This is a genomic window from Micromonospora sp. AB353, assembly GCF_049538395.1.
Taxonomy (GTDB): domain Bacteria; phylum Actinomycetota; class Actinomycetes; order Mycobacteriales; family Micromonosporaceae; genus Micromonospora; species Micromonospora aurantiaca.
The window spans coordinates 1-55,914 of sequence record NZ_JBMVFV010000031.1 but is presented as its reverse complement, the minus strand read 5'-3'; the positions used below and the strand labels follow the sequence as shown (position 1 = coordinate 55,914).

At 73.4% G+C, this 55,914-nt stretch carries 54 protein-coding genes (1 of these 54 only partly in view); 35 read left to right on the top strand and 19 right to left on the bottom strand.

Annotated features, from left to right (window positions below):
- On the bottom strand, positions 1–66 hold the beginning of the coding sequence (locus tag ACPCK6_RS15400) for a multidrug effflux MFS transporter (protein ID WP_423481441.1). The gene continues 1,161 nt to the left of window position 1, outside the view; only the first 66 of its 1,227 coding nucleotides appear in the window; it begins with the start codon at positions 64–66; its stop codon lies off the left edge, out of view.
- Between the two features lie 82 nt (positions 67–148).
- Between ACPCK6_RS15400 and ACPCK6_RS15395 the strand changes: the two genes are divergently transcribed.
- On the top strand, positions 149–649 hold the full coding sequence (locus tag ACPCK6_RS15395) for a MarR family winged helix-turn-helix transcriptional regulator (protein WP_396882874.1): 501 nt from the start codon (positions 149–151) through the stop codon (positions 647–649).
- A 7-nt stretch (positions 650–656) separates the two neighbouring features.
- Complete coding sequence (locus tag ACPCK6_RS15390) at positions 657–1,559, top strand: aminoglycoside phosphotransferase family protein (RefSeq protein ID WP_423481440.1); 903 nt, start codon at positions 657–659, stop codon at positions 1,557–1,559.
- A gap of 13 nt (positions 1,560–1,572) precedes the next feature.
- On the opposite strand, the gene ACPCK6_RS15385 is transcribed toward ACPCK6_RS15390, so the two are convergent.
- Both ACPCK6_RS15385 and ACPCK6_RS15380 read right to left on the bottom strand, forming a co-directional pair.
- Entirely contained in the window at positions 1,573–2,400 is an 828-nt protein-coding gene (locus ACPCK6_RS15385) for an MBL fold metallo-hydrolase (RefSeq protein ID WP_423481439.1), read from the bottom strand.
- Positions 2,397–2,801 (bottom strand): thioesterase family protein, encoded by a 405-nt coding sequence (locus ACPCK6_RS15380; RefSeq protein ID WP_318334777.1) that lies wholly within the window; start codon positions 2,799–2,801, stop codon positions 2,397–2,399. The genes ACPCK6_RS15385 and ACPCK6_RS15380 overlap by 4 nt, the downstream gene beginning before the upstream one ends.
- Positions 2,802–2,916: 115 nt before the next feature.
- Here ACPCK6_RS15380 and ACPCK6_RS15375 point away from each other — a divergent pair, with 115 nt between their 5' ends.
- Positions 2,917–3,987 carry a phosphatase PAP2 family protein gene (locus ACPCK6_RS15375; protein WP_396882877.1) on the top strand — a complete coding sequence of 357 codons (1,071 nt, stop codon included), beginning with the start codon at positions 2,917–2,919 and terminating at the stop codon, positions 3,985–3,987.
- Between the two features lie 89 nt (positions 3,988–4,076).
- On the opposite strand, the gene ACPCK6_RS15370 is transcribed toward ACPCK6_RS15375, so the two are convergent.
- The 3 genes from ACPCK6_RS15370 to ACPCK6_RS15360 form a co-directional block, all read right to left on the bottom strand.
- Positions 4,077–5,438: a PH domain-containing protein gene (locus ACPCK6_RS15370; protein ID WP_423481443.1), complete on the bottom strand. Its 1,362-nt coding sequence runs from the start codon at positions 5,436–5,438 to the stop codon at positions 4,077–4,079.
- Positions 5,439–5,734: 296 nt separating this feature from the next.
- Positions 5,735–6,262 (bottom strand): PH domain-containing protein, encoded by a 528-nt coding sequence (locus ACPCK6_RS15365; protein WP_396882878.1) that lies wholly within the window; start codon positions 6,260–6,262, stop codon positions 5,735–5,737.
- Positions 6,263–6,335: 73 nt separating this feature from the next.
- Positions 6,336–6,545 (bottom strand): hypothetical protein, encoded by a 210-nt coding sequence (locus tag ACPCK6_RS15360; RefSeq protein WP_423481438.1) that lies wholly within the window; start codon positions 6,543–6,545, stop codon positions 6,336–6,338.
- A 254-nt stretch (positions 6,546–6,799) separates the two neighbouring features.
- On the opposite strand from ACPCK6_RS15360, the gene ACPCK6_RS15355 reads away from it, so the two are divergent.
- From ACPCK6_RS15355 to ACPCK6_RS15325, 7 genes are all read left to right on the top strand, one after another.
- Positions 6,800–7,906: an AAA family ATPase gene (locus ACPCK6_RS15355; protein ID WP_135241114.1), complete on the top strand. Its 1,107-nt coding sequence runs from the start codon at positions 6,800–6,802 to the stop codon at positions 7,904–7,906.
- On the top strand, positions 7,885–8,841 hold the full coding sequence (locus ACPCK6_RS15350) for a DUF58 domain-containing protein (RefSeq protein WP_135241113.1): 957 nt from the start codon (positions 7,885–7,887) through the stop codon (positions 8,839–8,841). The genes ACPCK6_RS15355 and ACPCK6_RS15350 overlap by 22 nt, the downstream gene beginning before the upstream one ends.
- On the top strand, positions 8,838–9,788 hold the full coding sequence (locus ACPCK6_RS15345) for a VWA domain-containing protein (protein WP_318334772.1): 951 nt from the start codon (positions 8,838–8,840) through the stop codon (positions 9,786–9,788). The genes ACPCK6_RS15350 and ACPCK6_RS15345 overlap by 4 nt, the downstream gene beginning before the upstream one ends.
- 557 nt (positions 9,789–10,345) lie before the next feature.
- The gene (fabG, locus tag ACPCK6_RS15340; RefSeq protein ID WP_396882881.1) at positions 10,346–11,050 is read left to right on the top strand and encodes a 3-oxoacyl-ACP reductase FabG; all 705 of its coding nucleotides are present in this window, start codon (positions 10,346–10,348) and stop codon (positions 11,048–11,050) included.
- Between the two features lie 23 nt (positions 11,051–11,073).
- On the top strand, positions 11,074–11,841 hold the full coding sequence (gene fabI, locus ACPCK6_RS15335) for an enoyl-ACP reductase FabI (protein ID WP_396882882.1): 768 nt from the start codon (positions 11,074–11,076) through the stop codon (positions 11,839–11,841).
- A 135-nt stretch (positions 11,842–11,976) separates the two neighbouring features.
- Positions 11,977–13,008: a ferrochelatase gene (locus tag ACPCK6_RS15330; RefSeq protein WP_423481437.1), complete on the top strand. Its 1,032-nt coding sequence runs from the start codon at positions 11,977–11,979 to the stop codon at positions 13,006–13,008.
- A 33-nt stretch (positions 13,009–13,041) separates the two neighbouring features.
- On the top strand, positions 13,042–13,821 hold the full coding sequence (locus ACPCK6_RS15325; RefSeq protein ID WP_091048117.1) for an HAD-IIA family hydrolase: 780 nt from the start codon (positions 13,042–13,044) through the stop codon (positions 13,819–13,821).
- A 16-nt stretch (positions 13,822–13,837) separates the two neighbouring features.
- Here the strand turns inward: ACPCK6_RS15325 and ACPCK6_RS15320 are convergent, their stop codons facing one another.
- A complete protein-coding gene (locus ACPCK6_RS15320) occupies positions 13,838–14,632 on the bottom strand; it encodes an Rv1486c family protein (protein WP_121685435.1) in 795 nt (264 codons plus the stop codon).
- A gap of 161 nt (positions 14,633–14,793) precedes the next feature.
- On the opposite strand from ACPCK6_RS15320, the gene ACPCK6_RS15315 reads away from it, so the two are divergent.
- Positions 14,794–15,606, top strand: a complete 813-nt coding sequence (locus ACPCK6_RS15315) for a DUF3097 domain-containing protein (protein ID WP_423481436.1) — start codon at positions 14,794–14,796, stop codon at positions 15,604–15,606.
- 224 nt (positions 15,607–15,830) lie between these two features.
- Here the strand turns inward: ACPCK6_RS15315 and ACPCK6_RS15310 are convergent, their stop codons facing one another.
- Entirely contained in the window at positions 15,831–17,141 is a 1,311-nt protein-coding gene (locus ACPCK6_RS15310; RefSeq protein ID WP_423481435.1) for a serine hydrolase domain-containing protein, read from the bottom strand.
- Between the two features lie 98 nt (positions 17,142–17,239).
- Here ACPCK6_RS15310 and ACPCK6_RS15305 point away from each other — a divergent pair, with 98 nt between their 5' ends.
- From ACPCK6_RS15305 to ACPCK6_RS15290, 4 genes are all read left to right on the top strand, one after another.
- A complete protein-coding gene (locus tag ACPCK6_RS15305; protein ID WP_423481434.1) occupies positions 17,240–17,713 on the top strand; it encodes an NfeD family protein in 474 nt (157 codons plus the stop codon).
- 5 nt (positions 17,714–17,718) lie between these two features.
- Positions 17,719–18,825, top strand: a complete 1,107-nt coding sequence (locus ACPCK6_RS15300; protein WP_318334768.1) for an SPFH domain-containing protein — start codon at positions 17,719–17,721, stop codon at positions 18,823–18,825.
- 128 nt (positions 18,826–18,953) lie between these two features.
- A complete protein-coding gene (locus ACPCK6_RS15295) occupies positions 18,954–19,757 on the top strand; it encodes a hypothetical protein (RefSeq protein ID WP_423481433.1) in 804 nt (267 codons plus the stop codon).
- A gap of 90 nt (positions 19,758–19,847) precedes the next feature.
- Positions 19,848–22,049, top strand: coding sequence for a transglycosylase domain-containing protein (locus tag ACPCK6_RS15290; RefSeq protein WP_423481432.1), 2,202 nt, complete (start codon positions 19,848–19,850; stop codon positions 22,047–22,049).
- A 167-nt stretch (positions 22,050–22,216) separates the two neighbouring features.
- Here the strand turns inward: ACPCK6_RS15290 and ACPCK6_RS15285 are convergent, their stop codons facing one another.
- Positions 22,217–22,531, bottom strand: coding sequence for a nucleoside/nucleotide kinase family protein (locus ACPCK6_RS15285; protein ID WP_423481431.1), 315 nt, complete (start codon positions 22,529–22,531; stop codon positions 22,217–22,219).
- 121 nt (positions 22,532–22,652) lie between these two features.
- On the opposite strand from ACPCK6_RS15285, the gene ACPCK6_RS15280 reads away from it, so the two are divergent.
- Complete coding sequence (locus ACPCK6_RS15280) at positions 22,653–23,213, top strand: dihydrofolate reductase family protein (protein WP_423481430.1); 561 nt, start codon at positions 22,653–22,655, stop codon at positions 23,211–23,213.
- 4 nt (positions 23,214–23,217) lie between these two features.
- Here ACPCK6_RS15280 and ACPCK6_RS15275 read toward each other — a convergent pair whose 3' ends face one another.
- The gene (locus tag ACPCK6_RS15275; RefSeq protein ID WP_423481429.1) at positions 23,218–25,050 is read right to left on the bottom strand and encodes a thiamine pyrophosphate-requiring protein; all 1,833 of its coding nucleotides are present in this window, start codon (positions 25,048–25,050) and stop codon (positions 23,218–23,220) included.
- On the opposite strand from ACPCK6_RS15275, the gene ACPCK6_RS15270 reads away from it, so the two are divergent.
- From ACPCK6_RS15270 to ACPCK6_RS15260, 3 genes are all read left to right on the top strand, one after another.
- On the top strand, positions 25,039–25,968 hold the full coding sequence (locus ACPCK6_RS15270) for a TrmH family RNA methyltransferase (RefSeq protein ID WP_396882949.1): 930 nt from the start codon (positions 25,039–25,041) through the stop codon (positions 25,966–25,968). The genes ACPCK6_RS15275 and ACPCK6_RS15270 overlap by 12 nt on opposite strands.
- A gap of 44 nt (positions 25,969–26,012) precedes the next feature.
- Complete coding sequence (argG, locus tag ACPCK6_RS15265) at positions 26,013–27,464, top strand: argininosuccinate synthase (RefSeq protein ID WP_041799074.1); 1,452 nt, start codon at positions 26,013–26,015, stop codon at positions 27,462–27,464.
- Between the two features lie 108 nt (positions 27,465–27,572).
- On the top strand, positions 27,573–29,369 hold the full coding sequence (locus ACPCK6_RS15260; RefSeq protein WP_488178296.1) for a PucR family transcriptional regulator: 1,797 nt from the start codon (positions 27,573–27,575) through the stop codon (positions 29,367–29,369).
- 161 nt (positions 29,370–29,530) lie between these two features.
- On the opposite strand, the gene ACPCK6_RS15255 is transcribed toward ACPCK6_RS15260, so the two are convergent.
- A complete protein-coding gene (locus ACPCK6_RS15255) occupies positions 29,531–30,880 on the bottom strand; it encodes a MurL-like N-terminal domain-containing (RefSeq protein WP_423481427.1) in 1,350 nt (449 codons plus the stop codon).
- An 83-nt stretch (positions 30,881–30,963) separates the two neighbouring features.
- On the opposite strand from ACPCK6_RS15255, the gene murD reads away from it, so the two are divergent.
- The gene (murD, locus tag ACPCK6_RS15250; RefSeq protein WP_423481426.1) at positions 30,964–32,310 is read left to right on the top strand and encodes a UDP-N-acetylmuramoyl-L-alanine--D-glutamate ligase; all 1,347 of its coding nucleotides are present in this window, start codon (positions 30,964–30,966) and stop codon (positions 32,308–32,310) included.
- 1 nt (position 32,311) lies between these two features.
- Here the strand turns inward: murD and ACPCK6_RS15245 are convergent, their stop codons facing one another.
- The 3 genes from ACPCK6_RS15245 to ACPCK6_RS15235 all read right to left on the bottom strand — a co-directional run bounded on the left by ACPCK6_RS15245 (position 32,312) and on the right by ACPCK6_RS15235 (position 34,457).
- Complete coding sequence (locus ACPCK6_RS15245) at positions 32,312–32,887, bottom strand: DUF6114 domain-containing protein (protein ID WP_423481425.1); 576 nt, start codon at positions 32,885–32,887, stop codon at positions 32,312–32,314.
- Between the two features lies 1 nt (position 32,888).
- Entirely contained in the window at positions 32,889–33,518 is a 630-nt protein-coding gene (locus tag ACPCK6_RS15240; RefSeq protein ID WP_135241096.1) for a DUF6230 family protein, read from the bottom strand.
- A 183-nt stretch (positions 33,519–33,701) separates the two neighbouring features.
- On the bottom strand, positions 33,702–34,457 hold the full coding sequence (locus ACPCK6_RS15235; protein WP_396882894.1) for a TetR/AcrR family transcriptional regulator: 756 nt from the start codon (positions 34,455–34,457) through the stop codon (positions 33,702–33,704).
- Positions 34,458–34,806: 349 nt separating this feature from the next.
- On the opposite strand from ACPCK6_RS15235, the gene ACPCK6_RS15230 reads away from it, so the two are divergent.
- Positions 34,807–35,493 carry a Tat pathway signal sequence domain protein gene (locus tag ACPCK6_RS15230; protein WP_396882895.1) on the top strand — a complete coding sequence of 229 codons (687 nt, stop codon included), beginning with the start codon at positions 34,807–34,809 and terminating at the stop codon, positions 35,491–35,493.
- A 57-nt stretch (positions 35,494–35,550) separates the two neighbouring features.
- On the opposite strand, the gene ACPCK6_RS15225 is transcribed toward ACPCK6_RS15230, so the two are convergent.
- Positions 35,551–36,513, bottom strand: a complete 963-nt coding sequence (locus tag ACPCK6_RS15225; RefSeq protein ID WP_396882950.1) for a hypothetical protein — start codon at positions 36,511–36,513, stop codon at positions 35,551–35,553.
- Positions 36,514–36,630: 117 nt separating this feature from the next.
- On the opposite strand from ACPCK6_RS15225, the gene ACPCK6_RS15220 reads away from it, so the two are divergent.
- Positions 36,631–37,926 (top strand): aspartate aminotransferase family protein, encoded by a 1,296-nt coding sequence (locus tag ACPCK6_RS15220; RefSeq protein WP_396882896.1) that lies wholly within the window; start codon positions 36,631–36,633, stop codon positions 37,924–37,926.
- Between the two features lie 3 nt (positions 37,927–37,929).
- On the opposite strand, the gene ACPCK6_RS15215 is transcribed toward ACPCK6_RS15220, so the two are convergent.
- Complete coding sequence (locus ACPCK6_RS15215) at positions 37,930–39,375, bottom strand: acyltransferase family protein (RefSeq protein ID WP_423481424.1); 1,446 nt, start codon at positions 39,373–39,375, stop codon at positions 37,930–37,932.
- Between the two features lie 163 nt (positions 39,376–39,538).
- Between ACPCK6_RS15215 and ngcE (ACPCK6_RS15210) the strand changes: the two genes are divergently transcribed.
- The 4 genes from ngcE (ACPCK6_RS15210) to ACPCK6_RS15195 all read left to right on the top strand — a co-directional run bounded on the left by ngcE (ACPCK6_RS15210) (position 39,539) and on the right by ACPCK6_RS15195 (position 43,293).
- Positions 39,539–40,954: an N-acetylglucosamine/diacetylchitobiose ABC transporter substrate-binding protein gene (gene ngcE / locus ACPCK6_RS15210; RefSeq protein ID WP_423481423.1), complete on the top strand. Its 1,416-nt coding sequence runs from the start codon at positions 39,539–39,541 to the stop codon at positions 40,952–40,954.
- Positions 40,954–41,862 carry a carbohydrate ABC transporter permease gene (locus ACPCK6_RS15205; protein WP_013287344.1) on the top strand — a complete coding sequence of 303 codons (909 nt, stop codon included), beginning with the start codon at positions 40,954–40,956 and terminating at the stop codon, positions 41,860–41,862. Before ngcE (ACPCK6_RS15210) ends, ACPCK6_RS15205 begins: the two co-directional genes overlap by 1 nt.
- A complete protein-coding gene (locus ACPCK6_RS15200; protein ID WP_396882899.1) occupies positions 41,859–42,764 on the top strand; it encodes a carbohydrate ABC transporter permease in 906 nt (301 codons plus the stop codon). Before ACPCK6_RS15205 ends, ACPCK6_RS15200 begins: the two co-directional genes overlap by 4 nt.
- Before the next feature lie 115 nt (positions 42,765–42,879).
- On the top strand, positions 42,880–43,293 hold the full coding sequence (locus ACPCK6_RS15195) for a tetraspanin family protein (RefSeq protein ID WP_423481422.1): 414 nt from the start codon (positions 42,880–42,882) through the stop codon (positions 43,291–43,293).
- 125 nt (positions 43,294–43,418) lie between these two features.
- Here the strand turns inward: ACPCK6_RS15195 and ACPCK6_RS15190 are convergent, their stop codons facing one another.
- A complete protein-coding gene (locus ACPCK6_RS15190; protein ID WP_423481421.1) occupies positions 43,419–44,408 on the bottom strand; it encodes an N-acetylglucosamine kinase in 990 nt (329 codons plus the stop codon).
- A 157-nt stretch (positions 44,409–44,565) separates the two neighbouring features.
- On the opposite strand from ACPCK6_RS15190, the gene ACPCK6_RS15185 reads away from it, so the two are divergent.
- From ACPCK6_RS15185 to ACPCK6_RS15145, 9 genes are all read left to right on the top strand, one after another.
- Entirely contained in the window at positions 44,566–45,513 is a 948-nt protein-coding gene (locus ACPCK6_RS15185; RefSeq protein WP_396882902.1) for a MurR/RpiR family transcriptional regulator, read from the top strand.
- Complete coding sequence (locus ACPCK6_RS15180; protein ID WP_396882903.1) at positions 45,510–46,259, top strand: sugar isomerase domain-containing protein; 750 nt, start codon at positions 45,510–45,512, stop codon at positions 46,257–46,259. The genes ACPCK6_RS15185 and ACPCK6_RS15180 overlap by 4 nt, the downstream gene beginning before the upstream one ends.
- Before the next feature lie 23 nt (positions 46,260–46,282).
- Positions 46,283–47,695 (top strand): N-acetylglucosamine/diacetylchitobiose ABC transporter substrate-binding protein, encoded by a 1,413-nt coding sequence (ngcE, locus tag ACPCK6_RS15175; RefSeq protein ID WP_013287338.1) that lies wholly within the window; start codon positions 46,283–46,285, stop codon positions 47,693–47,695.
- Between the two features lie 22 nt (positions 47,696–47,717).
- Positions 47,718–48,659, top strand: a complete 942-nt coding sequence (locus ACPCK6_RS15170) for a carbohydrate ABC transporter permease (RefSeq protein ID WP_423481420.1) — start codon at positions 47,718–47,720, stop codon at positions 48,657–48,659.
- A 13-nt stretch (positions 48,660–48,672) separates the two neighbouring features.
- Positions 48,673–49,623 (top strand): carbohydrate ABC transporter permease, encoded by a 951-nt coding sequence (locus ACPCK6_RS15165; protein ID WP_120569018.1) that lies wholly within the window; start codon positions 48,673–48,675, stop codon positions 49,621–49,623.
- Between the two features lie 133 nt (positions 49,624–49,756).
- Positions 49,757–51,430: a bifunctional 3'-5' exonuclease/DNA polymerase gene (locus ACPCK6_RS15160; protein ID WP_423481419.1), complete on the top strand. Its 1,674-nt coding sequence runs from the start codon at positions 49,757–49,759 to the stop codon at positions 51,428–51,430.
- Between the two features lie 140 nt (positions 51,431–51,570).
- Entirely contained in the window at positions 51,571–52,164 is a 594-nt protein-coding gene (locus tag ACPCK6_RS15155) for a nucleotidyltransferase family protein (RefSeq protein ID WP_030500339.1), read from the top strand.
- A gap of 40 nt (positions 52,165–52,204) precedes the next feature.
- Positions 52,205–52,537, top strand: a complete 333-nt coding sequence (locus ACPCK6_RS15150) for a TfoX/Sxy family protein (RefSeq protein ID WP_423481418.1) — start codon at positions 52,205–52,207, stop codon at positions 52,535–52,537.
- A 94-nt stretch (positions 52,538–52,631) separates the two neighbouring features.
- On the top strand, positions 52,632–53,348 hold the full coding sequence (locus ACPCK6_RS15145) for a VOC family protein (RefSeq protein WP_423481417.1): 717 nt from the start codon (positions 52,632–52,634) through the stop codon (positions 53,346–53,348).
- Positions 53,349–53,387: 39 nt separating this feature from the next.
- Here ACPCK6_RS15145 and ACPCK6_RS15140 read toward each other — a convergent pair whose 3' ends face one another.
- A complete protein-coding gene (locus ACPCK6_RS15140; protein WP_396882908.1) occupies positions 53,388–55,031 on the bottom strand; it encodes a DUF4127 family protein in 1,644 nt (547 codons plus the stop codon).
- Positions 55,028–55,741, bottom strand: coding sequence for an N-acetylmannosamine-6-phosphate 2-epimerase (locus ACPCK6_RS15135; RefSeq protein WP_423481416.1), 714 nt, complete (start codon positions 55,739–55,741; stop codon positions 55,028–55,030). The genes ACPCK6_RS15140 and ACPCK6_RS15135 overlap by 4 nt, the downstream gene beginning before the upstream one ends.
- Positions 55,742–55,914: the final 173 nt, after the last annotated feature.

Genomic DNA, 55,914 nt, shown 5'->3' with positions numbered 1-55,914 from the left:
GCCGCCGGTGGAGGCGGTGGTGCGGCCGGCGGCCGGGCGCGCGGCGGTCGGCGCGGCGTTGCTCACGAGTGGGTACCCCCTGGATCGGTGCGTCCGGGGTACCTTACATCTGTAGTCAGAACTATTGCGATGTGAGGCGGGTGACCCGGTGGCGACGAACGAGCAGGTCGCGCGCGTCGGCGCGGTGGTGGGGGAACTGCACCGCCTCCTGCGCCGCCGGACCGGGGCACGTGTCGGACGCGACCCGCTGCCCGAGGCGCAGGTGGAGTTGCTGCTACTGGTCCGGGAGACGCCCGGGATCAGCGGCAAGGAGGTGGCCCGGCGTCTCTGCACCGCGCCCAACACGGTGAGCACGCTGGTCCGCGACCTCACCGACGCCGGGCTGCTGGCCCGTGACCGCGACCCCGGCGACCGCCGCGTGGTCCGGCTGCACGTGACCGAGGCCGCCCGGGAGCGGATGGCCGACTACGAGACCAACCGCGCCGCGCTGCTCGACGAGGCGCTGGCCGAGCTGGAGCCGCCGGCACGGGCGGCGATCCTGGCCGCCGCCCCGCACCTCGACGCGCTGCTCGGCGCCCTGCGGGGACACGCCCGCCCCGGGCCGGCCCCCGGAAACCCGGTGGCCGCGGCGCCGTCCCGCCCCGCATGATCACCGGATGGCCCTGCACCAGGACGAGATACCCGTGGACGAGCAGGTCGTCCGGGCGCTGTTGACCGCACAGCGCCCCGAGTGGGCCGCGCTGCCGCTGACCCCGGCCGGCGCCGGGACCGACAACACGATGTACCGGCTCGGCGCCGACCTGCTCGTCCGCCTGCCGCGCACGGCCGAGAAGGCCGGCGCCCTGCGCAAGGAACAGCGGTGGCTGCCCCGGCTCGCGCCGCTGCTGCCGTACCGGGTGCCGGAACCGGTGTACGCCGGCGTCCCGGCCGACCCGTTCCCGCTGCCGTGGTCGGTGCAGCGGTGGATACCGGGCGACGAGGTCCGGTCCGGCACGGTCGAGGACTGGGCCGCCCTCGGCGCCGACCTGGCCGTGTTCGTCCGGCGCCTGCACGCGACCGACCTGCTCGGCGCGACCCGCGCGGGCCCGCTCAGCGGCTACCGCGGCGGCAGCCTCCGCCCCTGCGACACCTGGATCTCCGCGGCGCTCGACGACTGCCGGACCCTGATCGGCGACGAGACGGACGTCGACACCCTGGTCCGGCTCTGGCGCGACGCCCTCACCCTGCCCGAACCCGCCGGGCCGCACGTCTGGCTGCACGGGGACCTCAAGCCCACCAACCTGCTGGTGCACGACGGCCGGCTGCGGGCGGTCATCGACTTCGGCGGCCTGACCGTCGGGCACCCCGACGCCGAACACGCGCCGACCTGGGACCTTCCGCCGCAGGCCCGGCACGCCTACCGGGAGGCGCTCGGCGTGGACGACGTGACCTGGGCGCGGGCCCGCGCCTGGGCGCTCGGCGTGGCGGCCAGCGGCGTCTCCTACTACTGGAACACGTTCCCGGCGTTCGTCGCCGAGTGCCGCAACCGCCTCCGGGAGATCCTGGCCGACGCCGGCTGAACCCGGCCGCCGGTCAGGCCGTGCCGTCCAGCTCCGCGTAGCCGCGGCGGGCGGCGATCAGGCCCGGCCGGGCGCCGAACGGCGACTCGGCCGCCACCCGCTCCGGCGGGGCGCTGCCGGTGTGCCCGGCGCGGATCAGCCACGCCTGCCGCGCGAGCTGCGCGTGCTGCTCGCGGACGAAGTCCGCGCCGACCGGCTCGCCGTGGCCCGGCACCACCACCGTCGTGGGCGTGGTCAGCCGCAGCAGGTCGGCCAGCGCGTCCGGCCACTTCAGGGGGTACGACTCCTCGAACGCCGGCGGTCCGCTCTGCTCCACCAGATCGCCCGCGACCAGCACGTCCGCGTCGGGCACGTGCACCACCAGGTCGGCGTCGGTGTGCCCGTGCCCGGGATGGCGCAGCACCACCCGCCGGCCGCCGACGTCGAGCACCGTCTCCTCGTGCACCTCGTGCGTCGGCGCCCGCAGCTCGGTGTGCGCCAGCTCCTCGGCCAGCGCCGGGTGCCCGGCACGCATCTCCTCGTACGCGGCCCGGCGCACCGCGCCGGACCGGTCCCGCAGCGCCGCCGCGGCCTGGGCCTGCGCGTAGATCGCGGTGTCCGGCCCGGCCAGCGTGGCGTTGCCGAAACAGTGGTCGAAGTGGTGGTGCGTGTTCACGATCGTCCACGGGTACGGCGTCACCGCCCGCGCCGCCTCCGCCAGCTCCCGGGCCTGCCCGGGAGTGGAGAGCGTGTCCACCAGCAGCGCCGCGCCGTCACCGACCACCAGCACCACGTTCACCGCGAGCGTCGGCTCGCGCAGCACGTGCACCCCGGCGGCGACCTCGGAGAACCCGGCGGTCATGACCGGCGCACGGCCCGCTCGACGAAGCGCTGCCGGTCGACAAGCATCCGCTCGACCCGGCCCTGCGCCGCCACGGTGGGCCCGTCGGTGACCGTCACGTCGAAGACGAGCCGCTTCCCGTCGACCTTCACCAGCTCGGCGTGGGCGGCCACGGTACGGCCGACCGGCGTCGCAGCGCGGTGCTCCAGCTCCACCCGGACGCCGACAGTCGTCGACCCGGACGGCATCCGGGTCGCGGCGGCGGCCACCGTCGCCGCCTCGGCCAGCGCCAGCACCCGGGGTGTGCCGAGCACCGGCACGTCCCCCGAGCCGACCGCCTGCGCGGTGTCGGCGTCGGTCACTGTCAGCTCGACCCGGGCGGTCAGGCCCGGCGTGAAGGGCGACTCCGGCTGCTCCTGCATGCGGCCGAGCCTAGTGCAGCCGGCCCGCGGCCGTCCGGCGTCCGAGCCGCCACCGGTCCGGTCGTCACCGCCCGCCCGCATGCCCGCCGGTCGCCCGCCGTTAACCTTGTCCGCGATGGCCGAGCTGACACAATCTCCGACCCCCGCCCCCGACGCGACCACCGAGTCGCCCGACGGTGGGCGCCGCCGTGTGATCGCGATGACCATCTGGGGCGTCGCCTTCGTCGTCGCCTGGCTCGCCATCGGCCTGCCCACCGACCCGGCGTACGCATTCCTGTGGATCTGGGCCGGCACGATCGCGTGGAACTCGGCCCGTCCGTGGCGCAGCCACCTGCGGTTCGCCCGGGACTGGATCCCGGTGGTGCTGCTGCTCGCCGCGTACAACCTGTCCCGTGGGTTCGCCGACAACGGCGCCACCCCGCACGCGATGGAGCTGATCGTCGCCGACCGCTTCCTCACCGGGTGGCTCACCGGCGGCGAGGTGCCGACGATCTGGCTCCAGGAGCGCCTGTACGACGCGTCCGAGGTGCGCTGGTGGGACGTGCTGGTGAGCTGGATCTACTTCTCGCACTTCGTGGCGACGTTCGCCGCCGCCGCGGTGCTGTGGATGCGCAACCGGCGGCGCTGGATCGCGTACATGTCCCGCTGGGGCTTCCTGTGCGCGGCCGGCCTGGTCACCTACTTCGCCTACCCGGCCGCGCCGCCGTGGTGGGCGGCGCAGAACGGCCTGCTCACCGAGGTCGCGCGGATCTCCACCCGTGGGTGGAAGGAGATCGGCATGCACGGCGCGGGCAACCTGCTCAACGCCGGGCAGATCGCCTCCAACCCGGTGGCCGCGATGCCGTCGCTGCACACCGCGTTCGCGCTGTTCGTGGTGCTGTTCTTCATGCGCTCGGTGCGTAAGCGCTGGTGGCCGCTGATGCTGGCGTATCCGCTGGCCATGACGTTCACGCTGATGTACAGCGGCGAGCACTACCTGATCGACGTGCTGGTCGGCTGGGCGTACGTGGGCATGACGTTCCTGGTGGTCGGCCTGGCCGAGCGCTGGTGGGCGGCGCGGCAGGCCCGGCGGGCCGGTGCGCCCGCCGTCGCCGCAGGCGAGTCGTCCGCCGACGGCGACACCGCCGCCGACACCCCGGACCGCGCCGCCGACGACCGGGACGCGGTACCCGCCGAGCGCCGGTAGGCCCGCGCCACCGCCGTCACGGTCGGCCGGGTCGTCGCCGCGCCGCCGTGGTTCGCCGCGCCGCCGTCGTGGCGTCGCGGTCGCCGGGGTCAGCGGCCGCTGTCGGTACGGCGGGCGGCGCGTGACCGCTCGGTCAGCTCCGCGGCCAGCTCCCACGCGTCGGTCAGATCCCGGTCGACGGCCGCCGCCCCGGCCCCACCGGCGGTGTCCGCGTGCACGGTGGCCAGCCGCAGCAGCCGCTGCACCGGACCCCGCGTGACCCGTACGCTCTGGATCCGGGCGTACGGCACCAGCGTCAACCGGCGGGTCAGCAACCCGGAGCGGGCCACGAAGACCCGCTCGTCGAGACCGGCGCCGACCACCTTGCGGCTCAGCGGTCGCAGCCACCGGGCCCGCGACGGGGGCGGCGTGGCGGGCAGCGCGTCCAGCCGTACGCCGGGCAGCACCTCCGCCACGACCATCGCGCCGGTGCCCGCGTCGCCGACCGGCAGGAGCCGGTCCGGGCGGTTGCGGTCGTCCGGCTCACCGGCCGAGTAGCCGGCCACCTCCAGGCGTAGCCGCAGCCACCCCTTCATCCGCCAGAGCAGCGGCCAGGTCGCCCGTACCGTCTGCACCCGGTGCAGCGGCACGGTCTGCATCCGCGTCTCCAGCAGCCCGTTGTGCACGCGCAGCGTGCCGTCGTCCCGGTCGAGCCGGAAGCTCCAGTCGTCGAGCACCCGGCGGATCGGTTGCAGCACCACACCGGCCATCGCGGTGAGCGTGCTCGCCACCGCGATGAACGACCACGAGCCCTCGGAGAGGAACTGGGCGCCGACGAACACCAGGCCCAGCGGCAGCAGGAACGCCTGCGGCGTGAGCAGCTGGCTGACCAGCAGGTCCTGGTTGCGGACGGCGTGCAGCCGGCGCCCCTCCGGCACCGGCGCGACCGGTGCGCCGGGCTCGGCCGCCGGAACCGGTGCCGGGGCGGAGCGACCGGCGACCGCGAGCAGCCGCTGCCGCAGCGCGGTCGCCTCGGCCACGCTGAGGTAGGCGAGCGGCGCCTCGGTCTTGCCCCCGCCGACCACCTCCAGCCGCAGCTCGGCCAGGCCGGTGAGCTGGGCCAGCAGCGGCCGGACCACCTCCACCGCCTGCAACCGTTCCAGCGGGATGGCCCGGGTGCGCCGCCACAGCAGGCCCTCGTAGACGCGCAGCTCGCGGCCCACCAGGTGGTAGCCGGTGTTCCACCAGCTCACCACCGACAGCACTGTGGCGCCGAGCACGAAGACGGTGACCAGCACCGCGAACCAGCCGAACCCGACCCGCGACAGCGTCGACCAGGAGAGCCCGGCGATCACCACGACCAGCGACTTCGCGCCGTGCAGCGCCGGGCTGAGCGGATGCAGCCGCTGCCGGGGCTCCTCGCCGCCGGGCGGTCCGGCCGCCGGACCCCACGGTCCCGGGTACGGCGGCAGCGGCGCGGGCCACGGGCCGGGCGCCGCGTCGGGTCCGGGCGGCGGCCCGTACCCGGGTGCCGCCGAGCCGGACGGCCCGTAGCCGGGTGGCGGTGCGTAGCCGGGCGGAGGCCCGTACCCGGATGGTGGTCCGGGGACGGGCGGCGGTCCGTACCCCGGCGCGGGCGGCCACGGATACCCGTTGGGCGGCTGAGCCGGAGCCGGCGGCTGGGCCGCGTCGGCAGGTGCGGGCGGGCCGGGCGTCGGCTCGGGCCGGTCGTCGTGGGGCGGCGGGGCGCCGGAGTCGCTCCGTTCGCTCACAGGCCCTCCGCCCGGTCCTCGCCCAGCGCGGTCAGCCGGTCGCGCAGCCGGGACGCCTCGGCCGGGCGCAAACCGGGCACGCGCGCGTCACTCGCGGCGGCGGCCGTATGCAATTGCACGGTGGCGAGGTCGAACGCGCGCTCCAGCGGACCGGCGCTCACATCGACGAACTGCATCCGCGAGTACGGCACGATGGACAGCCGCCGCACCAGCAGGCCGTGGCGCACGAGCAGATCGTCGTCGCGCTCGGCGTACCCCCAGGCGCGGACCGCGCGCACGATGGTGACGGACCGCCAGACGCCCATCAGCAGGGCCACGCCGACGGCGGCGCCGAGCAGCCAGTGCCCGGACAGCGCCCAGGCCACGCCGAGCACCACGAGCGCCACGGCCAGCCCGATGCCGAGCCGGATCAGCTCCACCCAGATCAGGTCGCGGGAGATCGGCTGCCAGCGGACCGTGTCCGGCCAGGGCTCCAGCGCGCTGCGCGAGGCGGGCGGGAGGCCGGCGGGGCCGTCACCGCTCACCGGGAGGACCTGCCGTGCGCGCCGCCGGTACGGGCTCGGGTCATCTGCTCGCTCACGCTTCGAGCGTAGGCGATCAGGGAAGCGGGACCACCTCGCGGAGGAAGCCGCGTGCGTCGAGGAAGTCACCGAGGGAGTCGCGGTGCTCCGGGCAGGCCAGCCAGGTCTTGCGCCGGTCCGGCGCGTGCAGGCGGGGATTGTGCCAGCGGAGCTGGAAGGCGGCGGGCGCGCGACATCCCCGCGCCGAGCAGATCAGCGTCTCGTCCGGGGTGGTGGGAGTCGTCACCGGGGCGAGTCTAGAGACCGCACGCCGGGAGTTTCAGCGCCGGGCGGCCACGGGGGGAGCCGCCCGGCGACGGGGTGAATCGTACACACTGCGGACCCCTTGTTGTCCACCCGTGTTCAGCGTTTCCCGCGCGACGGGACGGTGTGGTGGGACGGCGCGGCGAAAATCGTGCCTCTCCCACCCTCGGCTCTCAGCGAGGCATGACAGTCTTGATACGCACCACGCCACGACGACGACCCTGCTGTGGAGGACCGGTGGCCCAGCCGACCACACCCGACGTGCCGAACCCGACCGAGGCGGCGCCGGACGCGCCGCCCCCGGCGGGCACCACCCCGGCCCAGGACGCCACGCTGCTGGAGCGGGCACTGTTCGAGACCAAGCGGGTGATCGTCGGCCAGGACCGGATGGTCGAGCGGATGTTCGTCGCGCTGCTGGCCCGGGGGCACTGCCTGCTGGAGGGCGTGCCGGGCGTGGCCAAGACGCTCGCCGTGGAGACCCTGGCCCGGGTCGTCGGCGGCTCGTTCGCCCGGGTCCAGTTCACCCCCGACCTGGTGCCCGCCGACATCATGGGCACCCGGATCTACCGGCAGTCCAGCGAGAAGTTCGACGTCGAGCTGGGCCCGGTCTTCGTCAACTTCCTGCTCGCCGACGAGATCAACCGCGCGCCCGCCAAGGTGCAGTCGGCGCTGCTGGAGGTGATGAGCGAGCGGCAGGTCTCCATCGGCGGCGAGAGCCACCGGGTACCGGACCCGTTCCTGGTCATGGCCACCCAGAACCCGATCGAGCAGGAGGGTGTCTACCCGCTGCCCGAGGCGCAGCGGGACCGGTTCCTCATGAAGATCGTCGTGGGATACCCGACGGACGCCGAGGAGCGCGAGATCGTCTACCGGATGGGCGTCGCGCCGCCCGAGCCGGCCCGGGTGTTCGACACCCCGGACCTGGTCGCCCTCCAGCACAAGGCCGACCAGGTGTTCGTGCACAACGCGCTCGTCGACTACGCGGTCCGGCTGGTGCTCGCCACCCGGGCGCCCGCCGAGCACGGCATGCCCGACGTGGCCCAGCTCATCCAGTACGGCGCCAGCCCGCGCGCCTCGCTCGGCCTGGTCCGGGCCACCCGCGCGCTGGCGCTGCTGCGCGGCCGGGACTACGCGCTGCCGCAGGACGTGCAGGACATCGCCCCGGACATCCTGCGCCACCGGCTGGTGCTCAGCTACGACGCGCTCGCCGACGACGTACCGGCCGACCACATCGTGCACCGGGTGATGTCGACCATCCCGCTGCCCGCCGTCGCGCCCCGCCAGCAGGCCACACCGCCGCCACCGGCCGTCCCGCACAACGGATGGCCCGGGCAGCGGCCGTGACCTCGCCCACCCCGCTGAGCGCCGCCGGCGACCGCTCGGGGGCCGTGCTGGCCCGGCTCCAGCTCATGGTCACCCGCAAGCTGGACGGGCTGCTTCAGGGCGACTACGCCGGGCTGCTGCCCGGACCGGGCAGCGAGGCGGGGGAGTCCCGGGAGTACCGGCCCGGCGACGACGTGCGCCGGATGGACTGGCCGGTCACCGCCCGCACCACCATGCCGCACGTCCGGCGTACGGTGGCCGACCGTGAACTGGAGACGTGGCTGGCCGTCGACATGTCGGCCAGCCTGGACTTCGGCACCGGGCGGTGGCTCAAGCGGGACGTGGCGGTCGCCGCGGTCGCCGCGCTGGCCCACCTGACCGTGCGGGGCGGCAACCGGATCGGCGCCGTCGTCGGCACCGGCGGGGCCGGCGGGCCGGGGACGATGCTGCGGCTGCCCGCCCGTTCCGGCCGCAAAGAGGCCCAGGGGCTGCTGCGGGCGGTGGCGGGCGCCGAGATCCGGCCCGGCCGCAGCGACCTCGGCGCGCTCGTCGACATGCTGAACCGGCCGCCCCGGCGGCGCGGCGTCGCGGTGGTGATCTCCGACTTCCTCGCGCCGCCGCAGCAGTGGGGCCGGCCGCTGCGTAAGCTGCGGGTCCGCCACGACGTGCTGGCCGTCGAGGTGGTCGATCCGCGGGAACTGGAACTGCCCGACGTGGGGGTGCTGCCGGTGGTCGACCCGGAGAGCGGCGAACTGCACGAGGTGCAGACCGCCGACCCGGGCCTGCGCCGCCGGTACGCCGAGGCGGCGGCCGCCCAGCGCGGGGCGATCGCCGCCGAGCTGCGCGCCGCGGGCGCGGCCCACCTGCGTCTGCGTACCGACCGAGACTGGCTGCTGGACATGGTGCGTTTCGTCGCCGCGCAGCGGCACGCCCGCACCCGAGGGACGACTCGATGATCCGTTTTCTGCAACCGTGGTGGCTGCTCGCCGTGCTGCCGGTGCTCGCCCTCGCCGCCGCGTACGTGTGGCGGCAACTGCACCGCCGGCAGTACGCGCTGCGGTTCACCAACGTCGACCTGCTGCGTACCGTCGCGCCCAAGGGACTGGGCTGGCGGCGGCACGTGGCGGCGACCGCGTTCCTGCTCTGCCTGCTGGTGCTGGCGACCGGGCTGGCCCGCCCGGCGATCGACACCCGCGAGCCGCTGGAGCGGGCCACCGTGATGCTCGCCATCGACGTGTCGTTGTCGATGCAGGCCGACGACGTGTCGCCGAACCGCCTGGAGGCGGCCCAGGAGGCGGCGAAGCAGTTCGTCGGCGAACTGCCGGAGAGCTACAACCTGGGGCTCGTCTCGTTCGCCAAGTCGGCGAACGTGCTGGTGCCGCCGACGAAGGACCGGGCCGCCGTCACCGCCGCCATCGACGGGCTGGTGCTGGCCGAGGCGACAGCCACCGGCGAGGCGGTCTTCACCTGCCTGGAGGCGATCCGCTCGGTGCCCGCCGACGGCGCCGCCGGCATCCCGCCGGCCCGGATCGTGCTGCTGTCCGACGGCTACCGCACGTCGGGCCGCTCGGTCGAGGAGGCCGCCGCGGCGGCGCAGGCGGCGAACGTGCCGGTGTCCACCATCGCGTTCGGCACCGACTCGGGGCAGGTCGACATCGGCGGGCAGCTCCAGCGGGTGCCGGTCGACCGCACCGCGCTGTCCCAGCTCGCGGAGACCACGCAGGGCTTCTTCTACGAGGCCGCGTCGGCCAGCGAACTGAAGCAGGTCTACCAGGACATGGGCAGCTCGATCGGCTACCGGACCGAGCCGCGCGAGATCACCCAGTGGTACGCGGGGATCGCGCTGCTGCTGGCACTGTGCGCGGGCGCGCTGAGTCTGCTCTGGACGTCCCGGCTCGTGTGAGCCGGAACCGGGCCGGCGGTGGTCAGTGACCGCCGCCGGCCAGCACGAACAGGACGGCCACCCAGACGGCGGCGAGGGTGAAGCCCAGCGGGGCGACGTAACGGCTCATGGGTGTGCTCCGTGGCGACGGTCGGCCCGGTGCGGGCCGGTGGGGGTCGGGGCGTACGCGCACGAAGTCGTGACCGGGTGCTCCGCCGCGCGGCAGGCCACACCCCGGCGTGCTCGCCGGGAGGCGGATGCGGTGCGGAGGGCGGGAAGCGGGTCAGCCGCGTCGACCGAGCCGTGGCTCAGCGGGGCTGACGATGGGCCCGGCCACGACTGGGAGGATCGCTATCTCGCACAGCGATCACCTCCTGAAGTCGGCGGGGCCCGGATGCGGGCGCAGACCGGCCCGCAGACGCGATCATCGTACACCGGGGGTGTGTCGTGCCGCGCGCGGCCGCCGGTCCCGCGGACCCCGGTTGGAGCGGCGCTGTGACCTGCGCGGGTTAGCGCTTACCTGTCGGTAACCCCTAGGCTCCGACCGACCGAGAGATCACTGGAGCAGAGGGGGATCCGTGGCCCGAACCGTGCTGGTGACCGGCGGGAACCGGGGGATCGGCCTGGCCATCGCGCAGGCGTTCGCCAAGCAGGGCGACCGGGTGGCGGTGACGTACCGGAGCGGCGAAGCCCCCGAGGGCCTGTTCGGTGTGCGGTGTGACGTGACCGACGCCGAGTCGGTGGACGCCGCGTTCACCACGATCGAGGCCGAACTCGGCCCGGTGGAGGTGCTCGTCGCCAACGCCGGCATCACCGACGACACGCTGATCATGCGGATGTCCGAGGAGCAGTTCGCCCGTGTCCTCGACACCAACCTGACCGGCTCGTTCCGGGTCGCCAAGCGGGCCTCGACGAAGATGCTCCGCGGCCGCTGGGGGCGGATGATCTTCATCTCCTCGGTGGTCGGTCTCTCCGGCGGCGCGGGCCAGGTCAACTACGCGGCCAGCAAGGCCGGCCTGGTCGGCGTGGCCCGCTCGATCACCCGCGAGCTGGGCGCCCGCAACATCACCGCGAACGTGGTGGCGCCCGGCTTCATCGACACCGACATGACCGCCGGCCTGCCCGAGGAGCGCAAGGCGGAGATCCGCAAGTCGATCCCGGCCGGGCGGATGGCCACCCCGGACGAGGTAGCCGGTGTCGTCACCTGGCTCGCCTCGGACGCGGCCGGATACGTCACCGGCGCCGTCATCCCGGTCGACGGCGGCCTCGGCATGGGTCACTGAGCAGAGCACGGAGGAGACACGCAATGTCCGGACTTCTCGCCGGTAAGCGGCTGCTTGTCACAGGCGTCATCACCGACGCGTCGATCGCCTTCTCGGTGGCGAAGCTCGCCCAGGAGAACGGCGCCCAGGTCGTGCTCACCGGCTACGGCCGGCTCTCCCTGGTGGAGCGGATCGCCAAGCGACTGCCCGAGCCGGCGCCCGTGATCGAGCTGGACGTCACGAACGAGGAGCACCTGGCCGGGCTCGCCGACAAGGTACGCGAGCACGTCGACGGCCTCGACGGCGTGGTGCACTCGATCGGGTTCGCCCCGCAGAGCTGCCTCGGCGGCGGCTTCCTCGACGCCCCCTGGGCGGACGTGGCGACCGCGCTCCAGGTCTCCACGTACTCGTACAAGTCCCTCGCGATGGCCGCGCTGCCGCTGATGTCCTCCGGCGGCGCCGTGGTGGGCCTCACGTTCGACGCCACCAAGGCGTGGCCGGTCTACGACTGGATGGGCGTGGCGAAGGCCGGGCTGGAGTCCGCCTCCCGCTACCTGGCGCTGCACCTGGGCAAGCAGGGCATCCGCAGCAACCTGGTCGCGGCCGGCCCGCTGCGCACCATCGCGGCCAAGTCCATCCCCGGGTTCGACCAGTTCGAGGACGCCTGGACCGAGCGGGCCCCGCTGGGCTGGAGCCTCACCGACCAGGAGCCCGCCGCGCGGGCCTGCCTGGCGCTGCTGTCCGACTGGTTCCCGGCCACCACCGGCGAGATCGTCCACGTCGACGGCGGCTACCACGCCCTCGGCGCCTGAGATGTAAGGAAGGGCCCCTTCTTAACGCCTCGTGCAGCGGAAGGGGCCCTTATTAACACGGCGCGGCCCGGGTGGTCACCACACCGACCAGGGGGCGTCGCCACGCCGTGACGGCGGGCGAGGAAGAATGGCCCCATGGTGTACGACGCGTTGGTGCTGGTCTCCTTCGGCGGCCCGGAGCGGCCCGAGGACGTTCTCCCGTTCCTGCAGAACGTGACCCGGGGGCGGGGGGTGCCGCCCGAGCGGCTGGCCGAGGTCGCCGAGCACTACCTGCACTTCGGCGGGGTGTCCCCGATCAACCAGCAGTGCCGTGACCTGCTCGCGGCGATCCGCGAGGACTTCGCCGCCAACGGCGTCGACCTGCCGGTCTACTGGGGCAACCGCAACTGGGATCCGATGCTCGCCGACACGGTGGCGCGGATGCGCGACGACGGGATCACCCGGGCGCTGGCGTTCGTCACCAGCGCGTACGGCGGCTACTCCTCCTGCCGGCAGTACCAGGAGGACATCGCCTCGGCCCGCGCCGCCGTCGGCCCGGACGCCCCGCTGATCGAGAAGCTGCGCCAGTTCTGGGACCACCCCGGCTTCATCGAGCCGCACGCCGACGCGGTCCGCGCCGCGCTGGCCCAGCTCGACCCGGCGAAGCGGGACACCACCCGGCTGGTCTTCACCGCGCACTCCGTCCCGATGTCCGCGGCGGCCACCGCCGGCCCGCACGGCGGCCGCTACACCGCCCAGCTCGAGGAGGTCGCCCGGCTGGTGCACGCCGCGGCCGCGCCCGATCTGGAGTACGACCTGGTCTGGCAGAGCCGGTCCGGGCCGCCGCAGGTGCCGTGGCTGGAGCCGGACGTCAACGACCACCTGGCCACGCTGCCCGAGCAGGGCGTGACGAGCGTGGTGGTCAGCCCGATCGGTTTCGTCTCCGACCACCTCGAGGTGGTGTGGGACCTGGACACCGAGGCGCTGGAGACGGCCAAGCAGCTCGGCCTGGACTTCGTCCGCGCCGGCACCCCGGGGGTCGACCCCCGGTTCGTGGCGATGGTCCGCGAGCTGGTTCTGGAACGCACCGCCCCGGACGGCGAGCGGCTGCGCCGCCGGCTCGGCGAACTGCCGGCCTGGGACACCTGCCCGGCGCTGTGCTGCGTACCCCCGGCCCGCCGGCCCTGAGCCCGACCCGACGACACCCCTGGGGACGACACGATGCTTGACCGCAAGCCGGTGCAGAGCTGGCTCACCGACATGGACGGCGTGCTGGTGCACGAGGGGCAGCCGGTGCCCGGCGCCCCGGAGTTCGTCAAGAAACTGCGCGCCTCCGGCAAACCGTTCCTGGTGCTGACGAACAACTCCATCTACACCCCGCGCGACCTCCAGGCCCGGCTGGCCCGGATGGGGCTGGACGTGCCGGAGGAGGCGATCTGGTCGTCCGCGCTGGCCACCGCCCAGTTCCTGGCCGACCAGCGGCCGGGCGGCACCGCGTACGTCATCGGTGAGGCCGGCCTGACCACGGCGCTGCACGCGGTGGGGTACGTCCTCAGCGACTTCGCCCCGGACTACGTGGTGCTGGGGGAGACGCGCACCTACAGCTTCGAGGCGATAACCAAGGCGATCCGGCTGATCAACGACGGCGCCCGGTTCATCTGCACCAACCCCGACGCCACCGGCCCGTCGATGGAGGGCGCGCTGCCGGCGGCCGGCTCGGTGGCGGCGATGATCTCGAAGGCGACAGGTGTCGACCCGTACTTCGTCGGCAAGCCCAACCCGATGATGATGCGCTCGGCGCTGAACACCATCGACGCGCACTCCGAGTCGACCGCGATGATCGGCGACCGGATGGACACCGACATCCTGTGCGGCCTGGAGGCCGGACTGGAGACGATCCTGGTGCTCACCGGCATCAGCAGCCGGACCGAGGCCGAGCGGTACCCGTACCGTCCGTCGCGGATCGTCGACTCGGTGGCCGACCTCATCGACGAGGTCTGAGCCGGGATCCGCGGCGCTACAGCCGCAGCGGCGCGTTGCAGGCGGCCACCAGGGCCTGCCGGCACGCGGTGGTCAGCGGCCGCAGCGCCGCGTCCCGCTGCTGCGCCTCGTAGGTGTTGACCGCGCCGCCGGGCGCGCTCTCCCCGGCCAGCGCGAGCACCCGATCCAGTACGGCGGCGCGCGCGAACAGCCGGCGGGCGCGCGGGTCGAAGCCGGGCGGCAGGTCGGTGGCGCCGTCCGGCCGGCGCAGTGCGGCGAGCGCCCCGGCGAGTTCGGGCCGCCACTGCGCGACGTCGAGCCGGGTCAGCGTGGCGGTGGTCTCGGCCAGCACGGCGGCCAGTTCGGCCTCGGCCTCCGCCGCGCCGGGCGTGGCGAGGGACGCCTTCGGCGCGTCCGCCGGCAGCGGATGCACCCGCCAGAGCACCGTCTCCCAGGTCATCCCCGAGCCGGACGTGTGCGTACGGACCTCGGGCACCAGCCCCATCCCGCTCGCCACCACCGCCTCGCCCGCCACCAGCGCCGCCCCGGCGAACGCGCCCGGACCGGGCAGGCCGCGTGGGTCACCGGGCGCGGGCAGCACCAGGCGGATGTCGTCGGGTGAGTGCTTGGCGAGGCTGGGCAGCGCCTCCCGCAGCGACACGTCGGTCCAGGTGCCGGGGGCGTCGGCGACGAGGTGCTCCTCGTCGCCGGCGACGGCGTCGGCCACCTCGTCGAAGGGCACCAGGCCGGCTCGCCAGGCACGCACCCAGGCGACGAACCGGCTCGACCGGCGCGGAGCCAGTGTGGCCGCGCCCGTTGCGGGGGAGGACATGCGGAAAGGGTACGTGCTCCGCGCCGCTGCTGTCTCGGCTGCCGCTCCGGCGGCGCGACCTGACCCCAACTACCCCCTTCGCACCGTTTCGTGCCGACGGATGACGGCCCGGTCGGCGCGTCGGCGAGCGACACGCCGGGGTGCTGGTTAGCGTCAGCGGCATGGCGGGGCGATACGACGGGGACGTGCTGGCCGGCGACTGGCGACGACGGAAGGTCACCCCCGAGGTCGACGCCGAACCGGACCTGGTGGTCGAGGACGCCGACTCCGGGTTCTGCGGCGCCGTGGTCGGCTTCGACTCCGGCGCTGTGGTGCTGGAGGACCGGCACGGGCGGCGGCGCAACTTCCCGCTGCTGCCCGCCGCGTTCCTGCTCGACGGCAGGCCGGTCACCCTGCGACGCCCGGTCCGCACGCCGGTGCCCGCCGCGCGGCGCCGTACCGCGTCCGGGTCGATCGCTGTGGACGGCGTACGGGCGCAGGTCGCCAAGGCCAGCCGGATCTGGGTCGAGGGCGTGCACGACGCCGCGCTGGTCGAGCGGATCTGGGGCGACGACCTGCGCATCGAAGGCGTGGTGGTGGAACCGCTGGACGGCATCGACGCGCTCGCCGACGAGGTACGCGCGTTCGCGCCCGGCCCGGGTCGCCGGCTCGGCGTGCTCGTCGACCACCTCGTACCCGGCTCGAAGGAGAGCCGCATCGTGGCCCGGGTGAACTCGCCGCACGTGCTGGTGACCGGACACCCGTACGTCGACGTGTGGCAGGCGGTACGCCCGGCGGCGCTCGGCATCGCGGCGTGGCCCGTGGTCCCTCCCGGGCAGCCCTGGAAGGAGGGCGTCTGCGGGGCGCTCGGTGTGGGTGAGCCGGCCGACATGTGGCGGCACATCCTGTCCCGGGTGGACAGTTTCGCCGACGTGGAGACGCCGCTGATCAACGCGATGGAGCGCCTGATCGATTTCGTCACCGAGCCTGTCTGACCGGTTGGGCCTCTGTAGTGGTTGCGGTTGGGGGCCGGGGGCGACCGTGCCCGGCTCCGGGCGGTCAGGCTTGATCCCTGCGCCGGTCACGGTCGCCCCCGGCACCGCCGTGCACACGACCCCGCCCGCCCCCGGACCTCCTGTCCCCGCCTCGGTCTCCCTTCCGTCTCCCGTCATCGCGCCCCTGGCACCCCTCGCCAGGGTGGTGGGGGCGGCGGGGGGTGTCAGGGGAGTTCGTCGGGGGAGCGGGTCAGGAGGAAGGTGGCTATGTCGAGGGCTGTCGGGGTGCCGGAAGCGTCGCGGATCACCGTCAGGATCTCGCCGTCCTGGGAGCCGGAGCGGCCCCGCCACCGGTCCGGGCCCTCCGGGGTGAAGCGGAGCAGCGGCCTGCCCACCTGACCGCCGACCAGGTCGCCGGCGGCGTCGACGCGGAACTCGTACTCGCCGCCCATCCACCACCAGCGGCCGGTCAGCGCGGCCACGTCGGCGGCGGGCGGGCCGGCCGGGCGCCACGGCGCGGGCGCGGCCGGTTCGGCGTCCAGCACCAGCGTGAGCGCCTCACGGCCGAGCGCGCCGATGTGGTGGCCGCGCAGCCCGTACGCGTTGGCGAAGTTGACCACGGCGGTGCGTGTGGGCCGGTGCACGGCCAGGCCGGCGACGTACCCGGGCATGGAGCCGCCGTGCCCGACGTACACCCGGTCGCCGACCCGGTAGAGCTCGACGCCGAGGCCGTGCCCGCCGGTCCACGAGTCCAGGTCGTTGATGACCACGGGGGCGCACATCTCGGTGAGCGTGGCGGGGGAGAGCACCGCCGGGTCCGGGTCGGCCAGGAACGCCGCCCAGCGGCCCAGGTCCTCGACAGTCGACCAGAGCTGCCCGGCCGGCGCCATCGCCCCGGTGTCGGTACGCGGCTCCTCCCGCAGCGTCTCGTGCCAGGGGTGGACGACGTAGCCGTGGGCGTACGGCTCGGCCGGGTGGTACGTGGTGCGGCGCATGCCCAGCGGCGTCAGCAGCCGCTTGGTCAGCAGGTCCGCCCACGGGATGCCGGTGATCCGTTCCAGGGCGGCGCCGAGCAGTCCGTACGCCAGGTTCGAGTAGTGGTAGACGAAGTGCGGCGGATAGGCGATCTTGTCCGGCGTCAGCCCGGCGAGCAGCGTGTCCAGGTCCATGCCCTCGGCGCGTTCCCACCAGTCGCCGTCCGGCTCGCGTTGCAGGCCGCCGGCGTGGCCGAGCAGCTGGCGCACCGTCACCGCGCCGACCGGGGTGCCGGGCAGGTGGGCGTCGAGCGGGTCGTCCAGCGCCAGCCGCCCGGCGTCGCGCTGCTGCATCACCAGCACGGCGGTCATGGTCTTGGTGATCGAGCCGACCCGGTACTGCAGGTCGCCGTCCGGGCAGGGCGTCTCACCGGCGACCGCCAGGTGCGCCAGCCGGCCGTCGCGGACCACGCCGAGGGCGAGCGAGGGACCACGCCCCTCGGCCTGGGCCCGGGCGACCAGCAGGTCCACCTGACGCGCGGTCTCGGGCAGCAGGGGCATGTCGTCCTCCTCGTCGGCCGGCGGCGCGGTACGCCGTGCCGAGCCTAGCGATCATGACAGTTCGATGACACGTGCGTTGACGTGTCACGATTGTTCTCGTGGACGCCGTGTTCTGGATCGTTCTGGGTGTGGTACTAGCGGTCGCCGAGATCTTCACGACGACGCTCTTCCTGATCATGTTCGGGGTCGGGGCGTTCGCCGCCGCCGGCGCCGCGGCGCTCGGTGCGCCGGTGGCGCTCCAGGCGGTGGTCTTCGCGGTGGTGTCGGCGCTGTCGATGGCGGTGGTCCGTCCGGTGGTCCGGCGGCACGCCCGGCCGGCGCTGGAGACCGGTGAGCAGCCGTTCGGGGTCGAGGCGCTGGAAGGGGCCACCGCTGTGGTCCTGGAGCCGGTCGACGCCGACCGGGGCATGGTCAAGATCGATGGTGAGCTGTGGACGGCCCGCTCGTACGACGCGACGCGCACGTACGCCGAGGGTGAGCGGGTGCAGGTCATAAAGGTCCGGGGCGCTACCGCCCTGGTATGGCAGGACGACATTTCCACCCCGGGCGAGCTGCCCGAAGCGAAAAGGTGAACGGTATGGAGTTTCTGGCGATCCTGATGATCGCGGTGGCGTTGATCGGTGTGGTGACGTTGTTCAAGGCGGTACGGATCGTGCCGCAGCAGCGCCAGGACGTGGTGGAGCGACTCGGCCGGTACAAGCGCACGCTGAACCCCGGCCTCAACCTGCTGGTGCCGTTCGTCGACGCGGTGCGCACCAAGGTCGACATGCGCGAGCAGGTGGTCAGCTTCCCGCCCCAGCCGGTGATCACCTCCGACAACCTGGTCGTCTCGATCGACACGGTCCTCTACTTCAAGGTGGTCGACTCGGTTCGCGCCACCTACGAGATCTCCAACTTCCTCCAGGCCATCGAGCAGCTCACCGTCACCACGCTGCGTAACGTGATCGGCTCGCTCGACCTGGAGCGCGCGCTGACCAGCCGCGAGGAGATCAACAGGCACCTGTCCGGCGTGCTGGACGAGACCACCGGCCGCTGGGGCATCAAGGTGACCCGGGTCGAGATCAAGGCGATCGAGCCGCCGCCGAGCATCCGCGACTCGATGGAGAAGCAGATGCGCGCCGAGCGCGACCGCCGTGCCGCGATCCTCAACGCCGAGGGGCACAAGCAGTCGCAGATCCTCACCGCCGAGGGTGAGAAGCAGGCCGCGGTGCTGCGCGCCGACGGTGACCGGCAGGCCCGGATCCTCCAGGCGGAGGGCCAGGCCAAGGCGATCCGTACCGTCTTCGACGCGATCCACACCGCCAACCCGAGCCAGAAGGTGCTGGCGTACCAGTACCTCCAGGCGCTGCCGCAGATCGCCAACGGCACCGCCAACAAGGTCTGGATCGTCCCGACCGAGCTGACCAAGGCCCTGGAGGGCATGGGCGGCGCGCTGGGCGGGCTGGCGAACATGGCCGGCGACGTGCCGTCGCCGGAGGCCGCCAAGAGCGCCGGCGAGGTCGAGCGGGAGGCCGCCGAGGCCGCCCAGGCCGCGGCCGTCGCGGCCCAGGAGATCCACGACGAGGTACGCGTGGCGGAGGCGCAGGCCACCGGCGGGAGCAACCCGAAGGGGCTGCCCGCGCCGGAGCCGGTGTCCCCGGCCAGCCTGGTGAACGACCCGGCGGACCAGCGCGAGCGGGGCTGACCGGCAAATCCGAGAATCCCTCATACGGCGCTCCGGCGACTGCCACCATCGGTTCCAGGACGGGTGGTGAGCAGGGCCGGAGCGCCGTTGCGCGTCCCGGGCCACCCGCGGCGCGAACGAGGTGAGGCATGAAGGACCCGGCGAACCGGCTGTTCTCCCGTACCCCGGTCCCCGGCGCGCACGACCCCGCCGGACCGATCGGCTCCCGGCGTACCGGAGGGGGTTTCGGGGTCCTGCCGTTCGTCTCCGAGCCCGGCCCGGGAGCGCCGGCCACCGACGCGACCTGGGCCTGGTCGATCCGCCGCTTCGCCCGCGCGGCGGTCTGGCTGCTCCCGGCGTACGCGGTCCTCTACGGCCTGGTGGCGATGGCCAGCGACGGCGGCGTGGGCAACGACCCGTACCCGGCCGACGGCCGGCCGCTCTACCTGGTCGGCTGGGTCGCGTCGGTGTGGCTGGGGCTGCTCGCCCTGCTCGCGCTCACCGGCCTGCTCGCCGCCACCCGCTGCCGCCGCGTCGCGCTGGCCGGGCTGCTCGCGAGCATCGGCGGGATGGTGCTGATGCTGCCGTTCGCCGGGCTGGCCGAGCAGACGCCCGTGTTCGGCGTGACCGCGCGCGGCATCGTGCTGTTCGGCGCCACCCTCTACAGCGTGGGCTGGTTCCTCACCGGCTGGTCGGTCGCCCGGTCCGGGATATTCTCCTACGGCGACGGGACGATGCTGATGATCGCCGCCCCGCTGCTCGGCCTGGGTGGCGCGCTGATCGGCTCGCTGCAGACGTTCGGCGCGATCTTCGTGCTGGTCGCCGGCATCGGCATCGGCTACCGCAGTGGTCGTCTGGTGCCCGAGACCATCGCCCGGGACGCCGCGGCGGCGAGCGTCGCCGCCGCACCGGTGCCGCCCGCGTCACCGAAGGGCCCACTCGGGGCGGGCTGACCGTTTCGGAGCTGAACGGTTGCCGTGAGGTAACTGACAGTTGCCTGGCGAGGTGGCCGGTAGGCGGCTTTAGTGGCAATCCTGGAGTCCATGCCGTCTCCCAGGTCGCCGCTGTCGCGGCTGTTCACCGTGCTGCTGGCCGGCCTGCTCGCCGGGCTCGTCCTCGCGCTCGCCGCGCTTCCCGGCGGCCTGCTCGGCGGGTTCGCCGCCCGGGCCGCGCTCGGCGCGTACGCGGACCTGCCCGACGCGCTGCGCACCCCGGTGCAGCCGCAGCGCTCCTACCTCTACGCCAACGACGGCAAAACGCTCATCACCACGTTCTACGACGTGAACCGCACCGACGTGCCGCTGGCCGAGATCGCCCCGGTGATGCGGCAGGCGATCATCGCGGCCGAGGACCGGCGGTTCTACTCGCACGGCGGCGCCGACCTGCGCGGCATCGCCCGCGCGCTGGTCGCGAACGTCAAGGGCGGCGGCACCGAGCAGGGCGGCTCCACGCTGACCATGCAGTACGTCCGCAACGTGCTCAAGACCGACCCGAACCGCACCCCGGAGGAGCGGCAGGCGGCCACCGAGCAGACCGTCGGGCGCAAGCTCCAGGAGATCCGGTACGCGAACGCGCTGGAGCAGTCGCTGTCCAAGGACGAGATCCTCAACCGCTACCTCAACATCGCGTACTTCGGTTCCGGCGCGTACGGCGTCGCCGCCGCGAGCCAGCGCTACTTCGGCAAGGCGCCGGCCGACCTGACGCTGGGCGAGGCGTCGCTGCTCGCCGGCCTGGTCCAGTCGCCCGACGCGTACAGCCCGATCGACGGCGACAAGGACCAGGCGCTGGTCCGGCGCGGGTACGTGCTCGACGCGATGGCCGAGACCGGCGCGATTACCGCGCAGCAGGCCGCCGCCGCGAAGGCCGAGCCGCTGACGCTGCGCCCGACGGCCCAGCCCAACGGCTGCACCGCCACCGCCCAGGGGCACGACGACTGGGGCTTCTTCTGCGACTACCTGCGCCGCTGGTGGCTCACCCAGCCCGCCTTCGGCAGCACCCCCGAGGAGCGCGAGCAGGCGCTGCGCCGAGGCGGCTACCGGGTCGTCACCACGCTCGACCCGAAGATCCAGCAGACCGCGCAGGAGCAGGCCACCAAGGTCTACGGGTACGGCAACAAGCGCGCGCTGCCGATCGCGGCGGTCGAGCCCGGCACCGGCCGGGTGCTCGCCATGGCGGTGAACCGGCACTACAGCCTCGACGCCAACCCGGACGGGCAGGCCAACCACCCGAACACGGTCAACCCGCTGATCTCCGGCGGCGCCAGCGTCGACGGCTACCAGGCCGGCTCGACGTTCAAGATGTTCACCATGCTGGCCGCGCTGGAGGCCGGAAAGCCGCTGTCCACCGGTTTCGACGCCCCCAGCCGGCTGCCCACCCGGTACGCCTCGGACGACGAGGGCAACTGCGACGGCACGTGGTGCCCGGCCAACGCCAACCCGCAGTGGATGGACGGCTACCGGATGATGTGGGACGGCTTCGGCCGGTCCGTCAACACGTACTTCGTCTGGCTGGCCGAACAGGTCGGCGAGGACAAGGTGGTGGAGATGGCCCAGCGTCTCGGCATCACCTTCCGGGCCGACTCCGACGCCGCGTTCGCCCGCGACAACGCCGCCAACTGGGGCGCGTTCACGCTCGGCGTGGCCGCCACCACCCCGCTCGACCTGGCGAACGCGTACGCGACGGTGGCCGCCGAGGGCACGTACTGCACGCCGCTGCCGGTGGTCTCGGTGACCGCGCCCGACGGCGACGCCGTCGACGTGGCGCAGCCGTCCTGCAAGCGGGTGCTCGAACCGGACGTGGCCCGTGCCGCCACCGACGCGGCCCGCTGCCCGGTCGGTCAGCAGTCCGCGTTCGAGCAGTGCAACGGCGGCACCGCCACCGCCGTCGACCGGATCGTCGGCCGCCCGGTCGCAGGCAAGACCGGCAGCTCGGAGCGCAACGCCACCGAGACGTTCGTCGGCTACACCCCGCAGGTCGCGGTGGCCGGCATCGCCGCCAACCCGGACGACGTCAACGACCTGGTCGGCTCCGCCGTGCAGGCGAAGGTGATCGACGCGGTGGCCCGGACCATCAAGACGGCGCTCACCGGCAAGCCGGTGGCCGACTTCACCGCGCCGAGCCGGGCGCTGGTCGGTGACCCGCAGCGCCCGCAGCCGCCCCGGCAGACCGAGCCGGACCGCCGCGAGCAGCGCCAGGAGAGCGAGCTGCCCTCCGACGTGCTGCGCTGGCTGCGCGGCCGCGGGTAAGGAAGGGCCCCTTCTTAACGCCTCCGGTAGAGGAAGGGCCCCTTCTTAACGCCGCGCCGGACGCGCGACCGCGTCCACGACCGCGTCGAGGGCGGCGGCCGGGCGCGGGAAGACCGCGTAGGCGGCGCGCACCACGCGCCGTCCCCGGTCGCCCCGGGCCTCCATGATCACATCCTGGCACCAGGTCCACCGGTCCAGCACCGCCACCCGTCCGGTAGGCGTGCCACCGCCACGGTCCGGGCCATCGCCACCGCGCGCACCGTCGCCTCCAGGACCGGATAGACGGTACGGCCGAACAGCGCCACCCCGTCCGGCCGGCCGAGCGCCCGCGCCAGCCGGTTCCACAGCGGCCGCCCACCGGCGTTCTCGAAGTACCGGGCCCGCACACCCCGCTCGCGCAGCCGCGCCGCGAGCGCCCTGGCCTGGGTGGTCTTGCCGGAGCCGTCGACGCCGACCAACGCGATCATCACCGGGCGGCCCACAGCCCCGGACGCTAACGCACCCGGACAACGATGCGCGCGACGTGTCGGATCCGGTCCGGCGGCTCCGACCCACCGGTGAGCGCGCCCCACCGGGACGCGCCGCGACGCGGAGGAACACATCATGGGCAACGTCATCTACGGGGTGCACACGTCGGTCGACGGCTTCATCGAGGGCCCGAACGGCGAGTTCGACTGGCCGGAGATGGGGGAGGAGCTGTCGGCGTACTCGATCGGGCTGGCCGAGCGGGCCGACGCCTTCGTCTACGGGCGGCGGGTGTGGGAGATGATGTCCTCCTACTGGCCGCAGGTCGAGTCGATCTCCGACCACCCGCACGACCTGGCGTTCGCGCCGATCTGGCGGCGTACCCCGAAGGTCGTGGTGTCCCGCACGCTCGCCGAGGCCTCCCACGGCGCCGTGGTGGTCGGCGGTGGCGACCTGGCGAAGGAGTTCGCCGAGGTTCGCGAGCGGTTCCCCGGCGACCTGCTGGTCACCGGCGGCACCGGGGCGGCGACGGCGCTGGCCGCGCTCGGGCTCGTCGACACCTACGAGGTGATCGTGCACCCGGTGGTGCTCGGCGGCGGACGGCAGGTGCTGCCCGGCCTGGCCCGGCAGAACCTGCGGCTGGTCGAGACGCGCCGGTTCGACGGCCGGTCGGTGCTGCTGCGCTACGCGCGGGCCTGACGCCTCAGCGGCCCCGGCGGCGGGGCCGGTACGTGGCGAGCGCGGCCGGTACGCCGCGCCGCATGATGCCGGCCCGGTCGCTGTCCCCGCGCAGCACCGCGGCGGCGGTCTTGCGGGCCTGCTCGGCGGTGAAGTGCGGCGGGAGCATCAGCTCGGCCGGGTCCACCACGGCGTTCACCACCACCGGGCGGTCCGCGTCGAGCACCCGCTGCCACAGGCCGTCCACCCGGCCGGGGGAGTCGACCAGCTCACCGCCGAGGCCCAGCACCTCGGCCCACCTGTGGTACGCGACGTCCGGCAGGTCCTGGCTGTCCGGGAACATCGGCGTGCCCTCGCCGGAGCGCTGCTCCCAGCTGACGAACGCCAGCTCCCGGTTGTTGAGTACCAGCACCACGAAGCGGGGGTCGGCCCACTCCCGCCAGTACCTCGCCACCGTGATCAGCTCGTTGACGCCGTTCATCTGCATCGCGCCGTCGCCGAGCAGCGCGATCACCGGGCGGTCCGGGTGGGCGAACTTCGCCGCGAGCGCGTACGGCATGCCGCCGCCCATGGACAGCAGCGTGCCGGAGAGGCTGGCCAGCATGCCGGGGCGGACGCGCACGTGGCGGGCGTACCAGGCGGTGGCGGTGCCGCAGTCGACGGCGAGCATGGCGTCGTCCGGCAGCGCGTCGTCGAGCGCGGTGAACAGCGACTGCGGGTTGACCGGGTCGGCCGGTTGGGCGGCGACCTCACGTTGCGAGGCCCGCCACTTGCCGGTGGCGTCGGCGAGGGTGGCCCGCCAGGCGGTCGGGCCCGGCCCCGGGCCCAGCTCCGTGAGCAGGGCGCGCAGCGTCGGTCCGGCGTCGCCGGTCAGGTTCACCTCGGTCGGGTAGCGCAGCCCCATCCGGGTGCCGTCGATGTCGATCTGCACCGCCCGGGCCTGGCCCTCCGGTGGGTAGAACTCCGAGTACGGCATCTGGCTGCCGACGATCAGCAGCCTGTCGCACTCGCGCATGAGCTGCCAGCTCGGGCGGCTGCCGAGCAGGCCGATCGCGCCGGTCACCCAGGGCTGCCGGTGGTCGACGGCGGTGAAGCCGAGCAGCGCGGTGGCGACCCCGGCGCCGAGGCGGTCGGCGATCCGGCGTACCTCGTCCTCGGCGCCCAGCGCGCCCTGCCCGACGAGCATCGCCACCCGCTCGCCGCCGCGCAGCACCTCGGCGGCGCGGCGCACGTCGGCCTCCGGCGGCACCGTCGGCTCGCTGCTCGGCACCGCACTGGTGTGGTAGTAGCCGTGGGCGTGCGGCGGGTCGGGCACCGCCGGCAGGTCCTGCACGTCGGAGGGGAGGACCAGGGCGGTCACGGTACGCCGGGCCAGCGCCGTGCGGCAGGCCCGGTCGACCAGGTGCCGGGCCTGCGACGGGTCGTCGAGCTGGGCCAGGAAGGCCGAGGCCACGTCCTTGTAGAGCGCGAGCAGGTCCACCTCCTGGTAGTAGCCGCCGCCCTCGGCGGGCAGCGCGGTGTGCCCGAGCAGCGCCACCACCGGCTGGTGGTCGAGTTTGGCGTCGTAGAGGCCGTTGAGGGCGTGGATCGCGCCCGGGCCGCTGGTCACCACCACGCAGCCGAGCGGGCCGCCGCCGTACTTGACGTGCGCGCCGGCCGCGAAACCGGCTGTCTCCTCGTGCCGGACCTGGATGAACCGGGCCCGTCCCTCGGCGCGTTGCAGCGCCGAGGTCATGCCGTTGATGCCGTCGCCCGGGTAGCCGTAGTAGCGGTGCACGCCCCACTCGGCGAGCCGGGCCACCAGGTAGTCGGCGACTGTGGCGTCGCGGGGGAGGTTGCCGTCGTGATCCGCGCCCATCGTGGTCCCTCCGTCACCGTCGGCCTCCCGGCTTGCTTCCCCGCCCGGGACGACGGAAACGCGGCCCGCGCCGGAACCGCGGCCGGGCGGGCCGGGCAGAATCGCCTGGTGCCCGTCCACGAGATCACCGACCCCGACGACGACCGGATCGCCGACTACCGCGCGCTCACCGACGTGGAGCTGCGTACCCGCTGGGAGCCGCCGCACGGGCTGTTCATCGCCGAGGGGGAGCTGGTGCTGCGGCGGGCGTTGCGGGCCGGCTACCCGGCCCGGTCGTACCTGGTCGACGCCAAGCGGGTGGATCAGCTCGCCGACCTGGACACCGGTGACGCGCCGGTGTACGCGGCCACGCCGGACGTGCTCCAGCGGGCCACCGGCTTCCACGTGCACCGGGGCGTGCTCGCGTCGTTCCACCGCAAGCCGCTGCGCTCCGCCGACGAGGTGCTGGCGGCGGCCCGGCGGGTGGTGATCCTGGAGGACGTCAACAACCACACGAACCTGGGTGCGATCTTCCGGGGTGCCGCCGCGCTCGGTGTCGACGCGGTGCTGCTGTCCCCGACCTGCGCCGACCCGCTGTACCGGCGCAGCGTACGGGTCAGCATGGGCGAGGTGTTCGCGGTGCCGTACGCCAAGCTCGATCGCTGGCCCGACGGGCTGGACCAGGTCCGGGCGGCCGGGTTCACCGTGCTCGCGATGACGCCGGCGCCGGATGCCGTACCGATGCAGCGGCTGACCCCGGCGCAGCGCGAGCGGGCGGCGTTGCTGCTCGGGGCGGAGGGGCCGGGGCTGACCGCGGCGGCGCAGGCGGCCAGCGACGTGCGGGTGGTGATCCCGATGCGGCGCGGCGTGGACTCGCTGAACGTGGCCGCAGCCGCGGCGGTGGCGTTCTGGGAGCTGGGGCGCGACGACGCACTCTGACGACCGGCTTGCATGACCATGCGACGGCGTGCATAATCTTCCTTGTGTCCAAGGTTCTCACCTCCCTGCCCATCGGCGAACGTGTCGGCATCGCCTTCTCCGGCGGCCTCGACACCTCGGTAGCCGTCGCGTGGATGCGCGACAAGGGCGCCGTCCCCTGCGCCTACACCGCTGACATCGGCCAGTACGACGAGCCCGACATCGCCTCGGTGCCCGGCCGCGCACTCAGCTACGGCGCCGAGGTCGCCCGCCTCGTCGACTGCCGCGCCGCCCTGGTCGAGGAAGGGCTGGCGGCGCTGACCTGCGGCGCCTTCCACATCCGCTCCGGCGGGCGGGCCTACTTCAACACCACGCCGCTGGGCCGCGCCGTGACCGGCACGCTGCTGGTCCGCGCGATGATCGCCGACGACGTGCAGATCTGGGGCGACGGCTCGACGTTCAAGGGCAACGACATCGAGCGGTTCTACCGGTACGGCCTGCTGGCCAACCCGCAGCTGCGGATCTACAAGCCGTGGCTGGACACCGACTTCGTCACCGAGCTGGGCGGCCGCACCGAGATGTCGGAGTGGCTGCTGGAGCGCGGCCTGCCCTACCGGGACAGCACCGAGAAGGCGTACTCCACCGACGCCAACATCTGGGGCGCCACCCACGAGGCCAAGACGCTCGAGCACCTGGACACCGGCATCGAGACCGTCGAGCCGATCATGGGCGTCAAGTTCTGGGATCCTTCCGTGGAGATCCCCACCGAGGACGTCACCATCGGCTTCGACCAGGGCCGCCCGGTGACCATCAACGGCAAGGAGTTCGGCAGCGCCGTCGACCTGGTGCTGGAGGCCAACGCCATCGGCGGCCGGCACGGCCTGGGCATGTCCGACCAGATCGAGAACCGGATCATCGAGGCCAAGAGCCGGGGCATCTACGAGGCCCCCGGCATGGCGCTGCTGCACGCCGCCTACGAGCGGCTCGTCAACGCCATCCACAACGAGGACACGCTCGCGAACTACCACAACGAGGGCCGCCGCCTCGGCCGCCTCATGTACGAGGGCCGCTGGCTCGACCCGCAGGCGCTGATGCTGCGCGAGTCGCTGCAACGCTGGGTCGGCACGGCGGTCACCGGCGAGGTCACGCTGCGGCTGCGCCGGGGCGAGGACTACTCGATCCTCGACACCACCGGCCCGGCGTTCAGCTACCACCCGGACAAGCTGTCGATGGAGCGCACCCAGGACTCGGCGTTCGGCCCGGCCGACCGGATCGGCCAGCTCACCATGCGCAACCTCGACATCGCCGACTCCCGCGCCAAGCTGGAGCAGTACGCCTCCGTCGGCATGGTCGGCGGCGGCACCCCGCAGCGGATCGTCGGCGCCGCCCAGGCGGCCTCGACCGGGCTCATCGGTGCCATGCCGCAGGGCGGCGCGGAGGCCATCGCGTCCCGGGGCGTACCCACCGCCGAGGACGAGGCGCTCGACCGGGCCGCGATGGAGTTCGGCGTCGACTGATCGCCGCCCCTCGTTCCGTCTGCCCGCCCGCCGGTCCCCGCCTTCTCGGCGGGCCGGCGGGCGGTGTGGCTTTCGGCAACGGTGGTGACGCAGGGTAGCGTGTCGCCCGTGTTCCCTACCGTGCGTGAGGTGCTGGAGCTGGTGCCCGTGCGCCACGGCGCGCCGCGCCTGGTCGCGGGGAACGCCGGACTGGACCGGTCGGTGCGCTGGGTGCACATCGCCGAGGTACCCGACATCGCCACCCTGCTGGGCGGCGGGGAACTGGTCCTCACCACCGGGATCGGCCTGCCGGGTGACGACGCCGGGCTCCGCGAGTTCATCGGCGCCCTGGCCGACGTCGGCGTCTCCGGGCTGGCCGTCGAGCTGGGCCGCCGCTACGTCAGCGGAGTCCCACGCGTGATGGCCGCCGCCGCCGAACGACGCGGCCTGCCCCTGATCGAGCTGCGCCGCGGCACCCCGTTCGTCCGCATCACCGAGGCGGTGCACGCGCTGATCGTGGACGCCCAGCTCACCGAGCTGCGCGCCACCGAGGAGATCCACCAGCGGTTCACCGACCTGTCCGTGGAGGGCGCCGAACCGGCCGAGGTGCTGCGGCAGGCCGCCGAGCTGGCCGGCTGCCCGATGGTGCTGGAGAACCTGTCCCGGCAGGTGCTCGCGTACGACCCGGCGGGGGAGAACGCCCAACTGCTGCTGGACGGCTGGGAACGGCACTCCCGGCAGATCCGCCCGCCCGGGCGCACCGCGTACGACCCGGACAGCGGCTGGCTCGTCACCACAGTCGGCGCGCGCGGACAGGACTGGGGACGGCTGCTGCTGCGCTGGCCGGCCACCGAGTCCACCCCGCCGACCCGGCTGACCATCCTGATCGAACGGGCCGCCTCCACGCTGGCCCTGGGCCGGCTGATCCGCCGCGACGCCGAGGGCCTGGAACGGCAGATCCACCGCACGCTGCTGACCGCCCTGATCGACCACACCCGCCCGGTGGACGAGGTGGCGCTGCGCGCCAAGGCGCTCGGCGTCGTCCTGGACCGCCGCCACCTGGTCGGCGTCGTGGTCCGCCACCGCGCCGACGAGCCGGCCGGCGACGCGGGTGCCCCCGACGACGAGCCGGCCGCTCGCCGGGGCGCGCGCCGCGACACCGACGCCGAGGGCCCGGAAGCCGGCCCGGCCCGGCTGCGCGACCTCGCCGAAGCGGTCAGCCAGGCCGTCCGGGACGCCAAGCTCACCGCGCTGACCAGCCCGCTCGACGACCAGGCCGTGGGCGCGCTGCTGGCGCTCCCCGACCCGGCCGCCGAGGAGAAGGCACTGTCCGCGTTCGCCGCGGCGTTGCGCCGGGTACGCCTCGACGCCGCCCCCGCCCGCCCTCCGGCCTCCCGCCCGTCGGAGTCGCCTGACCGTCCCGCCGGACGGGCCGTCGCGTCGGGGAGCGCGCGGCCGGTCGACGCGCCGCCCCGGGCCGCGATCGTGGTGGCGGCCGGGTCCGGTGTGAGCAGTCTGCGCGAGGCACGCCGGTCACTGATCGAGGCGCGGCAGGTGGCGGAGGCGGCGCGGCGGGATCCCCGGGATCTGCCCTGCTACCGGCTGCCGCACGTGGGGCTGGCCGGGCTGCTGCACCTGTTGCGTGACGAGCCCCGGTTGCAGACGTTCGTCGAGCGGGAGCTGGGGCCGCTGCTCGCCTACGACGCCCAGCACCCGCGGGAGCAGTTGCTCGGCACGCTGCGGGCGTACCTGGAGCAGGGGCGGAACAAGTCGGCCGGCGCCGCCGCGGCGCACCTGTCCCGGCCGGCGTTCTACGAGCGGCTGGCCCGTATCGGCCGCATCCTCGACGCCGACCTCGACTCGGTCGACAGGTGCCTGTCCCTGCACGTGGCCCTGCTGGCCCTGGACGCCATCCGTACCCCCTGACGGCGACCCGGCCCACACCCCGCCCGCCCTCACCCACCCTCTCGCCCGAGGCGGTGATCATGAGGTTGGCGGCACCGATCCGGACATTTCGCCGGCCCAACGTCATGATCGTCGTGGCGGGCGGGGCGGCGGGCGGGGCGGGAGGGCAAGGGGGGGGTGGGTCAGGTCAGGGCCGTCAGGGTCTTGGCGTAGGGGGCGGGGACGAAGTTGTCGCCGCCGGGGGTGAACACGTCGGAGGTGGCCGCCGCCTGCCAGGCGGTGTCGGGCAGCGCCGCGACCAGGGCGCGCACCACAGGGGCGTCGCGCCACTGGTCCTGCTGGGCGAGCAGGCTCAGCGCGACCACCGACTCCTCCACCTCGCCCACGCACTCGAACGGCTTGTGCCCGTCGATGCCGAGCAGCTCCCGGTAGCCGGGGATCTGGGACTCGTCGGCCAGCAGGTCGCCGCCGAAGATGCCGGTCAGCCGCTCGCGCGGCATGAACGGCGCCATGGCCAGGAACACGAACCGGCACTTCGGGCAGTCGCGGCACCAGCGCTCGCTCGCGTCGCGCAGCTTGAACGCGGCGTTGCAGCTGGTCACCACCGCGTCGTACCGGTCGATCTCGGCGAACAGCCGGGCGATGTGCAGCTCGGACAGGGAGCGCAGCAGCGAGAAGTACGGCTCGGTGAGCCCGGCGTGCTCGGCCAGCGCCGCGCGCAGCAGCCCTTCCGCCTCGACGCCCTTCGACCACTGGTGGTTGATCTCGTGGCCGTTCCAGATCAGGTTCGGGTCGGACGCGGAGCGCTCGTTCGACATCACCACCGGGCCGAGCCCGTGCAGGACGGCGGTGGCCACGGCGATCAGCGAGTTGATCGCGGTGACGGGGATGTGCCCGTTGCGCGCGCCTGCGGCGTTCAGCTCGAACAGCACCGGGTCCAGTCGCCGCCGGGCGGCCAGCGGCACCAGGTCCGACGCCTCGTTCACCGACACGATCACGTGGTTCGGGTTGACCGAGAACGGCACCGGGTCGAGGCCGGCGCGGCGCAGCGCCTCCAGCGTGACGATCGAGTCCTTGCCTCCGCCGACAGCCGACAGCGGACGACGGTCGGAATTGTCCACCGGCACCGCCGGGTCCACCGTGCCGGACGGCACCTCGGGACGCAGTTCCAGCACGTGCGGCAGCTCGTTGCGGTACGCGTACTCGGCGAGGCCCTTGGTGTAGACGGCGGTGACCAGCTCGACGGCGGCGGCGCCCAGCGGCGCGGGCAGCACCAGCCGGGGCGGCGCGGCGGCCTTGTAGTAGCTGACGCCGGCGACCACGTGCAGCAACTCCAGCACCCGGGACAGGGTGGCAGCCGTGGCGTCGGAGACCGGCTCGGCCGGCAGCGGAAGCGTGATCACCTCGGTGAACCGCTGGTCGCCGTCGGGACCGGTCAGGGCGTAGTCGAACAGGACCTCGCCGGTGGCGAAGTCGATCGAGTAGGACGGGAAGGTGAAGGCGTCCATCCGCCGCAGCTGCTCGTTGGGCACACGCCATACTAGGCCCTGGTTCGTCCGTCCGTGTCCGGCTGGGCCGGACCCTGTCCGCCGTCGACCGAGTCCGAGGAGAGCCCGTGCGCCTGTCTGATCTGCGCGGACGTCATGTCGCCGTCTGGGGCGCCGGCCGCGAGGGCCGGGCCGCAGTGACCGCGATCGCCGCGCACGGGCCGGCCGGCCTGGTCGTCGTCGACGACAGCGCCAACTTCCTCACCCTGCCCTGGGACGGTCCGCTGGCCGCCGCCGCGCCGCTCGTCACCGGCGAGGAGGGCTTCGAGCGCCTCGCAGCCGCCAACGTGGTGGTCCGCTCGCCGGGTGTGCCGAACACCCACCCGTGGATGGTGGAGCTGCGCCGCCGGTCCGTGCCCGTCACGCAGGGCAGCGCGCTGTGGATGGCCGACCACGCGGACCGGACCGTCGGGGTGACCGGCAGCAAGGGCAAGAGCACCACGTCCAGCCTGATCAGTCACCTGCTCACCGCGATGGACCGGCCGAACGTGTTCGGCGGCAACATCGGGGTGCCGCTGCTGGACCTGCCCGAGGCGGGGCTGTACGTGCTGGAGCTGTCCAGCTACCAGTGCTCCGACCTGACCGACTCGCCGCGCGTGGCGGTGGTGACCGCGCTGTTCCCGGAGCACCTGGACGCGCACGGCGGTGAGCGGGAGTACTACCGGGACAAGCTGAACCTGATCGCGCACGGCCCGCACGCTGTCGTGGTGAACGGCGCCGACCCGCGGCTGGCGGCGGAGCTGGGCGACCGGGCCGCGATCCGGGCCGGCTCGCCGGACACCACGCACGTCGCCACCGGGCCGGACGGTACGCAGTGGTTCCACCTGCGGGATACGCCGCTGTTCCCGCGCGCGGTGCTGCCGCTGGTCGGGCGGCACAACGAGGGCAACCTCTGCGTCGCGCTCGCCGTGCTGGACGCGCTCGGCGTCGACGTGGTGGCGCGCAAGGACAGCCTCGCCGTGGCGGTCGCCGAGTTCCAGGGCCTGGCGCACCGGCTCACCGAGATCGCCGACCCGTCCGGGCTCACGTTCGTCGACGACACGCTCGCCACCAGCCCGTACGCGGCCATGCACGCGATCGACGCGTACGAGGGACGGCCGTTGACGGTGATCGTCGGCGGCGCCGACCGGGGGCTGGACTACAGCCCGCTGCGCGCGCACCTGGCCGGCCGGGAGATCACCGTGATCGGCGTGCCGGACAGCGGCCCCCGCATCGTGGAGGCGCTGTCCGGACTGCCGTCGGTGCGTACCGAACTGGCCGACGACCTGGTCGCCGCCGTCGGGCTGTCCCGCAAGCTGACCCCGGCCGGCGGGGTGGTGCTGCTGTCCCCGGCGGCGCCGAGCTACGGCCGGTTCCGCAACTTCGAGCACCGCTCCGAGGTGTTCGCGCAGGCGGTGGCGGACACCGCCCGCTGAGTCAGCCGCGCTCCGCCCGCGTGTGCCGGGCCGGCCCCGGCTCGGCCGACAGGAGCGCGTCGAGCGACTCGGTGGGCGCCGAGCCGTCCACCGGCTCGCGCGGCCCGGGCGTCGTACCGGCGGGCGCCGCACCAGCGGGTGACGTGTCGGCGGGCGTCGTGTCGGCGGGCGTCGCGGCCGGGCCGGCGCGGGGAGCCCGCCGCTTGACCGGTGTCCAGGCGAACGCGAGCGCCCCGCCGACGAGCGCCAGCAGCATGCCGATCAGGAACCCGCCCAGGTTCGAGGTGAGCCAGGAGACCAGCCCGAGCACGAGGGAGAGCACCGCGTAGAAGACGCGTTGCTGCGGCGTGGTGATCAGCAGTACGCCGCAGATCACCAGGACCAGGGGGACCAGGTACGCGGCCAGCCCCTGCGGCCCGACGTGCAGCAGCACCCCGAGCGGCGCGCGCAGCGTCACGAGCATCTCCGCGCCGCCGAGCGCGATGAGCAGCCCGGCGGTGAACGGCCGCGCCCGGCGCCAGCGCCGCCAGCGTGTCCGGACGCCGGCGGCGGGCGCCGAGTGCTGTCCCGCGCTCACCTCAGCACCCTTCGGAGCTGAAGCCCATGCGCAGGTTGGGCAGCGTGAAGACGGCGGCGGTGGTGGCGTAGTTGTTCTGCCGCAGGTTGGTGATGGTCACGGTGTCGGCCTGCTGGGCGAACACGCCCGGGTTGCCCTTGACCCCGGGGACCTTGTCGACGGTGCTGGCGTCCTGCCCGACGTCGATGTTCTTGAAGGAGGCGTTACCGGCGATCTCGTCGCCGTCGACCACGAGCGTGCGGGCGGAGACGGGCTTGCCGGAATTGCCGGCGGTGATCCGCAGGTTGGTCCCGCCCAGATTGATGCTCTGGCAGAGATTGGTCAGCTCGGCCTTGTCGATCGCCGAGACGATCACGAGCACCTGGCCGCCGGTGTCGCCCTGGTTGGGGCTGTCCGGGATCATCTGGTCGAGCGTGGCGAACTGCTCGAACCCGGTGCCCTCCAGTTTGTCGGCGGTGACCGTGAACGGCATGCCCGAGATGGCGAACTGCGCGCCGAGCACACCCTGTGCGGTCAGCACCACCATGCCGGCCGCGCCGGCCGCCACGGCGCCGAACGTGACGGCGAACCGGCGCCAGCGTACGCCGCTCCGCGGTTGATCGGTCTCGACCTGATCGATCTGCTCCGACATGCCGGCCCCTTTCGAGATCAATTCATCTGCGACGATGTGAATTGGCTTCGCAGGATGTGCGCGCCGAGGGGCGCAGGCCGAAGTTACCGCTGAGTAAAGGGGCGGTCAACTGCCTGTAGCAGATCGTTGGGCGGCATTTGCCAAAAGCGGCCAAAGTGAAAAACCGCTGCGGTTTCCGACCGGTCAGGGCTGGCCGGGTGCGCAGGGCGCGGTGGTGGCCGGGCCGTCGTCCGTCCCCGCCGCCCGCGCCACGCGGCCCGCCTCGCGTGGGCCGAGGAACGGCGCGGTCGCCGCGTACGTGAGGGCCGGCAGCAGCAGCGGCAGCTCCTCGGCCCGCCCCTGCGCCACCCGCTCACGGATGGTGGCGTGGATGCCGCCGACCACTATGGACAGCAGCGCGTCCCGGTCCACGCCGGCCGGATCCGGCCCGGCGCCGGCGAAGAACCGGCGGAAGCTATTCAGCAGCGCGTCGCGCTCCCGGCGGGCGTCCGGGCCTGCGGCGTCCACCTCGACCAGCGCCATCCGGGCGAAGGCGGGCACGCTCGCGAGCACGTCGAGCAGGGTGCGCAGCGCCGCCCGGGCGGCCTGGGGCCAGTCCGGGCCGGCGTCGCGGTAGGCGTCCTCCATCAGGTGCGACACCACCGCGATACCGTGCCGGTACGCGGCCAGGAATGCGTCCTGCTTGCCGCTGAACAGCGCGTAGAACGCGGGCCGGGTGACCCCGGCGGCGTGGCAGATGTCGCTGACCCGGGCGTTGTCGTACCCCCGGCTGGCGACCTCCCGGACCAGCCCGTCGAAGAGGCGGTCGCGCTGGGTCGCCGCGACCTCCTCGGCCGGCACGCGGCGCGGGCCGCGCTTGATGGCGCGGTCCGGGTCGCGGCCGTGGCGGGCGCCCGGCAGGGGCACGGGCGCCGGCGACGGCGGGCTCGGGACTGTCACTCATCGACCTTTCTTGATGCGTTGACTTTACGACCCTCCGGGGTTTATAACTTTCGACACGCTCAGTTCACGCCTCGTCACCGCTGGTGATCTCTCCCGATCGGTCACCCGAACGCGTCGAAGGAGGGTCGGATGGCTGCCATTATCGCCGCGCGGACCCGTCCCCCCAAGGCCGGAGAGACCCAGGTGACGCGGCGACGCCGCACTGCGCCACGCCGCCCGGCCCGCTGAGGCCGCAACGGCGCACCACCACCCGCGACGGCCCGGTCCCTGCCGTCGCGCCCACCGGCTCCGTCCGCCCCGGACGCCGCCGGCACCGTTTCCCGTCCCACCGCCGGAAGGAACAACCATGCCCAGGTACGGACGCATCGGCGCGGGCCTCGCCGCCCTGGCGCTGCTGACCGGTCTGGTCGGCGCCGCCCCCGCCACCGCCGCACCCACCACCTCGCTCGCCAGCGCCGTGCTGACCTACCCGACCGTCGCCGGCACCGCCGTGTCGGTGGGCGACGTCATCCAGGCCAGCCTGCGCAGCGGCACCAACGCCACGTTCTACTCCTCGACCAGCGGCAGCACCGGCATCAAGTGCGCCGCGTCCAGCTTCAGCGCAAAGGTGCTGACCAACCCGACCGCTCCCGGCACCGCGACCGAGAGCCTCACCGCGCAGTCGTTCTCCAGCTGCACGACGAACGTCTTCGGCACCACCGGCGTGCAGAGCGTCACCGTCAACAACCTGCCCTACACCACGTCGGTGACCAGCGCGGGCGTGGTCACCATCTCCGGCACGGCCGCGGCGCCGATCCAGAGCACCGTCGTGCTCAACTCGCTGCTCGGCGCGATCACCTGCGTCTACCGCACCAGCACGAACACGCTGACCGGTACGGCGTCCAACGGCACCAACTCGATCAGCTTCACCAACCAGGTCCTGACCAAGTTCTCCGGCCCGTCGCTGTGCTTCGGCACCGCGTACTTCACCGCCTCGTACTCGCCGGTGAAGGACACCAGCAAGACCGGCAGCCCGGCGGTCTACGTCAACTGACACCCGGCTCTCGGGCCGGTGCGCGGCGGTTCGCCGGGCACCGGCCCGGACGCCGGTTCAGCCCGCCGTCAGCGTCGCGTGCAGCGCGCGCATCGACCGCAGCGCCGACCGGATCTCCTGGAGGTAGCGGCCCGGCGTCAGGGTCGGCTCCGGTACGGCGACCGCGGCGCGCGCGGCCGGGTCCACACCGACCGTCTCGATGCCGCACCGGTACGGCACGGCGAGCGTCCGCAGCGCGTCGCAGTGCTGGAACGGTACGTAGATCGGGGCGGTCACCATCAGCACCGGGTCGCCCGCGCGCAGCCGCACGTGCTCGGCCCAGAACCGCTGCGTGTCGGCGGTGTGCGCGCGACGGCGGTCCGGTTCGCTGGACGGCGCGGCGAGCACCCGTACCGGGGGCAGCCCGGCCGGCCGGTAGGTGCGCGAGGACCAGGCCCGGTGCGGATGACCGGCCGGCTCGCCGTGCTCGTCGTCCGGCGCGTCCACCCCGAAGGCCAGCCGTACCCCGGCGTCGAGGACGTCCACCTCGGTGGCGCAGCCGGACAGGCCGGCGGCGTCGAGCGTGCGGGACTCGGCAGCCGACAGCGGCCGGAAGCTGCCGAGCACCGCCACCTCGCCGGTCACCTCGGCCGCCGTCCGGGCCAGCGTCGCCGCGTACGCGGTGCGCCGCAGGCAGGCGTGCGCCAGCCCGCCGAGCACCAGCAGGTGCGCGTACCCGGATCGGGCCGGTGCGACCGCGCGGACCAGGCCCAGCGTGGCGGCGGCGCTCAGCACCAGCCCGGCGGTGGCCGGGTCGAACGCCGGTTCGCGGGCGTCCGGGCGTTCCCGTCCCTGCCGGAAGTCCCAGCGGCGGGCGGAGAACGCGTCCAGCCCGGCCAGCACGGCCGCCAGGTCGCCGTCGGGCCAGTCGCCGCCGAAATGCGCCACGAGCTGCCGCACCGGCGCCGACTCCACCCAGGACCGGACCCCGGCGAGGAGTCGGGCCGGCGTCGTCCCCGCCGCGCCGCCCGGCAACGTCACCTGATCCGTCCGCACCCGGCGGATGCTACCGCCGGACCGACTCGCACAGTGCCGGTTGTCCCGGCCCCGGTCGTGGTGGGAACGTGCGGGGATCCACCTCCGCTGAAGGGTGCGCCGATGACCTCCGACGACCTGCTGGCCCGGCACCGGGCCGTGCTCCCGTCCTGGATGCCGCTCTACTACGCCGAACCGCTCGAACTCGTCGCCGGCTCCGGGCGCCGGGTCACCGACGCGGCCGGCCGGACCTATCTGGACTTCTTCGGCGGGGTGCTGACCACGATGGTCGGCCACGACATCCCGGAGATCCGGGAGGCGGTCGAACGGCAGCTGCGGACCGGGCTCGTGCACACCTCGACGCTCTACCTGATCCGCCAGCAGGTCGAACTGGCCGAGAAGATCGCCCGGCTCGCCGGCATCCCGGACGCCCGCGTCTTCTTCACCAACTCCGGCACCGAGGCGAACGAGGCAGCGCTGCTCGTCGCCACCAACCACCGGCGCTCGCACCAGATCCTCGCGGTGCGCAACAGCTACCACGGCCGGTCGTACGCGACGATGGGCGTCACCGGCAACCGCGGCTGGTCGGCCAGCGCGCTCAACCCGTTGCAGGTGGCCTGGCTGCACTCCGGGGAACGGCTGCGCGGGCTGCTGGCCCGGCTCGACGCCGCCGACCGGGTCGACGCGGCGGTGGAGGACCTGCGCGAGGTGCTCGCCACCCAGACCGCCGGCGACGTGGCCTGCCTGATCGCCGAACCGGTCCAGGGTGTCGGCGGCTTCGTGCACGGTCCGGACGGGCTCTTCGCCGCCTGGAAGAAGGTGCTCGACGAGCACGGCATCCTGCTGATCAGCGACGAGGTGCAGACCGGGTGGGGCCGTACCGGCGAGCACTTCTGGGGCTACCAGGCGCACGGCGTGACGCCGGACCTGCTCACCTTCGCCAAGGGCATCGGCAACGGGTTCGCGCTCGCCGGGGTGGTCGGCCGGGCCGAGGTGCTGGAGTCGGTGCCGGCGATCAGCTTCTCCACGTTCGGCGGGAACCCGGTCTCCACCGCCGCCGGCAACGCGGTGCTCGACTACGTGCTCGACCACGACCTCCAGGGCAACGCCGCCCGGGTCGGCGCGATCCTGGGCGACGGCCTGCGGGCGGCCGTCGCCGGGCTGGACCAGGTCGCCGAGGTGCGCGGCAAGGGCCTGATGCTCGCCGTCGAGTTCGTCCACCCGGGCACCGTCGAGCCGGACGCGGCGCTGACCACCCGCGTCTTCGAGGCGTGCCGGGCCGGTGGCCTGCTCGTGGGCAAGGGCGGCCTCTACGGCAACGTGATCCGGATGGGCCCGCCGCTGACGCTCACCGAGGACGAGGCCCGCGAGGGCCTGGCGATCATGGTCGACGCGATCCGCGCCTCGATCGAGGCGTGACCGTCACCCCGGCCGGCGTGGTCCCGCCCGGCCGGACCTGAGCAGCCGCAGCAGACCCGCCCCGGCCAGGTACGCCACCAGCGCCGGGGCGGGCAGGCCCAGCGGCTCCGGCGCCGCCTTCGGCGCGAGGCTGTTCAGCAGCAGGCCGACCAGCACGCCCGCGTACCCGGCGACGGCCAGACCGGCGCGCAGCCGCCGGCCACCTGCCGCGGCCGGCCCGGTCGCGGCCGGGCGGCGGGTGCGGGCCTCGACCGGGCCGAAGACGGCGACCAGCACGGCCAGCACCGCGGCCAGCGCGAGCAGCCACGGTACGCGCCACGCCCACCAGGCCGCCGAGCCGACCGGGGGAGTGGGCAGCAGGCCGAGCGCGTCCAGCAGGCCGACGAGCAGCACCGCGGCGGTCAGGTGCCAGAGGAACAGCGTGAGCACCACCGCGTTCACCGCGAGCACCGCCTGCCAGGGGCCGGACCGGCGCAGCCGACGCCCGGCCGGGCGCCGCAGCAGCAGGATCAGGCCGAGCTGGGCGACGGCCGCGGCCATCAGCGCCAGGCTCGGCGGCGCCGCGTTGTCCAGCCGCTCGCCCGGTACGTGGAGCATCGCCACCGGGTACGGCCCGGCGACCGTGAGCAGCACCAGCGCGGCCAGGCCGCCGCCGAGCAGGAGCACGCCCGCCCGGCGGGACAGCGGCAGCCGACGGCGGAGCAGGCCCCGGCTCCGGGCGCGGGTCGCGTCGGCATCGGCCGCCGGGCCGGCTCTCCCCCCGGCGCCGGTCGCGTCGGCGGGCCGGCGGGGGTCCGCCCGGGCGGCGTCGTACCAGGCGAACCCGACCTGATGGACGGCCAGCCAGCCGAACAGGTAGTTGCCGTCGGCGAGCGCGGCCGGGCCGAGGAGCCGGCCGAGGTCGCCGAGCGCGACGAGCACCACGAGCGCCGTCGGCACGGCGAGCCCGAACCGGCGGTGCAGCGCGTACATCGGCGGGGTCAGCGCCACCACCGCGACGTAGGCGACCAGGAACCACAGCGGGATGGTGGCGAACCAGACCACTGTGCGCACCTGCGCCGGGTCGGCGCCGCGCAGCGTGGCGATACCCGCGCCGACGGCCAGGACCAGCAGCAACACGGTGGTGGGGCGGATCAGCCGGGCGCTGCGGTCGACCAGCCACCCGGCCGCGGACCCGCCCCGGCGCCGGCGGGCGGTCAGCGAGGCGGCGTTGGCGTAGCCGCCGACCAGGAAGAACACCGGCATGACCTGGGCCACCCAGGTCAGCGGCCAGGCCCAGCGCAGATCCCCCAGCGCGGAGTGGCCGGCGGGGCGGCCGTGGTCGTACCCGATGACCGTGACGCCCCAGTGGCCGAGCACGACCATGGTGATGGCCAGCGCCCGGAGCAGGTCGATGTAGCGCTCCCGCCCCGGCGGCGTGCGTTGCGCGAGCTGCCGCAGGCGGCGCATGGGCTCAGGCTAGGCCAGCCGGGCCCGACCGGTACGGATAACGGATCGGTCGAGAGGTCTTGTGGTCCCCGTCGCACTGTCGTAGAAATTCTTCATTGGAAATGCGTCTTGTGAAGACAAGCGACAGGGTGCTCACCGCGCGTACCCGGACCGAGGAGATGCGATGAACAGGCGTGAGATCCTACGGCGCAGCGCCGCCGCCGGTCTGCTGGCCACCCCCGCCGCCGGGCTGCTCGCCGGCTGCGCCACGTCGGGTGGGGGCGACGAGGACGACAAGGGCGCGTACAAGGGCACCAAGAGCGAGCAGAACCCGCTCGGCGTGGCCGAGGACGCCCCGCTGGAGGTGGTGATCTTCAACGGCGGCTTCGGGGAGGACTACGCCAAGGCCCACGAGGCCATGTACAAGGAGCGCTACCCCAAGGCGGAGATCAAGCACTCGGCCACCGCGGAGATCAGCAAGACGCTCCAGCCCCGCTTCGTCGACGGCAGCCCGCCCGACGTGGTGAACAACTCCGGCGCCGGCCAGATCGACTTCAACGGCCTGGTCTCCCAGAACGCGCTCGCCGACCTGGGCGAGCTGCTCGCCGCGCCGAGCCTCGACACGCCCGGCAAGACGGTCAAGGAGACGCTGCTGCCCGGCACCGTCGAGGTCGGCTCCTACGACGGCCGGTTCCTGGTGCTCAACTACACCTACACGGTGTACGGCATCTGGCACTCCACCAAGCTGTTCGCCGACCGCGGCTGGGAGGACGCCAAGACCTGGGACGACCACATCGCGCTCTGCCGCCGGATCAAGGCCGCGGGCATCGCCCCCTGGACGTACGCCGGTGTGCACCCCCGCTACATGAGCTGGCCGCTGATCTCCACCGCGATCAAGCTCGGCGGCCCGTCCGTGGCGCTGGCGATCGACAACCTGGAGCCCAACGCCTGGAAGTCGGACGCCATGAAGACCGCCGCCGACGCCTGGCACCAGATCGTCAAGGACAAGTTCATCCTCGACGGCTCCCCGGGCCTGGACCACAAGCAGTCGCAGACCGCGTGGTGCCAGGGCAAGGCCGCGTTCATCTCCTGCGGCTCCTGGCTGGAGAGCGAGCAGAAGGACGTCACGCCGGCCGGCTTCAACATGACGGTCGCGCCGACGCCGAGCCTGGGCAGCGGCGACAAGCTGCCGTACGAGGCGATCCGCGGCACCGCCGGCGAGCCGTTCATGGTGCCGGCCAAGGCGCGCAACGTCGTCGGCGGCCTGGAGTACTTCCGCACCATGCTGTCCCGCAAGGGCGCGCAGGACTTCACCAAGAAGGTCGCCAGCCTGCCCGTCGTCGCCGGCGCCACCGAGGGCATCGAGCTGCCGTACGGGCTCAGCACCGTGGTCAAGGCGCTCGACGCGTCCGGGTCCAACGGCTTCAACTGGGTCTACAACAACTACTACCGCAAGCTGGAGCGCAACCTGGTCGACGCGGCCTGCGGCGAGTTCTTCAGCGGCCGGATCTCCCCGGCCGAGTTTCTCGACCAGTGCCAGAAGGGCGCCGACTCGATCGCCGGAGACAGCTCGGTCAAGAAGTACAAGCGGTCCGCGTGATGCGACAGGGCCGCCTCCCCCTGATCCTCACGTTCCTCCTGCCACCACTGGCGTTGTACGGCATCTTCGTGCTGTCGCCGTACCTCCAGGCCTTTCAGATCTCCACCACCGACTGGATGGGCTACTCCGCGCAGGCCGACCCGGTCGGCATGGCGAACTTCCGCACGCTGCTGCACGACGGGTACGTGTGGAACGCGTTGAAGAACAACGCGATCCTGCTCGCCGTGGTGCCGGTGGTGACGATCGGGCTGGGCCTGTTCTTCGCCAGCATGCTCACCATGGGCGGCCGCAAGGGCCGGGCCGGTGTGACCGGGGTGCGCGGCACCTCGGTCTACCGGCTCGTCTACTTCTTCCCCCAGGTGCTCTCGGTGGTGATCATCGCGCTGCTCTGGAAGGAGATCTACAGTCCGACGAGTGGCCTGCTCAACGGCGCCCTGCGCGCCGTCGGGCTGGCCACCCCGGCCTGGCTCGGCGACCCCCGCTTCGCGTTCTGGTGCGTGCTGGCGGTGATGGTGTGGAGCAACGTCGGCTTCTACGTGGTGCTCTTCGGCGCCGCCATGCAGGCCATCCCGCGTGACATCTACGAGGCGGTGCTGCTCGACGGCGCGTCCCGCACCACGATGCTGCGGAAGATCACCATTCCGCTGCTCTGGGACACCATCCAGGTGGCCTGGATCTACCTCGCCATCGCCGCGCTGGACGGCTTCATCCTGGTCCAGCTCATGACGAACGGCGGGCCGAACTTCTCCTCCGACGTGATCGGGCTGCGGATGTACGACACGTCGTTCGGCAGCGAGAACAAGTTCGGGTACGCCTCGGCGATCGGCGTGGCGATGTTCTTCCTGACCCTCTCGGTGGCGGTGCTGGCGCTGCGCACCGCCCGGCGTGATCGGATCGAGTACTCGTGACCACCGTGGACACCGGCGCCCCGGCCGCCGACGCGACCCGTGCGGCCACCCCGGCCGACCGGCCGCCGCGCCGCGAGCTGGGCGTCGCGAACGTCTTCTCGCACGGCTTCCTGCTGCTCTGGGGTGCCATGACCGTGCTGCCGCTGGCTTGGATGGTGCTCAGCTCGCTCAAGACCAACGGCGAGATCATCGCCGAGCCGTGGGGGCTGCCCGAGGCGCTGCGCTTCGACAACTGGACGCGCGCCTGGACCACCGCCCACATCGGCCGCTTCTTCTTCAACAGCCTGGTCGTGGTGGCCGGCTCGCTGAGCCTGACCATGCTGCTCGGCGCCACCGCCGCGTACGTCTTCGCGCGCTACGAGTTCCGCGGCCGGCAGGTCGTCTACTACCTGTTCGTCGGCGGCATGATGTTCCCGGTCTTCCTGGCGCTGGTGCCGCTGTTCTTCGTGGTCCGCAGCGTCGGCATGCTCGGCACCTGGCCCGGCCTGATCCTGGTCTACACCGCGTACTCGCTGCCGTTCACCGTGTTCTTCCTGACCGCGTTCTTCCGGACGCTGCCGACCTCGGTGGCGGAGGCCGCGCTGATCGACGGATGTGGGCACTTCCGGCTGTTCTTCCGGGTGATGCTGCCGATGGCGCGACCGGGACTGATCAGTGTCGGGATCTTCAACTTCCTCAGCCACTGGAACCAGTTCCTGCTGCCGCAGGTGCTCCTGCCCGGCGACGGGCAGGACCGGATGCTCGCCCAGGGGCTGAGTTCACTCGCGGTGAGCCAGGGCTACGCCGGTGACTACGCCCAGTTGTTCGCCGGCCTGACCATCGCGGTGCTGCCGGTGCTCGTGGTGTACGTGGCGTTCCAGCGCCAGGTCCAGTCCGGACTGACCGCCGGGCAGCTCAAGTGAGGTGGTTGCCACAGGCAACGGGGCAGTGGAGACGATCGAGCTGACCTAGGGTGAGCCGGCACGCTCATCTATCGACAGGAATCTCATGTTCTTCCTCCTCTATACACTGTTGCTGATGCTCGGTGGCATCGCGATGGTCGTCGTCGGCGCGGTCGTCAAGGAACAGGGGACCGGCTCCCGGATCCTCAACGTGGTGATCGGCCTGGCCTTCTTCGGGTACGGCTTCTACCTGCTGTTCCTCTTCGACGGCGACAGCTACCGGATCTTCTTCTACGTCTTCGTGCTGCCGATCCTGCTGATCGTGCGCGCGGTCAAGGCGCGCAAGGAGGCCCGCGAGCAGGCCGCGGCGCAGCAGTACGCGGGCGGGCAGCAGTTCGCGGGCGCGCAGCAGCCGGGCGCGTACCCGGCGGCGGGGCACGGTCAGCCCGCCCCCTACGGCGCCGCGCCCCAGGCCCACCCGGGCCAGCCGGGCCCGTACGGCGCCGCGCCGCAGTACCCGGGTCAGCCGAACTCCCCAGACCGATACTGATCGGCCTCGCGCCGGCGCGTCCGCCGGCGCCACGCGGCGAGTGGAACGTCATGGGTGTCAAACGGGCGTCATGACACCCATGACGTTCCACCCAGCGGAGGAGTGTCACCGGCGGGCGGCGCGGGTCAGGCGGGTGGGGGCACCAGGCGGGTGTGCAGTGCCGCCGGGTCGGTCACCTCGGGCAGGTCGCGGGCGGCGAGCCAGGCCGCGGCGGCCGCACCGTCCCCGGCGCTGTGCAGCGGCGCGTCCGGCCACCGGTCGGCCAGTTCCGCGCGTACCGCGCCGGCCAGCGGGGTGTCGCCGGTGAGCAGCCCGCCGCCGAGCACCACCGGATCGGTCGCGCCCAGCGGGCGGATGCGGGAGACGCTCTCCGCCAGCAGCGCCGCGGCCTCGGCGATCAGCGCGACCGCTGCCGGCTCCCCGTCCCGTGCCGACGACACCACGAGCGGCGCGAGCCGGGCCAGTTCCACAGGCGGCCGCCGGGTCACGGCCTGCACCACGGCGCCGGCCGTCACGCGCGGCTGAGCGTCCACGGCGGGCGTGCCGGTCAGCTCCGTCAGCACCCGGCGTCCCAGCTCACCGGGGGTCTCCGCGCGGTCCAGGTCGGTCAGTAGCCGGCGGACCGCCTCGCGGCCGAGCCAGAATCCGGAGCCCGCGTCGCCGAGCAGCCAGCCGTGGCCGTCGGCGGTGCGGTCCAGCCGCAGGTCGCGTACCTGGGCGGCGATGGCGCCGGTGCCGGCGACGAGCACGGTGCCGTCCGGGGTGGCGGTGCCGGAGGCGTAGGCGACCAGCGCGTCGCCGTGCACGGCGTACGGGCACCGTAGCCCCGCCTCGGCCCAGGCCCGGTCGAACGCGTTCCGGCCGTGCGGGTCGGCCAGGAGGCGGCCGGCCCCCGCGAGACCGATGACGCCGGCGCGTACCCGATGGGGGTCGATGCCGGCGAGCGCCGCGCGCAGGGCGGCGAGCAGCTCGGCGGCGGCCCGGTCGGCGCCGTGGCTGGTGGGGTTGCCACCGCCGGCGCGGCCGGCGCCCAGGCGCGTGCCGTCGAGGCTCAGCGCTGTGGCGCGGGTGGAGGTGCCCCCGACGTCGAGGCCGACCACGACGGTGTCCGACATGGCTCCCATGCTGGTCGGCCGCGTCTCCGGGCGCAAGATCACGCCGGTGCGGCAGGTAACAGTTTGAAAACTTCACCCACGCCCTTGACACGGAGGGCCCTTCAGTAAGAACTTTTACCACTAACAGTTAACACTCTTTTCCGAAAGGCGCCCGCCGATGGCCGAGCACGAGGTGGAGACTTCCGCGGCGACCGCGGTGGTCGACGCCGGTCCGGCCGACCGGCTGGGCACCGACGGGGTGCTGGCCCGGGTCCGGGCCGGCACGGGGGAGCTGACCGGGGCGCTGCGCCGGGTCGCCGAGCACGTGCTCAGCGACCCGGAGGCGGCCGCCCGCGCCACCATCGTCGAACTGGCCGAGCGCAGCGGCACGTCCCCGGCGACCATCACCCGGTTCTGCCGGGCCATGGGCTTCGAGGGCTACGCGGACCTGCGGCTCGGCATCGCCGCCGAGACCGGCCGCGCCCGCTCGGCCGGCTGGACCGTCGACATCGGACGGGAGATCCAGCCCGGCGACCCGCTGTCCCGGGTGCTCGACCAGATCATGGCCGCCGACACGCGGGCCATGCACGACACCGCCGCGCTGCTCGACCTGGCCGAGGTGGAACGCGCGGCGGTCGCCATCGCCGGGGCCAGCCGGGTGAACATCTTCGGGGCCAGCGGCAGCGCGCTCGTCGGCGAGGAGATGCAGTTCAGCCTGCACCGCATCGGCGTCGCCGCGTGGGCCTGGAGCGACGTGCACGAGGGGCTCGCCAGCGCCGCGCTGCTCGGCGCCGGGGACGTCGCACTCGGCATCTCGCACACGGGGCAGACCCGCGAGACGATCGAGCTGCTCGCCGAGGCCGGCAGCCGCGGCGCCACCACCGTCGCGCTCACCGGCTTCCCCCGCTCGCCGCTGGCCGAGCTGGCCGACATCGTGCTGGTCACCGCCAGCCAGGCCACCACGTTCCGGCCGGACGCGCTCTCCGCCCGGCACCCGCAGCTCGTCGTGCTCGACCTGCTCTACATCGCGGTGGCGCAGCGCACCCACGACCGCGCCCACGCGGCCTTCCGGCGTACCGCCCAGGCCGTCGACGGGCACAAGGCCGCGAAGGGGGCCCTCTCATGATCAGTGCCCAGAGGTACGCCGACGCGGTCCGCCCGGTGCTCGACCGGCTGGTGGACAGCCAGGCCGTGGCGGTGGACCGGGCAGCCGACCTGATCGCCTCCGGGCTGCGCGCCGGCGGCGTCCTCCAGGCGTTCGGCGCCGGCCACTCGGAGGCGTTCGCCGCCGAGCTGGTCGCCCGGGCCGGCGGCCTGGTCCCCGCCAACCGGCTCTCCCTGCACGACCTCGTGCTGCACGGCGACGCGCACCGAGACGTGCTCGCCGACCCGAAGCTGGAACGCGACCCGGCCGTGGCGCACCAGCTCTACGCCCTGGCGGCGCCGCAGCCGGGGGACGTGTTCGTGGTCGCCTCGCAGTCCGGCATCAACGGCTCGGTGGTCGAGCTGGCGACGCTCGTCAAGCGCGGCGGCCACCCGTTGATCGCTGTCACCTCGGTCGAGCACACCGCCCGGGTAGCTCCTCGGCACCCCTCCGGGCACCGGCTCGCCGACCTCGCCGACGTCGTGCTGGACAACGGCGCGCCGTACGGCGACGCACTGCTGCCGCTCGAGGGCGGCGGCGCGGTCTGTGCGGTCTCCTCGGTCACCGCGGCGCTGCTGGCGCAGCTGCTGACCGCGGAGGTCGTACGACGGTTCCACCAGGCCGGAGAGGTACCCCCTGTCTACCTCTCCGCCAACGTCCCCGGTGGGGACGAGCACAACCTCGCCCTCGAGTCGCGGTACGCCGGGCGCCTCCGGCGGACCGCCTGACCCGACCCACAAGGAGAGACAAGATGTCGGTTTCCCCCGAGAAGTTCGGCGACGTCAGCCGTCGGACCCTGCTGCGGCGCGCCGCGGCGGCCGGTCTGCTGGCCGTACCGGCGGCGGGTCTGCTGAGCGCGTGCGCCGGCAGCGAGCCGAGCAAGTCCGACGGCGGCGGCGCGGCCAAGAGCAAGGACAACCCGTTCGGCGTCAAGGACGGCAGCGCGGTCAAGGTGGTCGTCTTCAACGGTGGCCTGGGCGACCAGTGGGCCAAGGAAGACAAGGTCATCTTCAACGCCAAGCACCCGAACATCACGGTCAACATGTCTTCCACCCAGAAGATCAAGACCGAAGAGCAGCCCAAGATGGCGACGCAGCCGAGCGACCTCGTGATGAACTCGGGCGCCGACATGATGGACCGCAGCACGCTGATCAACGAAGGCGCGATCGAGCCGCTGGACGACCTGCTCACCGCGCCGGCCTGGGACAGCGAGGGGACCGTCGCCGACAGCCTGCTGCCCGGCACGGTCGCCGACGGTACGCAGAACGGCAAGTTCTACGTCGTCAACGTGGCGTACACGGTGTGGGGCAACTGGTACAACGCCGCCCTGTTCAAGAAGGAGGGCTGGACGGCGCCGACCACGTGGGACGAGTTCTTCGCGCTCGCGCCGAAGATCAAGGCCAAGGGCATGGCGCCGTACGTGCACGACGCCGTGCACGGCTACTACCCGCGCTGGGCGCTGTTCGCCAGCATCTGGAAGGCCGTCGGCAAGCAGGCAGTCGTCGACATCGACAACCTGAAGGACGGCGCCTGGAAGGCCGACGGCATCGTCGCGGCGCTGGAGCCGTGGGAGAAGCTGGTCAAGGACAAGCTGCTGCTGCCGGGCAAGCTCGACCACACCCAGTCGCAGCAGGCGTTCCTGGACGGCAAGGCGGCCTTCATCCAGGTCGGCACCTGGCTGAAGAACGAGATGGCCGCGACCATCCCGCCGGGCTTCGAGATGACCATCTCCGACTACTGGAGCAAGAGCGGAGACAAGGCCGCCAAGGACGTCTTCGCCTCCTCCGGCGAGGGCTTCGTGGTGCCGAGCAAGGCGCCGAACAAGGAGGCCGCGAAGGAGTTCCTGCGGGCCATCCTCTCCAAGGCCGGCTCGGCGAAGTTCGCCGAGCTGACCAAGTCGCTGGCCTCCACCAAGGGCTCCGGCGACAACGTCCAGGACACCGCGCTGGCCTCGGCGAACTCGCTGATGAAGAACGGCAGCTCGGACCTGATCTCGGTGAAGTTCCCGGACTTCTACGCCGACCTGGACAAGGAGAGCCAGAACCTCTCCGAGGAGCTGATGGCCGGCCGCCTGACCGCGCAGCAGTTCGTCGACAAGATGCAGGCGGCCGCCGACAAGGTCGCCAAGGACTCGTCGATCAAGAAGCAGACCCGCACCGCCTGATCACCGCGAGGAAGTGAGTCCAATGCGGCACGGAGTCGCGCGTTTCGTCACGGGCTTCCTGGCCCTGCCCGTCGCGCTGTACCTGTTCTACGTGGTGTGGCCGTTCGCCCAGGCGGCGGGATACTCGCTGACCGACTGGGGCGGGTACTCCGATTCCCAGCGCTTCGTCGGGCTGGACAACTACGTCCGGCTGTTCTCCGACGAACTGATCCGGAAGGCGTTCTGGCACAACGTGTTCTTCCTGGTCACCGTGCCGCTGTTCACGATCGCGCTGGCCCTGTTCCTCGCGTTCCTGCTCAACGTGGGCGGACGCGAGGACAGGGCCGGCATCCGCGGAGTCTTCGGCTCCGGGGTCTACAAGGTCATCTTCTTCTTCCCGCAGGTGCTGTCGCTGGTGGTCATCGCCGTCATGTGGCAGCAGATCTACCGCACCGACGGGCAGGGCCTGATCAACGGCCTGCTCATCAAGATCGGGCTGGTCGACGCGGACAACCCGATCGCCTTCACCGCCGACCCGGAGCCGTTCCTCGGCGTGCCGGCGGTGCTCTGGTGGCTGCTGTTCATCGCGGTGTGGAGCGGCGCCGGCTTCTACATGGTGCTGTTCTCCGCCGCGATGCAGTCCATCCCGAAGGACATCTACGAGGCCGCGATCCTCGACGGCGCGGGCCGGTTCCACACGTTCTTCCGGGTGACGCTGCCGCTGCTGCGGGACAGCATCTCGGTCGCCTGGGTCTATCTGGGCTTCATCGCGCTGGACATGTACGCGCTGGTGTTCGTCATGACGCCGAGCCAGGGCGGGCCGAACCACGCCAGCGAGATCTTCGCCTCGGTGATCCAGTTCAACGCCTTCCAGAAGGGCCAGTTCGGTTACGCCTGCGCGATCGCCGTCGCGCTGGCCATCTTCACCATCCTGCTGGCCGCGCTCCAGCTGAGGATCACCCGCCGTGAGCGGATCGAGTACTGAGGAGGTCTGGACGATGAGCACTGTGACCCACACCTCCGGCCCGGCCCGGTCCGACACGGCACCGCCGGACCGGCCGCCCGCGGACCGGCGGAACGTCGGCAACGGCTTCGGCGGCCGGATCTTCAACGGCTTCTCGCACCTGTTCCTCGCGGTCTGGGCGATCATGGTGGTCTACCCGCTGCTGTGGGTGGTGATGTCGGCGCTCAAGACCGACTCCGAGGTGATCCGCGAGCCGCTGTCGCTGATCCCCGACGCCCTGCAGTGGGACAACTTCGCCCGCGCCTGGACCGCCGGGATCGACAGCTTCTTCCTGAACACGCTGCTCGTGCTCGTGTTCAGCGTGACGCTGACGATGCTGCTGGGCTCGATGGCCGCGTACGCCCTGGCGCGCTACGAGTTCCGCGGCAACCGGCTGATCTACTGGATGTTCCTGTCCGGGCTGACGCTGCCGATCTACCTGGCCGCGGTGCCGCTGTTCAAGGGCGTCTACAACACCGGGGTGAGCCTCCCGCTGCTCGGCCCGAACAAGCACCTCATGCTGATCCTGGTCTACGTGGCCTGGTCGCTGTCGTTCACGATCTTCTTCATGCACTCGTTCTTCCGGACGCTGCCCGACTCGATCGCCGAGGCGGCCCAGGTCGACGGGGCCTCGCACACCCGCACGTTCTTCAGCGTGATGCTGCCGATGGCCAAGCCGGGCCTGATCAGCATCGGCATCTTCAACGTGCTCGGCCAGTGGAACCAGTGGTACCTGCCGACGCTGCTCATGCAGTCGGTGTCCGGCGAGCCGAAGAACCAGGTGATCGCCCAGGGGCTGATCGAGCTGTCGGTCAACCAGGGCTACAAGTCCGACTGGTCCGGCCTCTTCGCCGGGGTGACCATGGCGATGCTGCCGGTGCTGATCGTGTACATCGTCTTCCAGCGCCAGGTGCAGTCCGGTCTGACCGCCGGCGTCGGCAAGTAACCCGCCGGGGTGCAAGGAAGGGCCCCTTGTTAACGCTCGGCGTTAACAAGGGGCCCTTCCTCTACCGCAGGCGTTAAGAGGGGGCCCTTCCTTACACGCGGAGCGTGTCAGGGGGAGGGGGCAGAATGCGTCCGTGCTGGTGGCGGTGGAGGCGGACGAGCGGGGCGGCGGCGTGCTGCAACCGCTGCACGCCGACGGCACCCCGGCCGGCCCGCCCGAGGAGGTCACCGACCTGGCCGCCGCCGTGGCCGTCCGCGAGGCCGCCGGGCACCCCCGCTGGATCTGGGCCGCCTGGACGGGCGTCTACCCGGCGCTGCTGCGCGCCGGGGTGCGCCTCGACCGCTGCCATGACGTCGAGCTGACCGAGGCGCTGCTGCTCGGGCACGCGGGCCGCTGGGGTGAGCCCCGCGCGTTGCCGGCCGCCTGGGCCCGGGTCACCGGCGCGCCGGTCCCGCCGGACCCGGCGCCCCGCCCGCCGGAGCCGCCGGGCCACGCCCAGGCCGCGCTCTTCGAGCCGCCGTCGGGCCCGCCCGGTCCGGGCATCACGGCGTTGACCCGGGTGTACGCCGACCAGCTCGCCCGGATCGCCGCGACCACCCACCCCGGCCGGTTCCGGCTGCTGGTGGCCGCCGAGTCGGCGGGCGCGCTGGTGGCGGCCGAGATGGGCGCGGCCGGCCTGCCGTGGCGCGCGGACGTGCACGACGCGATCCTGGCCGACCTGCTCGGCGAGCCGTCCCCGGTCGGCGGGCCGCCGCGCCGGCTGGCCGAGTTGCAGGCCCGGATCGCTGACGCGTTCGGCGTACGCCAGGTGCACGCCGACTCGCCCGCGGAGCTGTTGCGGGCGTTCGCCCGTGCGGGCGTGGACCTGCCGAACACGCGCGCCTGGGTGCTGCGCGGGGTGGAGCACCCGGCGGCGCCGCTGGTCCTGGAGTACAAGGAGCTGTACCGGATCTGGACGGCGCACGGCTGGGCCTGGCGCGACGCCTGGGTGTCCGGCGGCCGGTTCCACCCGGAGTACGTGCCAGGTGGCGTGGTGTCCGGCCGCTGGGCGACCCGGGGTGGCGGGGCGTTGCAGATCCCGAAGGTGATCCGGCGGGCGGTGGTGGCGGACCCGGGCTGGACGTTCGTGGTCGCCGACGCGGGCCAGCTCGAACCGCGTGTGCTCGCGGCGGTGTCCGGCGACGAGCGGCTGGCCGCGGCGGGTGGTGCCGGTGACCTGTACGCCGCGCTGGCCCGGGACGCGTTCGCCGGTGACCGGGCGAAGGCCAAGGTGGCCCTGCTCGGGGCGATGTACGGGCAGACCGGCGGCGCGGCGGTGCCGGCGTTGGCGGTTCTGCGGAAGAACTATCCGACCGCGTTCGGCCACGTCGAGGCGGCGGCGCGCACCGGTGAGGCGGGCGGGCTGGTCCGGTCCTGGCTGGGGCGTACCTGCCCGCCCGGGTCGGCGGGGTTCGCCGAGGGGGAGGAGCCGATGCCGGACGGCGGGGCCGATCCGCACAGCCCGTCGGCCCGGGCGGCCCGGTCGCGGGGGCGCTTCACCCGCAACTTCGTCATCCAGGCCACCGCCGCCGAGTGGGCCTCCACGCTGCTGGCGACGCTGCGTACCGAGCTGGCCGGCTCGGAGGCGGAGCTGGTCTTCTTCCAGCACGACGAGGTGATGGTGCACTGCCCGGCCGGGCAGGCGGCGGCGGTCGCCGAGGCGGTCACCGCCGCCGGCGCGCGGGCCACCCGGCTGCTGTTCGGCGACACCCCGGTCCGGTTCCCGCTCGACCTGTCCACTGTCGACTGCTACGCGGACGCGGCATAGTCACGCAATTTTCCGTTTTGCCCCGCTACCCGCTCCCGGCCGCGCTCGTTGGGCCCGGTGTGCGTACGACGGGACGGACCGGGCGGCTGTGCCCGGTCCGTCCCCTGATCGAGGGGGCACCGCTGAACCGGATCGCTGCAATGATCATCGCCGCCGGTGGCGGCCGCCGCATCGGCGGACCCGAAGCGCTGCTGCACCAGGGCGAGAAGCCGCTGGTCAGCCAGATGATCGACACGATGGCCGAGGCGGGCTGCGCACAGGTCGTGGTCGTCCTGGGCGCGGCGGCCGAGCAGGTGCGGCAGACCACCGACCTGACCGGCGCCACTGTGGTGGTCAACCGCGCGTGGGGCACCGGGGTGGGCTCCTCGATCCGGGCCGGGCTCGCCGCGCTCACCGACGACGACATCGAGGCCGTGGTCGTGGTGCCGGTGGACATGCCCGGGCTCACCGCGGCGGCGGTCCGCCGGGTCACCGCGCTGCCGTACCCGGACGTGCTTGTCTGCGCCACCTACGACGGGCTGCGCGGCTACCCGATGCTGTTCGGCCGCCGGCACTGGTCCGGCATCGCCACGCTGGCCAGCGCCGACGTCGGGGCTCGGCCGTACCTGCTGGCGCACAAGGACCAGATCGTCGACATCGCGTGCGACTCGGTGGCCGACGGCAGCCGGATCGACAGCCCGGAGCTGATGGCGCTCTACGGCCTGTCCATCCCCGAACAGCGCGTCGGCGCCTGACGCGCGCCCCGCTGTCGGACCCGGATGCCACGATGCCGTCATGGCCTACGACGAGGACCTGGCGAACCGGGTACGGGAACGCCTCGGGCATGAGCCCGGCATCACCGAACGGCGCATGTTCGGCGGCCTGGCGATGATGCTGCGCGGCAACATGACGGTGGTGGTGCGCGGCGCGGGTGGCCTGATGGTCCGGGTCGACCCGGCCGAGGCCGAGCGCGCGCTGGCCGAGCCCGGCGCCGAGGCGACAGTCATGCGGGGCCGGGAGATGCGGGGCTGGGTCACCGTGTCGCCCGATGCCTGCGAGCGCGACCCCGACCTGACCCGCTGGGTCGAGCGGGGCGTCCGCTTCGCGCGCACCCTCCCGGCGAAGTAACGCGACAGCGGGGGAAATCCGGCTGCGCGCCCGGGCCGCCCGGCCTACGCTCCTGACCTGCCGCCGACGACGGCGGCGGATCGGAGACGGGCGGATGGCGGTTCACCTCTACGCGGTCAGCCTCGACGCGGGCGACCCGCTGCGGCTCGCGCGGTTCTGGTCCGGGGTGCTCGGCCGGGAGATCCTCGACGACCCGCGCGAGGGCGTGGCGATCGGCGGCGACGCCCACAGCGACTTCCGCATCCGGTTCCTGCCCCGCGATGCGCCGAAGACCGTGCAGAACCGGATCCACTTCGACCTGACCAGCGCGTCGCCGCAGGCCCAGCGGGACACCGTCGACCGGGCGCTGACGCTGGGCGGGCGGCACATCGACATCGGCCAGGGGCCGGACGACGACCAGGTGGTGCTCGCCGACCCGGAGGGCAACGAGTTCTGCGTCATCGAAGAGGGCAACACCTTCCTCGCCGGCTGCGGCCCGGTCGGCGCTGTCAACTGCGACGGCACCCGGGCGGCAGGCCTGTTCTGGAGCGAGGCGCTGGGCTGGCCGCTGGTCTGGGACCAGGACGAGGAGACAGCGATCCAGTCGCCGCGCGGGGGCGCGAAGGTCACCTGGAGCGGCCCGCCGCTGATGCCCAGCGGCGGGCGGGACCGCGTACACCTGGATCTGGTCGCGGACGGCGACCGGGACGCGGAGGTCGACCGGCTGCTGGCGCTCGGCGCGACCCGGGCCGGTACGGGCCGGCACACCGCCGGCGACGTGGTGCTGGCCGACCCGGACGGCACCGAGTTCTGCCTGCTGACGGCCCGGTGACGCGGGTGCGGCCCGGGGGACCGCACCCGCGTCGTCCGGTCAGCGCAGCCGCAGGCTCGGCTCCAGCGTGACCTCGAACAGCCGGTCCCACGGCAGCTCGACCCGCACCGCGGTGACCCGGTCCAGCGTCGCGGTGAACGTCTTGCGTCCGCGTACCCCGAGCACCAGCTCGTGCCCGGCGAAGTGGTCGGCGAAGTACCGCTCGGTCAGCGGCACCAGCCGGTCGCGCACCCAGCCGTCGAAGTAGCGCTTCTGCTCGGCGGTCAGCGCCAGCGGATCCCAGCCCTGCGCGCGGGCGTGCGCGTACGCCTCGACCTGCACCACGTTCTTCCACGGGTCGTCCTTGACGAACCGGTAGAGCAGGTACTCGGCGTGCGCCTGGGCCGGCCCGCGCAGCTCCGGCACGCCGAAGCCGCTGCCGGAGGAACGCAGGTACGCCCACCGCGCGGTGCCGTGCGCGAGCGCCAGCCCGAGCGCGTTGCCGCCGGTGTTCCACCCCGAGTACGACAGCAGCGCCGGCAGGTCCAGGCGGGACTCCATCCGGGACACCAGGTCGTGGTCGCCCTTGTTGACGATCAGCGGGTCCACCACGATCACCGGGGTGCCGGCGGCCAGCAGCTCACCGATGCGGCCGACGAACGCGTCCAGGTCGGCGGCCCGCTGCCCGGCCGCCGCCGAGGGGGTGTTCACCGCGAGGACGATGTCCGCGTCGCCGGTCACCACCCGGCCGCCCACCGAGGTGACGTGCCGGCGGATGTTCTCCGCGAACGGGATGCCCTCCAGCGCGGCGGTCCAGCCCTCGCCGGACACCCCGGCGTACTCCACCCGGTAGGTGGGTGCGGCGCCGGCGGCGACGACCCGCGCGACGAGCAGCGCGTTCACCTCGTCGGCGCCGGGGAAGATCTCCACCCGGTCGCCGACGCCGAGCCGCGCCACCAGCGCCTCCAGCTCGACCCGCTCGGCGCGGGCCAGGCCGACCGGCGCGGTGTCGTCCTCGGAGAGCACCAGGTGGCTGATCGTCCCGTCCGCGACCCACTCCACCATCAGCCGGTTGACCTGGTGGTTGCGTGCCCGCGCGGCCAGGTAGTCCTCGACCACGGCGTCCGGGATGCGCGCCCGCACGGCGTCGAGCTGACCGCGCAGCGACTCCTGACCCAGGTTGACCACCTGGTCGTACAGCTTGGCCCACTGGACCAGCAGGTCACGGTAGTTGTCCAGGTCGGTGCCGGTGCTGGTGATCGCGAGCCGCTGGATCGTGTCGTGCACCTCGATCACCGCGTCGGACCGGCGTGCGCGCAGCCGCCGGATCGCCTCCAGGTTGCGCAACGCGTCGGCCAGGGCCGGTGCGGCGGTACGCGAGGCGATCAGGCCCCCGTACGCCAGCATGCTCACCGAGATCACGTACCCGTCGACGCGGGCGGTGCCGTCGAGCCAGCGGGCGATGCCGGCGCCGTCACCGGGGGTGAAGAAACGGCCCAGCAGGTTCCGCGGCGGCAGCAGCACCTCGGCGTCGGCGCTCGCACCGGTCATCTCGGCGCAGTACGTGTTGACCGGCCGGTCGTCCAGCGGCACCAGCGCCACGCTCGGTCGCCGGCCGGCGGGCCGGGCGAAGGCGGGGCCGCCGAGGGCGACGGTGGCCAGGCCGGCCGCGCCGGTGGCCGCAAGAAGCGTTCTTCTCTTCATCGATGCTCCCTTTTCTCCGGCGCGCTCGCCGCCCGGGGGGTGGCCGGAACCAGCCGGCGGGTGATCCACAGCGGTGAGGTGACGGCGTTGCCCATCACCACCGCGTGGGCACCCGCCTCGAAGGCCCGGCTGATCTGCTCCGTGGTCCGGTAGCGCCCTTCGGCGATCACCGGTACGGGCAGCAGCGCGGCGAGTCGCGCCACGAGCCCGAGGTCGGGCCCGTCGATCGGTGGGCCGGCCGGCGTGTAGCCGGACAGCGTGGTGGCGACCGCGTCCGCGCCGGCCTCGACGGCGGCGACGCCCTCGGCCACCGTGGCGACGTCGGCCAGGACCAGCGCGCCGGTCTGGTCGTGCACCGCGCGGACGGTGTCGGCGAAGGTCCGGCCGTCGGGCCGGGGGCGGTCGGTGGCGTCCACCGCGACGACGTGCGACCCGGCCCGCGCCGCTTCGAGGGCGTGCCCGGCGGTCGGGGTGATGAACACGCCCTGCGTGCCGTGCTTGTACAACCCGATCACCGGCACGTCGACGGCGGCGCGTACCGCCCGCACGTCGTCGGGGCCGTTGACCCGGACCGCCACCGCGCCCCCGCGGACGACGGCGGCGGCCACGCGGGCCTGGACGTACGGGTCGCGCATCGGGTCGTCCGGGTCGTCGGGCAGGGGCTGGCAGGACACGACCAGCCCGCCTGCGAGTTCGTCCAGGACACTCACGTGCTTGTTCCTCCGTCGTGGTGGATCGGTGCGGTGGCGAGCCGGGCGGCGCCGACCACCACCGCGTCGGTGCCCAGCGCCGCGGGAAGCAGCGGCACGTGCGCCCAGCCGCCGGGTAGCTCCGCCCGGTAGGCGGCCGTGGCGGCGGGAAGCACTGTGGCGGCGGCGCCGCC

What these genes read in the sequence shown, in the direction of transcription:
- ACPCK6_RS15330 (WP_423481437.1), top strand. Translation starts at nt 11,977, where the DNA reads ATGGTGTACGACGCGTTGGTGCTGGTCTCCTTCGGCGGCCCGGAGCGG.
- ACPCK6_RS15310 (WP_423481435.1), bottom strand. Translation starts at nt 17,141, where the DNA reads ATGCCCCTGCTGCCCGAGACCGCGCGTCAGGTGGACCTGCTGGTCGCC.
- ACPCK6_RS15350 (WP_135241113.1), top strand. Translation starts at nt 7,885, where the DNA reads ATGGCCCGGGCAGCGGCCGTGACCTCGCCCACCCCGCTGAGCGCCGCC.
- ACPCK6_RS15145 (WP_423481417.1), top strand. Translation starts at nt 52,632, where the DNA reads ATGGCGGTTCACCTCTACGCGGTCAGCCTCGACGCGGGCGACCCGCTG.
- ACPCK6_RS15315 (WP_423481436.1), top strand. Translation starts at nt 14,794, where the DNA reads ATGGCGGGGCGATACGACGGGGACGTGCTGGCCGGCGACTGGCGACGA.
- ACPCK6_RS15320 (WP_121685435.1), bottom strand. Translation starts at nt 14,632, where the DNA reads ATGTCCTCCCCCGCAACGGGCGCGGCCACACTGGCTCCGCGCCGGTCG.
- ACPCK6_RS15275 (WP_423481429.1), bottom strand. Translation starts at nt 25,050, where the DNA reads ATGGGCGCGGATCACGACGGCAACCTCCCCCGCGACGCCACAGTCGCC.
- ACPCK6_RS15190 (WP_423481421.1), bottom strand. Translation starts at nt 44,408, where the DNA reads ATGTCGGACACCGTCGTGGTCGGCCTCGACGTCGGGGGCACCTCCACC.
- ACPCK6_RS15380 (WP_318334777.1), bottom strand. Translation starts at nt 2,801, where the DNA reads ATGCAGGAGCAGCCGGAGTCGCCCTTCACGCCGGGCCTGACCGCCCGG.
- ACPCK6_RS15150 (WP_423481418.1), top strand. Translation starts at nt 52,205, where the DNA reads ATGGCCTACGACGAGGACCTGGCGAACCGGGTACGGGAACGCCTCGGG.
- ACPCK6_RS15280 (WP_423481430.1), top strand. Translation starts at nt 22,653, where the DNA reads ATGGGCAACGTCATCTACGGGGTGCACACGTCGGTCGACGGCTTCATC.
- ACPCK6_RS15290 (WP_423481432.1), top strand. Translation starts at nt 19,848, where the DNA reads ATGCCGTCTCCCAGGTCGCCGCTGTCGCGGCTGTTCACCGTGCTGCTG.
- ngcE (WP_013287338.1), top strand. Translation starts at nt 46,283, where the DNA reads ATGTCGGTTTCCCCCGAGAAGTTCGGCGACGTCAGCCGTCGGACCCTG.
- fabI (WP_396882882.1), top strand. Translation starts at nt 11,074, where the DNA reads ATGTCCGGACTTCTCGCCGGTAAGCGGCTGCTTGTCACAGGCGTCATC.
- ACPCK6_RS15325 (WP_091048117.1), top strand. Translation starts at nt 13,042, where the DNA reads ATGCTTGACCGCAAGCCGGTGCAGAGCTGGCTCACCGACATGGACGGC.
- ACPCK6_RS15390 (WP_423481440.1), top strand. Translation starts at nt 657, where the DNA reads ATGGCCCTGCACCAGGACGAGATACCCGTGGACGAGCAGGTCGTCCGG.
- ACPCK6_RS15215 (WP_423481424.1), bottom strand. Translation starts at nt 39,375, where the DNA reads ATGCGCCGCCTGCGGCAGCTCGCGCAACGCACGCCGCCGGGGCGGGAG.
- ACPCK6_RS15230 (WP_396882895.1), top strand. Translation starts at nt 34,807, where the DNA reads ATGCCCAGGTACGGACGCATCGGCGCGGGCCTCGCCGCCCTGGCGCTG.
- ACPCK6_RS15375 (WP_396882877.1), top strand. Translation starts at nt 2,917, where the DNA reads ATGGCCGAGCTGACACAATCTCCGACCCCCGCCCCCGACGCGACCACC.
- ACPCK6_RS15205 (WP_013287344.1), top strand. Translation starts at nt 40,954, where the DNA reads ATGCGACAGGGCCGCCTCCCCCTGATCCTCACGTTCCTCCTGCCACCA.
- ACPCK6_RS15240 (WP_135241096.1), bottom strand. Translation starts at nt 33,518, where the DNA reads ATGTCGGAGCAGATCGATCAGGTCGAGACCGATCAACCGCGGAGCGGC.
- ACPCK6_RS15385 (WP_423481439.1), bottom strand. Translation starts at nt 2,400, where the DNA reads ATGACCGCCGGGTTCTCCGAGGTCGCCGCCGGGGTGCACGTGCTGCGC.
- ACPCK6_RS15195 (WP_423481422.1), top strand. Translation starts at nt 42,880, where the DNA reads ATGCTCGGTGGCATCGCGATGGTCGTCGTCGGCGCGGTCGTCAAGGAA.
- ACPCK6_RS15180 (WP_396882903.1), top strand. Translation starts at nt 45,510, where the DNA reads ATGATCAGTGCCCAGAGGTACGCCGACGCGGTCCGCCCGGTGCTCGAC.
- ngcE (WP_423481423.1), top strand. Translation starts at nt 39,539, where the DNA reads ATGAACAGGCGTGAGATCCTACGGCGCAGCGCCGCCGCCGGTCTGCTG.
- ACPCK6_RS15140 (WP_396882908.1), bottom strand. Translation starts at nt 55,031, where the DNA reads ATGAAGAGAAGAACGCTTCTTGCGGCCACCGGCGCGGCCGGCCTGGCC.
- ACPCK6_RS15185 (WP_396882902.1), top strand. Translation starts at nt 44,566, where the DNA reads ATGGCCGAGCACGAGGTGGAGACTTCCGCGGCGACCGCGGTGGTCGAC.
- ACPCK6_RS15165 (WP_120569018.1), top strand. Translation starts at nt 48,673, where the DNA reads ATGAGCACTGTGACCCACACCTCCGGCCCGGCCCGGTCCGACACGGCA.
- ACPCK6_RS15300 (WP_318334768.1), top strand. Translation starts at nt 17,719, where the DNA reads ATGGAGTTTCTGGCGATCCTGATGATCGCGGTGGCGTTGATCGGTGTG.
- ACPCK6_RS15220 (WP_396882896.1), top strand. Translation starts at nt 36,631, where the DNA reads ATGACCTCCGACGACCTGCTGGCCCGGCACCGGGCCGTGCTCCCGTCC.
- ACPCK6_RS15155 (WP_030500339.1), top strand. Translation starts at nt 51,571, where the DNA reads ATGATCATCGCCGCCGGTGGCGGCCGCCGCATCGGCGGACCCGAAGCG.
- ACPCK6_RS15345 (WP_318334772.1), top strand. Translation starts at nt 8,838, where the DNA reads ATGATCCGTTTTCTGCAACCGTGGTGGCTGCTCGCCGTGCTGCCGGTG.
- ACPCK6_RS15170 (WP_423481420.1), top strand. Translation starts at nt 47,718, where the DNA reads ATGCGGCACGGAGTCGCGCGTTTCGTCACGGGCTTCCTGGCCCTGCCC.
- ACPCK6_RS15295 (WP_423481433.1), top strand. Translation starts at nt 18,954, where the DNA reads ATGAAGGACCCGGCGAACCGGCTGTTCTCCCGTACCCCGGTCCCCGGC.